The sequence below is a fragment of the Gilliamella sp. B3783 genome, from assembly GCF_026536125.1.
GTDB lineage: Bacteria > Pseudomonadota > Gammaproteobacteria > Enterobacterales > Orbaceae > Gilliamella.
Window position 1 is genome coordinate 1 of the sequence record NZ_JAFNOU010000014.1, and the last position, 43,314, is coordinate 43,314.

Annotated in this window: 35 protein-coding genes and 1 pseudogene; 25 read left to right on the forward strand and 11 right to left on the reverse strand. The window is 37.0% G+C overall.

What is annotated here, in order from left to right:
- The first annotated feature begins 313 nt into the window (after nucleotides 1-313).
- Entirely contained in the window at nucleotides 314-430 is a 117-nt protein-coding gene (locus J3U59_RS12065; protein WP_416379628.1) for a DUF4184 family protein, read from the forward strand.
- A 112-nt stretch (nucleotides 431-542) separates the two neighbouring features.
- A pseudogene (locus tag J3U59_RS12070) lies at nucleotides 543-974 on the forward strand (DUF4184 family protein); the annotation flags it as partial.
- Nucleotides 975-1,010: 36 nt separating this feature from the next.
- Here J3U59_RS12070 and gmhB read toward each other — a convergent pair.
- Nucleotides 1,011-1,547, reverse strand: coding sequence for a D-glycero-beta-D-manno-heptose 1,7-bisphosphate 7-phosphatase (gene gmhB / locus J3U59_RS11730; RefSeq protein ID WP_267334562.1), 537 nt, complete (start codon nucleotides 1,545-1,547; stop codon nucleotides 1,011-1,013).
- 115 nt (nucleotides 1,548-1,662) lie between these two features.
- On the opposite strand from gmhB, the gene metN reads away from it, so the two are divergent.
- The 4 genes from metN to tsaA all read left to right on the forward strand — a co-directional run bounded on the left by metN (nucleotide 1,663) and on the right by tsaA (nucleotide 5,206).
- The gene (gene metN, locus J3U59_RS11735) at nucleotides 1,663-2,694 is read left to right on the forward strand and encodes a methionine ABC transporter ATP-binding protein MetN (RefSeq protein WP_267334560.1); all 1,032 of its coding nucleotides are present in this window, start codon (nucleotides 1,663-1,665) and stop codon (nucleotides 2,692-2,694) included.
- Between the two features lie 112 nt (nucleotides 2,695-2,806).
- The gene (locus J3U59_RS11740; protein WP_416379622.1) at nucleotides 2,807-3,448 is read left to right on the forward strand and encodes a methionine ABC transporter permease; all 642 of its coding nucleotides are present in this window, start codon (nucleotides 2,807-2,809) and stop codon (nucleotides 3,446-3,448) included.
- Between the two features lie 14 nt (nucleotides 3,449-3,462).
- A complete protein-coding gene (locus J3U59_RS11745) occupies nucleotides 3,463-4,362 on the forward strand; it encodes a MetQ/NlpA family lipoprotein (protein WP_267334556.1) in 900 nt (299 codons plus the stop codon).
- 124 nt (nucleotides 4,363-4,486) lie between these two features.
- Nucleotides 4,487-5,206, forward strand: coding sequence for a tRNA (N6-threonylcarbamoyladenosine(37)-N6)-methyltransferase TrmO (gene tsaA, locus J3U59_RS11750; protein ID WP_267334554.1), 720 nt, complete (start codon nucleotides 4,487-4,489; stop codon nucleotides 5,204-5,206).
- A 294-nt stretch (nucleotides 5,207-5,500) separates the two neighbouring features.
- Here tsaA and hslO read toward each other — a convergent pair whose 3' ends face one another.
- The 3 genes from hslO to J3U59_RS11765 all read right to left on the reverse strand — a co-directional run bounded on the left by hslO (nucleotide 5,501) and on the right by J3U59_RS11765 (nucleotide 8,459).
- Nucleotides 5,501-6,373, reverse strand: coding sequence for an Hsp33 family molecular chaperone HslO (gene hslO, locus J3U59_RS11755; RefSeq protein WP_267334567.1), 873 nt, complete (start codon nucleotides 6,371-6,373; stop codon nucleotides 5,501-5,503).
- A complete protein-coding gene (gene hslR, locus J3U59_RS11760; RefSeq protein ID WP_141671509.1) occupies nucleotides 6,366-6,764 on the reverse strand; it encodes a ribosome-associated heat shock protein Hsp15 in 399 nt (132 codons plus the stop codon). The genes hslO and hslR overlap by 8 nt, the downstream gene beginning before the upstream one ends.
- Before the next feature lie 105 nt (nucleotides 6,765-6,869).
- Nucleotides 6,870-8,459, reverse strand: a complete 1,590-nt coding sequence (locus J3U59_RS11765; RefSeq protein WP_267334550.1) for a hypothetical protein — start codon at nucleotides 8,457-8,459, stop codon at nucleotides 6,870-6,872.
- 247 nt (nucleotides 8,460-8,706) lie between these two features.
- On the opposite strand from J3U59_RS11765, the gene greA reads away from it, so the two are divergent.
- Nucleotides 8,707-9,183, forward strand: a complete 477-nt coding sequence (gene greA / locus J3U59_RS11770; RefSeq protein WP_267334548.1) for a transcription elongation factor GreA — start codon at nucleotides 8,707-8,709, stop codon at nucleotides 9,181-9,183.
- A 57-nt stretch (nucleotides 9,184-9,240) separates the two neighbouring features.
- On the opposite strand, the gene yhbY is transcribed toward greA, so the two are convergent.
- Nucleotides 9,241-9,534, reverse strand: coding sequence for a ribosome assembly RNA-binding protein YhbY (yhbY, locus tag J3U59_RS11775; protein WP_065633283.1), 294 nt, complete (start codon nucleotides 9,532-9,534; stop codon nucleotides 9,241-9,243).
- A 98-nt stretch (nucleotides 9,535-9,632) separates the two neighbouring features.
- On the opposite strand from yhbY, the gene rlmE reads away from it, so the two are divergent.
- The 3 genes from rlmE (at nucleotide 9,633) to folP (ending at nucleotide 13,236) form a co-directional block, all read left to right on the forward strand.
- Nucleotides 9,633-10,259, forward strand: coding sequence for a 23S rRNA (uridine(2552)-2'-O)-methyltransferase RlmE (gene rlmE / locus J3U59_RS11780; RefSeq protein ID WP_065633282.1), 627 nt, complete (start codon nucleotides 9,633-9,635; stop codon nucleotides 10,257-10,259).
- 77 nt (nucleotides 10,260-10,336) lie between these two features.
- The gene (gene ftsH, locus J3U59_RS11785; protein ID WP_416379619.1) at nucleotides 10,337-12,217 is read left to right on the forward strand and encodes an ATP-dependent zinc metalloprotease FtsH; all 1,881 of its coding nucleotides are present in this window, start codon (nucleotides 10,337-10,339) and stop codon (nucleotides 12,215-12,217) included.
- A gap of 182 nt (nucleotides 12,218-12,399) precedes the next feature.
- Entirely contained in the window at nucleotides 12,400-13,236 is an 837-nt protein-coding gene (gene folP / locus J3U59_RS11790) for a dihydropteroate synthase (RefSeq protein ID WP_267334545.1), read from the forward strand.
- A gap of 198 nt (nucleotides 13,237-13,434) precedes the next feature.
- Here folP and ubiA read toward each other — a convergent pair whose 3' ends face one another.
- The 5 genes from ubiA to J3U59_RS11815 form a co-directional block, all read right to left on the reverse strand.
- Complete coding sequence (ubiA, locus tag J3U59_RS11795; protein ID WP_267334543.1) at nucleotides 13,435-14,274, reverse strand: 4-hydroxybenzoate octaprenyltransferase; 840 nt, start codon at nucleotides 14,272-14,274, stop codon at nucleotides 13,435-13,437.
- Between the two features lie 121 nt (nucleotides 14,275-14,395).
- Nucleotides 14,396-14,962, reverse strand: a complete 567-nt coding sequence (locus J3U59_RS11800) for a molecular chaperone TorD family protein (protein ID WP_267334541.1) — start codon at nucleotides 14,960-14,962, stop codon at nucleotides 14,396-14,398.
- Between the two features lie 68 nt (nucleotides 14,963-15,030).
- On the reverse strand, nucleotides 15,031-15,870 hold the full coding sequence (locus J3U59_RS11805) for a dimethyl sulfoxide reductase anchor subunit family protein (protein WP_267334540.1): 840 nt from the start codon (nucleotides 15,868-15,870) through the stop codon (nucleotides 15,031-15,033).
- A 1-nt stretch (nucleotide 15,871) separates the two neighbouring features.
- Nucleotides 15,872-16,486 (reverse strand): DMSO/selenate family reductase complex B subunit, encoded by a 615-nt coding sequence (locus tag J3U59_RS11810; RefSeq protein ID WP_416379621.1) that lies wholly within the window; start codon nucleotides 16,484-16,486, stop codon nucleotides 15,872-15,874.
- A 20-nt stretch (nucleotides 16,487-16,506) separates the two neighbouring features.
- The gene (locus J3U59_RS11815; protein WP_267334536.1) at nucleotides 16,507-18,957 is read right to left on the reverse strand and encodes a DMSO/selenate family reductase complex A subunit; all 2,451 of its coding nucleotides are present in this window, start codon (nucleotides 18,955-18,957) and stop codon (nucleotides 16,507-16,509) included.
- A 234-nt stretch (nucleotides 18,958-19,191) separates the two neighbouring features.
- On the opposite strand from J3U59_RS11815, the gene parE reads away from it, so the two are divergent.
- From parE to J3U59_RS11870, 11 genes are all read left to right on the forward strand, one after another.
- Nucleotides 19,192-21,081, forward strand: a complete 1,890-nt coding sequence (gene parE, locus J3U59_RS11820) for a DNA topoisomerase IV subunit B (protein WP_267334534.1) — start codon at nucleotides 19,192-19,194, stop codon at nucleotides 21,079-21,081.
- 27 nt (nucleotides 21,082-21,108) lie between these two features.
- The gene (gene parC, locus J3U59_RS11825; RefSeq protein ID WP_267334532.1) at nucleotides 21,109-23,337 is read left to right on the forward strand and encodes a DNA topoisomerase IV subunit A; all 2,229 of its coding nucleotides are present in this window, start codon (nucleotides 21,109-21,111) and stop codon (nucleotides 23,335-23,337) included.
- Nucleotide 23,338: 1 nt separating this feature from the next.
- Nucleotides 23,339-24,193 (forward strand): co-chaperone DjlA, encoded by an 855-nt coding sequence (djlA, locus tag J3U59_RS11830; RefSeq protein ID WP_267334530.1) that lies wholly within the window; start codon nucleotides 23,339-23,341, stop codon nucleotides 24,191-24,193.
- Between the two features lie 14 nt (nucleotides 24,194-24,207).
- The gene (locus tag J3U59_RS11835; RefSeq protein ID WP_267334564.1) at nucleotides 24,208-25,653 is read left to right on the forward strand and encodes a TrkH family potassium uptake protein; all 1,446 of its coding nucleotides are present in this window, start codon (nucleotides 24,208-24,210) and stop codon (nucleotides 25,651-25,653) included.
- Nucleotides 25,654-26,440: 787 nt separating this feature from the next.
- Nucleotides 26,441-28,003, forward strand: coding sequence for a TerC family protein (locus J3U59_RS11840; RefSeq protein ID WP_416379618.1), 1,563 nt, complete (start codon nucleotides 26,441-26,443; stop codon nucleotides 28,001-28,003).
- A gap of 537 nt (nucleotides 28,004-28,540) precedes the next feature.
- Nucleotides 28,541-30,340, forward strand: a complete 1,800-nt coding sequence (ybaL, locus tag J3U59_RS11845; RefSeq protein WP_416379617.1) for a YbaL family putative K(+) efflux transporter — start codon at nucleotides 28,541-28,543, stop codon at nucleotides 30,338-30,340.
- A 178-nt stretch (nucleotides 30,341-30,518) separates the two neighbouring features.
- Nucleotides 30,519-31,829: an NCS2 family permease gene (locus J3U59_RS11850; RefSeq protein ID WP_267334526.1), complete on the forward strand. Its 1,311-nt coding sequence runs from the start codon at nucleotides 30,519-30,521 to the stop codon at nucleotides 31,827-31,829.
- A gap of 317 nt (nucleotides 31,830-32,146) precedes the next feature.
- Nucleotides 32,147-33,466: a xylose isomerase gene (gene xylA / locus J3U59_RS11855; RefSeq protein WP_267334524.1), complete on the forward strand. Its 1,320-nt coding sequence runs from the start codon at nucleotides 32,147-32,149 to the stop codon at nucleotides 33,464-33,466.
- Between the two features lie 70 nt (nucleotides 33,467-33,536).
- Nucleotides 33,537-34,994, forward strand: a complete 1,458-nt coding sequence (gene xylB, locus J3U59_RS11860) for a xylulokinase (protein WP_267334522.1) — start codon at nucleotides 33,537-33,539, stop codon at nucleotides 34,992-34,994.
- Between the two features lie 406 nt (nucleotides 34,995-35,400).
- The gene (locus J3U59_RS11865; protein WP_267334520.1) at nucleotides 35,401-37,047 is read left to right on the forward strand and encodes a family 43 glycosylhydrolase; all 1,647 of its coding nucleotides are present in this window, start codon (nucleotides 35,401-35,403) and stop codon (nucleotides 37,045-37,047) included.
- A 15-nt stretch (nucleotides 37,048-37,062) separates the two neighbouring features.
- A complete protein-coding gene (locus J3U59_RS11870; RefSeq protein ID WP_416379620.1) occupies nucleotides 37,063-38,301 on the forward strand; it encodes an MFS transporter in 1,239 nt (412 codons plus the stop codon).
- An 87-nt stretch (nucleotides 38,302-38,388) separates the two neighbouring features.
- On the opposite strand, the gene J3U59_RS11875 is transcribed toward J3U59_RS11870, so the two are convergent.
- Complete coding sequence (locus tag J3U59_RS11875) at nucleotides 38,389-39,573, reverse strand: XylR family transcriptional regulator (protein ID WP_267346542.1); 1,185 nt, start codon at nucleotides 39,571-39,573, stop codon at nucleotides 38,389-38,391.
- Nucleotides 39,574-40,005: 432 nt separating this feature from the next.
- Here J3U59_RS11875 and rpsL point away from each other — a divergent pair, with 432 nt between their 5' ends.
- From rpsL to J3U59_RS11895, 4 genes are all read left to right on the forward strand, one after another.
- Nucleotides 40,006-40,380, forward strand: coding sequence for a 30S ribosomal protein S12 (rpsL, locus tag J3U59_RS11880; RefSeq protein ID WP_034883792.1), 375 nt, complete (start codon nucleotides 40,006-40,008; stop codon nucleotides 40,378-40,380).
- Between the two features lie 99 nt (nucleotides 40,381-40,479).
- A complete protein-coding gene (rpsG, locus tag J3U59_RS11885; RefSeq protein ID WP_065633265.1) occupies nucleotides 40,480-40,950 on the forward strand; it encodes a 30S ribosomal protein S7 in 471 nt (156 codons plus the stop codon).
- Nucleotides 40,951-41,058: 108 nt separating this feature from the next.
- Nucleotides 41,059-43,161, forward strand: coding sequence for an elongation factor G (gene fusA, locus J3U59_RS11890; RefSeq protein WP_065633264.1), 2,103 nt, complete (start codon nucleotides 41,059-41,061; stop codon nucleotides 43,159-43,161).
- Nucleotides 43,162-43,229: 68 nt separating this feature from the next.
- A partial coding sequence (locus J3U59_RS11895; protein ID WP_010312103.1) for a GTP-binding protein occupies nucleotides 43,230-43,314 on the forward strand: 85 nt, incomplete at its 3' end.

A 43,314-nucleotide genomic window follows, 5' to 3' on the forward strand; every position in this document is an offset into this window, starting at 1 on the left:
TCAATATTTTTGATCTTGCTCTCTAACACGTTCTTCGTTTGTTTTTCACTAACGCCGTGTCAGTGGATGCGCATTATAGGCACTTAAAAAATTCCTGCAAGTGTTTATTGCTATTTTTTTTCTGTTTGTGTTTTTTTTACTCATGGCGCTGTGAAAATAAACTAATTCTATACAAATTTTACAAACTTTCTTTATTTACTATTGATTATATAATTATAATTTTTCTATTTCAGTCTAACTTTTCAAGCATATTTTATATGCCTTTTACTTTTGCACATCCTACAATTGTTTTATCTTTTTACAAAAAGCCTCAATTTTTTCTATGATAACCTTAATTATAGGTAGTATGTCACCTGATTTTGAATATTTTCTTAGAATAAAAATAAAAAGTGATATGAGCCATACTTTAATTAGGTATTTTTTATTTTGATCTACCAATAACAATAATTGTTGCTTTTATCTTTCACTTTATTATTCGTAATGAATTAATCAAAAATTTGCCCCATTTTCTATATAAATGATTCGCTCATTATCTAAATTTTAATTGGTGTGAATATTGCTACCATCATTGGTTTATTGTCTTAACTTCTGTATTAATAGGTGCACTATCTCATGTAGGTTGGGATAGTTTTACTCACTTGACTGGCTTTTTTGTGAAACACTTTTTTTTACAACAGATAATTTCACTAAAAAATACAGATATTCCAATCTATTAATTATTGCAACATAAAAGTGCTCTGATCGGATTAAGCTTAATATGCCTCTTTATTCTTAGGTTATCTGTCTTGATTGATAAGAAAAATAAAATTAGCTTCCTATATTTGGGTTCAGTATTTTTGATTTTTTTAAGTTGTTTTTCTCTTTTTTTCGCCAATACTATTCATACCTTTGGTCAAAGTGTGGTGAACTTTATTAATGCACTATTTTTGGGGTTAATATTATCACCTCTTATCGTGAAAATTATACGGCATTAATTTTAAATGCCGTATAACAATAGTATTTTTAGAAAATTATGACTCTGCTTTTATTTTATTGGGTAAATCCGCCAAGCTGTCAATTACCCAATCAGCTTGCGCTAATGCTTCTTCAGTAATGGCATCACCGGTTTTCACCAAAACCGTTTTTTTAACTCCGGCCTTTTTCCCCGACAATAAATCAGACACTCGGTCACCGACCATATAAGAGTTGGCAATATCAATTTTTAACTCTTTCGCTGCTGTTTGTATCATACCGGGATTTGGTTTTCGGCATTCGCATTTATCAGTCAATGGATCGTGAGGACAATAATAGATTCCATCCAAATCTACACCGCGATCTTGTAATGACCAATCCATCCATTCTGTTAATGTATTAAACTGTTCTTCAGTAAAGATATTTCTAGCTATACCTGATTGATTGGTCGTAATCACCAACAAAAAACCCATTTTTTTGAGCTCTTGCATAGCTTCTATAACCCCATCAATAAAATCAAATTTATCAATGGTATGAACATAATTATAATCGACATTAATGGTACCATCTCGATCCAAAAAAATAGCAGGTTTCATGTTTACTTTTTTCCTTTTACTTAGGCATTACACCAATTCGTATAGCATATTATTGATTGACTTAGATGTCTAGACGTCTTAATATTCAGCTATCTACCCTTTGTCTATATATATTATGATACAATTACAGCATATTTCGAAAATATTTGAGCATAATAAGACCCCAATTCATGCTTTAAACGATATTTCCCTTCATGTTCCGCAAGGGCAAATCTATGGCGTTATTGGCAAATCAGGAGCGGGGAAAAGTACACTTATTCGATGCGTAAACCTACTCGAAAAACCGACTAGTGGTAAAATATTTTTTGATAATCAAGAAATTACTCACCTTTCTAACCGTAAGCTAATTGAAGTACGTCGAAAAATCAGTATGATTTTTCAGCACTTCAACCTGCTTTCTTCACGTACCGTTTTTGATAATATTGCTTTTCCATTAGAACTAAATAAAACACCAAAAGCGCAAATAAAGCAAAAAGTGACCGAACTGATTGAATTAGTCGGATTAAGCGAGAAAGCTCATGTCTATCCGGCTAATTTGTCTGGTGGACAAAAACAACGCGTTGCTATTGCTAGAGCGTTAGCCAGTGATCCCAAGGTATTACTATGTGATGAAGCAACTAGCGCATTAGATCCAGAAACAACACGCTCTATTTTAGCTTTATTAAAAGATATCAACCAAAAACTCGGTTTAACCATCTTATTAATCACTCATGAAATGGATGTGGTAAAACAAATTTGTGATCAAGTTGCCGTTATCAGTAATGGTAAATTAGTAGAACAATCATCGGTTGGTGAAATGTTTTCACATGCTAAAACTGATATTGCAAGGCAATTTATACAATCAACTTTACACTTAACTATCCCTGAGGACTATTTAGCAAGGCTATCACCTGAATATAAAGAAGGTTTAAATCCATTAGTAAGTTTAGAATTTACTGGTGTTTCAGTTGATTTGCCACTGTTATCACAAATTGCTAAAGAATTTGATATTGATAGTAACATTATCAGTGCTCAAATGGATTATGCTGGCGGTGTTAAGTTTGGATTAATGTTGACAGAAATGAAAGGCAAACCGAAAAGCACAGCATCAGCAATACAATTTTTAGAGAACAATAACACCAAAGTAGAGGTGCTCGGTTATGTTTAATTTTATTCCTTCGTTTAAACCTTTTGAATCATTATTTCGATTTTTAGCTGAACACGATTTTTGGGCAAACTTTGTGACTTTTTGCTCTTCTTTTAATGGCTTTAATGAAGCCATGTTATTCAAAATGGCACAAGCGACCGATGAAACCCTATACATGGTTATTTTGTCAGGTTTTTGGGGAACAGTGATTGGCTTACCAATAGGCATATTACTTTATACCACACGCAAAGGGCAAATTTTAGATTGTTACTTAGCAAATAACGCTCTTTCATTCATTACTAATGTATTTCGTTCCATACCATTTATTATTTTGATTGTCTGGATTATTCCTTTCACGACATTTCTTATGGGAACTTTTATTGGTAAACAAGCAGCAGTCGTACCACTGAGTATTGGTGTGTCACCTCTAATTGCACGAATGATCGAAAATGCCTTATTAGATGTACCAAAAGGATTAATCGAAGCAGCACGTTCAATGGGGGCAACACCACTACAAATAATTTATAAAGTTTTATTACCCGAATCATTACCTGTCATTGTTAATAGTATGACAATTACATTAATTACCCTAACTGGCTATATTGCTATGGCCGGTGCGGTTGGTGCAGGGGGACTAGGTCAACTAGCAATACAATATGGTTACAATGGTTATAAGCCTGCTATAATGAACACGGTTTTGATAATATTAATTATTATCGTATTTATTATTCAATTTATTGGCAATGCTATTGTAAAACGTGTTACTCATCATTAATTTTGGAGAAAATTATGTCTATTAAGAAGCTAGCACTTATCACTACTTTGGTGAGTGCATTTTTTTTAACGGGTTGTGATAATAAACAATCAAAAACAGAAGAAACTAAACCGACAGAGCCTGTAAAAACTAACACGATTAAAGTTGGTGTGATTTCAGGCCCAGAACAAGAAGTTGCAGAAGTTGCTAAACAACAAGCTAAAGATCTTTATAACTTGGATGTAGAACTGGTTATTTTTAATGACTATGTCACGCCAAACCAAGCACTAAATGATGGCTTAATTGATGTTAACGCATTCCAACATAAACCTTATTTAGATGAACAAATGAAAGAACGTGGTTATAAATTAGCAGTAGTCGGCAACTCATTTGTTTATCCAATTGCCAGCTATTCACATAAATTAAAACCAATTGATAAATCAGCTGAAACTGGTGCCGGTGTGAAAGTAACCTCACCGCGTGACGAAACCTTCTTTATTCCAGCTAGCTCAACAATAGCCATTCCTAACGATCCAACTAATTTAGGCCGTGCATTATTGTTATTACAACACGAAGGCATGATTACGGTGGATAAATCAAAAGGATTACTACCAACAGTACTTGATATTACTAGCAACCCGTATAATTATAAAATTGTTGAACTTGAAGCACCAATGTTACCGCGTTCATTAGATGATGCACAAGTTGACCTTGCCATTATTAATAATGCTTTTGCAGGACAAGCTAATTTAACACCAAGCAAAGATGGTATTTTTGTTGAAGATAAAGAATCACCTTATGTAAATATCATCGTATCACGTGAAGTAGATAAAGATAATGACAATGTCAAAAACTTTGTTAAAGCTTACCAAACAGATGCCGTAGCCCAAAAGGCTAATCAAGTGTTTAATGGCGGCGCAATTCGTGGTTGGTAAAATCATAGCTAAAATATTATGATGTTTTTCCACCGGCTTAACGTCGGTGGATGTTTTTAATATGTCATAATAACTATTTTATAATGTATTTTATTCATGAGTTTTACCTGTTAACTCAATTAATATGAAACAAATAATCAACCCAATAGGCATTATCCATTCACCTTATAGTGAAAAATTTGCTGTACCTCGGCAACCTAATTTAGTGACTGAAGGTCAAGGTGAACTGCATTTGTTACCACCTTACAATAACCCTGATGCAATTAAAGGATTAGAACAGTTTTCTCATCTTTGGCTTTTATTTCAATTTCATCAAATTGAATTAGACAAATGGCGTTTAACAGTGCGCCCACCGCGTTTAGGCGGAAATAAAACGTTAGGGGTGTTTGCAACGCGTTCTCCATTTAGACCCAACCATATTGGTTTGTCAGCAGTAGCGTTGAAAGATATCGTTATAAAAAACAAACAAGTCATTTTAAAATTAGGTAGTGTTGATTTAGTAGATGGAACACCGGTTATCGATATCAAACCCTACTTACCTTATTGTGATAGTTATCCCGAGGCAATTGCCGGTTATGCACAATCGATGCCAGATAAAACGTTAACCGTTGAATTTTCAAAAAAAGCACTGCAATTACTTAAATCACATCAACTTACCTACCCTAATTTGGCAGCATTAATTACTCAAGTTATTGCTCAAGATCCAAGGCCAGCATATAAACAAAAAAGTTTGAAAGAGCAGGATTATGGATTTAGACTTTATCACTTTAATATTAAGTGTAGAATTTCTGATAAACATGCCATAGTTGAAGATATAGATATAGAAAAAAACAACAAAACATAAATCGCATTACTGCCGTTATTATTATAAATTCTATACTAGAAACACGTTTAGTTTATTAAGTAAAAAATTATCTTCCTAACTTATTGATATTAAAAACAATTAATAAGATATTTTTAGGTATTATTGTTATAAATAGTTTTGTAAAGATTCTTTACAAAAATATCTATCAAAACCGATAAAAGAAACTGACATATTTATACGAGTCTGGTAAATTAGCAGTGGGTTTAATTTCCCTATATTTCACCTTACCACTAAAATTTTAACAAATTTTAGTGGTCCTTTTAGAAAGAAAAATCAATGATAATTGGTATGCTGTTTAGCTCTGATTTGAGCAATATCAATCGTATCAAATATGTAATGTTTCCCACAATAATCACAATGAATATCAATTTTGCCACCATCTTCTTTTAGCATCTGATCTATTTCATTGGCAGGCAAAGTCATTAAGCTATCTTCACAACGTTCACGAGAACAACCACATTTAAATGTCACGTTATGAGTATCAAATAATCGAACTTGCTCTTGATTATATAAACGATATAAAATTTCTTCAGTGGACAGTTCAAATAACTCATCACTAGTAATCGTTTGAGTTAAGGTACATAGATGCTCGAAAGAATCAGATGTATTTTCATTTCCTGGCAATATCTGCAATAAAATACCAGCAGCAACAGGTTTATTATTATAAACGCCTGTTTTGACAAATAAACGTGTTGGTAACTGCTCAGACTGCATGAAATAGTTTTCAATACAACCAATAAGCGTATCGCTTTCTAATCCTACAATACCTTGATAACGTTCACCATTTTTGGGTGTAATTGTAATAACAATATAACCATTACCAACCATTTCTTTAAGTGTTGCATTATTGGCAATATCCGACTTTACACGCGCAACTCCTCGAAGTTGTTGCTGATCATTACCATTTACAACCGCTAAAGATAAAGGACCATCACCTTGTAATTGTACAGCGATATCACCCTCAAATTTTAGTGTAGCTGTTAATAAACTAGTTATCACCAGTAATTCACCTAAGACTTTTTGTACAGCAACGGGATAAGTGTGATTATCTAAAATTGCCTGGTATGTCTGTTCAAGATGGGTGATTTCACCTCGAATAGCGTGATTATCAAATAAAAATCGATTTAAAGTATCCATATTAGTTATTTTCGCCTAGTTGTCTATCATATTTAAATTTAATCAAGTTACGTCGCTCTTTTTTATCCGGTTTCCGATCCGGATGTGGCATAGTTAATGCGTTAAGTTTACGTGCTTGTGCTATGGTTTCGCGTTTAGTAATACTTTCTTGCGTTTCTTGATAAAGTAATTGTGCCTCTGTAGCAGATCTACGCTGTTCAGTAATGGCTAATACTTGGATGGTCTTTTGATCAGAACCTTGTCGAAGAGTTAAAATTGCCCCCACTTCAATAATTTTACTTGGTTTAGTGCGCTGTCCATTATAATGAACTTTACCACCGTCAACCATTTCTCGAGCTAATGAACGAGTTTTATAAAACCTTGCAGCCCACAACCATTTATCTAATCTAACTGGATTCATTACATCCTCATATACATTTTTCATCAAGTCAATCTGATACTAAACACTAGTCAGATATCAAATATCTTTACAGGGTATATAAGGATGTTTTTACTTAAATCAATATTATGGATTAATAATAAACTCGTTTTCATTAGACAATAGAGTGCCAGATAATTTAAATGGTGAAATACTACCGTGTAAATCTGCACTATAATTAATGGATTTAGGTGGTTCTTCTATTAATTTCCACTCTTTTAATAGTGAACTGGAGATATTATAGGCAGTTAAATGTAACGAGACAAATTCAGTTTGCGTTGGATCTATTGTCGCTATTGCTTCAACCATACCGCCACTCACTAACGAACTAAAACTGACTAAAGTTTGATCTTGAGCATCAAATTTAACAACAAGATCGGGATATTTAATATCAATTTCATTAATAGAGCCCCGTTCAGCTTTACAAAATAAGGTTCCAGCATAAATACCTAATTTTCTATCTTGAACTAAGACTACATTAGAGCCTGACATTTCAAAATTGATAAAAACAAATGGAAAATCTGAATTTTTATCAATTAACATACCAGGTAAAATGGTTAATTGATCCACTTCTACTCGGCTAAATAGATCGGGTAATAAAAATCCGTCTGATTTTGGCGGTACTTGGTAATTGACACCAGCTAATAATAATTTTTCTAAATGTAAGGCGTTATTACTCCAACTACCAGTAAAATCAAGATTACCTTCATTCCAATTTGCCATCGCTTTTTGAATTTCAACTTGATTATTTTTAAACTGTAATTGTAACAATGCCGATGAAAATACCTCATCATGCCAAACTACACTCTCTGCACTCAAAGTAACATCACTATCATCTACTATCCATTGTTGATCATAGCGTAGGTTAGTTGCATCAATATTCCCTTTATCAATAGTTAATTCTGGAAGTTGAATACTACTATCGAACATAGTTAATTGGCGAATAACTAACTTAGGCAGTATTGTAGAATAGTGGTCATCCATCGATTTAAAATGAATCTTATTAATCTTCAACTGTTCAATATCCCAGCTATTATCCGCCATTATTTTCAATTTACTAACAAAAAAACCATTATCAACATTACCACCTAAATTGGTAACAGTAATAATATTATTTCGATGAAAGCCTTGAATAAGTACCTTATCCATTGTCTGTTGATTTAACATAACTTGCTGTGCCGTCAAATCAAACTGATAGTCTCCCTCACCTTGCGAATTAAATGATTTAATGCCACCATTTAACTGGTTTAATGATAATTTATCTTGGTTATTATTAAGGGGAATATTGATGTTGGTATCCACTAATTTTAGCGTGTTTGCTGTAAAATTATAATCTTTAGCTGTTTGTGAATAATCAATCACACCTTCAAAAACAGTAATATAATTGAAATGATTTAACTGCCATAGGTTATCTTTATCAAATCCAACAACTAATTTTGGAACATTAACCAATTGCTGCTTTTCATTACTAATCACAACATCATCAAAAGACAGCTCATAAAAATTTGAAAATGAATGACTTACCTTGCCAATAGAAATAGTATAAGGACTTAATTTAGATAATTGTTGCCCAATTAAATTCGCACCAAAAGAAGTCTGCATTAAGAAATAAGGTAATAACAACACAAACCAAATAATAGACAAGACAATAATTATAGATAATCTTAATCGTCGCATAACATAAATAGACTAAATGGTTAATTAAAATATTAATAATTACATTACGATAACCGATTTTAGCCAAAATAGCACCTGATTTCGATATAAATGATTTGTGGTCAGATCGGTTTTACAGTTAATATATAGCGATAGACATTGGTGTCTTTTAAAATAACATATACAACTACAATCACCACCTGCCACGCTTTTGATTAAGCGTTGGGCTTGTTATTTTTTTTATTATCAGTAAAACGGGAGAGCAAAGATGAAACAAATCCCAATGACGGTAAAGGGAGCCGAATTATTACGCGCGGAATTGGAAGAGCTGAAAAAAGTTAAACGACCACAAATTACAGCAGCTATAGCCGAAGCAAGAGCGCACGGGGATTTAAAAGAAAACGCCGAATACCATGCAGCCAGAGAACAACAAGGCTTTTGTGAAGGACGTATTCAAGAAATTGAAGGCAAGTTATCACAAGCACAAATTATTGATATTACCAAAGTGAAAAACACCGGACGTATAATTTTTGGTGCCACAGTAACAGTAATCAATGTTGATACCGACGAAGAAACAACTTATCGCATTGTCGGTGATGATGAAGCTGACTATAGGCAAAATCTGATTTCGGTCAACTCACCTATTGCCAGAGGTTTAATTGGCAAAGAAGATGGTGACACAGTCCAAATTAAAACACCAGGCGGTGATGTAGAATTTGATATAGTAAAAGTTGAATATATCTAATATCAAAAAAACATAAAAGTTAACAATAAAAACAGGGCTTACTGCCCTGTTTTTATTTTATTTAGGTAAAGTGATTTTCTTTTCATCACTTGGTCTAAAAATGGTAAAAATAGACCCGACTTGTTGTACAGCTAGTGCTTTGGTTTCACGAATAATTGCATCGCAAATTAATTTTTTACTGTCACGATCTTCAGCTGATACTTTAATCTTAATTAATTCATGAAAATTTAAAGCGCTTTCAATTTCAGCAAGAACACCTTCGGTAAACCCATTAGCACCAATCATCACAACAGGTTTTAAATGATGGGATTCACTTTTTAAGTACTGTTTTTGTTTATTTGATAAATTCATTAATTTTTTATCACATTAAGTTGTAATTTTGCTATTCTACCCTTATATATATGAGTAATCAATTGAAGAAACCTTCTTACACTAAGGATTTATTAGCGGTGAGTAATAAAAAACGCTCGGCAAGTTCGACACGCTGGCTTAATGAACATTTCAAAGATCGCTTTGTACAACAAGCCCAAAAAAAGGGATTACGATCTCGGGCATGGTTCAAATTAGAAGAAATTCAAAAAAGTGACAAACTATTTAAACCCGGGATAACCGTTGTTGATTTAGGTGCAGCACCTGGTGGTTGGTCACAATACGTAGCATCTTTAATTGGTAATAAAGGTCGCATTATTGCATGTGATTTATTACCCATGGATCCGATTGTTGGCGTTGATTTTTTGCAAGGTGATTTTCGTGATGAAGCAGTATTAAAAGCACTGCTTGAACGCGTTGGTGATCAAAAAGTTCAAGTTGTGATGTCAGATATGGCCCCCAATATGAGTGGTCAACCCGCTGTTGATATTCCTAGAGCTATGTATTTAGTTGAACTCGCGCTTGATATGTGTCGAGACGTGCTTGCACCTAACGGTAATTTTATTGTCAAAGTATTCCAAGGTGAAGGTTTTGAAGAGTACCTAAAACAGGTACGCTCAATGTTTAAAACAGTCAAAATCCGTAAACCTGAAGCTTCACGGGCAAGATCCCGAGAAGTTTATATCGTTGCAATGGGTATGAAGTAGCCAGTTGTATAATTTTGTAGTACCATTGCTAAGTTAATTTTAGTCGTAACTGTTAATTTTTATGAGAGGTTTTTCTTTTGAACGACATGGTAAAGAATTTGCTGATCTGGGGAGTCATTGCGGTAGTATTGATTGCTGTATTTAATCAATTCAGCTCAATATCCAATAGTGGTCCTCAAGTCAATTATACCCAATTCAACTCAGACATCACCAGTGGCAAACTTCAAGAGGTGCATATTAACGGGCGTGAAATTGTTGCCACCACTAAAGGTAACGGCAGTTATGTCACCTATATCCCTTATTTTGATGAAAAATTAATGGATGATTTGGTATTAAACAAAGTTGCTGTTTATGGTAGCCCTGATGAAAAACCGAGTTTATTAGTTAATATTTTGATCTCTTGGTTTCCAATTATTCTATTAATTGGCTTCTGGATTTTTATCATGCGCCAAATGCAGGGTGGCGGCAAAGGCGGGCCAATGTCTGTTGGCAAAAGTAAAGCCAAAATGCTCACTCCAGATCAAGTCAAAACTAAGTTTACCGATGTTGCGGGTAGTGAAGAAGCGAAGCAAGAAGTCACCGAAGTCGTGGATTTTTTACGCGATCCTGGCAAATATCAAAAACTAGGTGGACGCATCCCAAAAGGGATTTTGATGGTTGGACCACCAGGTACCGGTAAAACGCTACTTGCCAAAGCTATCGCGGGTGAAGCCAATGTACCTTTCTTTAGTATATCGGGTTCTGACTTTGTCGAAATGTTTGTTGGTGTCGGTGCATCTCGTGTTCGCGATCTATTCGAACAAGCTCGTAAACATTCGCCTTGTATCATTTTTATTGACGAAATTGATGCTGTCGGGCGTAAACGTGGCGCAGGGTCAATGGGTGGTCATGACGAACGTGAACAAACCCTTAACCAAATGTTAGTTGAAATGGATGGTTTCGAAGCGAATAGTGGCATCATCATTATTGCGGCAACCAACCGTGTTGATATTTTAGATCCAGCATTACTTCGCCCAGGTCGTTTTGACCGCCAAGTACAAATTGGTTTACCGGACATGAAAGGACGTGAACAAATTTTAGCCGTTCATGTACGTAAAGTTCCACTTGGTTCTGATGTCAATTTATCCGTTCTTGCACGTGGTACACCTGGTTATTCTGGCGCTGAACTAGCAAACCTTGTAAACGAAGCTGCACTATTTGCCGCGCGTCGTAATAAGCGCTTAGTCACCATGGACGAGTTTGAAGAAGCTAAAGATAAAATTAACATGGGTACTGAACGACGTTCATTAACCATGACCAAAGAACAGCTTATTTCTACGGCTTATCACGAAGCTGGTCATGCAATTATTGGTTATTTAATGCCTGATCATGATCCGATTCACAAAGTGACCATTATTCCACGTGGACGCGCATTAGGGGTTACGTTCTTTTTACCTGAAGGTGATCGCGTTAGTGAAAGCCGTGAAAAATTAGAGGGTGACATTGCAACACTTTATGGTGGTCGGCTTGCTGAAGAACTTATTTACGGTGTTGATAAAGTATCAACCGGTGCATCTAATGATATAAAAGTCGCGACGCAATACGCCAGAGCGATGGTTACTCAGTGGGGCTTTTCTGATCGCTTAGGTCCATTATTTTATGAAATGGATGATAACTCATCTTATGGTCGTCCTAAAGATATTTCAGATGAAACAGCACGTATCATTGATGAAGAAGTCAAAAAAATTATCGACCGTAATTTTGAACGGGCACGTAAAATACTGACTGAAAATATGGATGTACTTCACGCCATGAAAGATGCATTAATGAAGTACGAAACTATTGGTGCTAAACAAGTTGCAGATTTAATTGCTCGTCGACCTATCACTGCGCCTGATGATTGGACAGAAAGTGACGAAAAAGCAGCAAATCAAATTCCAAATGAAGGAAGCGATATACCACCTCAATCAGAAAGTTAATTGACTTTAATAAAATATAACGCGCTACGGCGCGTTTTTTATCGATAATATTAAAATAACTCTCTTATAAATAGGGCAACAATAACATCATAATCTGCATAAAATACATGCAACAATTGTGCTCAAGCGTTTTTAATATCGCATAAAAACATTATCAATAAAAATCGAATAAGGCTATAACCATGGAAATACGTTTTCAAAATCAAGTAATGGAGCTCTCTTATCCACAAGTGATGGGTATTGTAAATATGACACCAGATTCGTTTTCTGATGGTGGCAATTACAACAATCTTGATGATGCAATGCGTCGTGTCGATAACATGATCCAAGCCGGTGCCACATTCATTGATATTGGTGGAGAATCAACTCGACCAGGGGCGGCTGAAGTCTCGGTTGAAGAAGAACTCAATAGAGTGATTCCTTTAGTTGAAAAAGTTGCCCGTTATTTTGATGTTTGGATTTCGGTTGATACCTCAAAACCACAAGTCATAACCGAATCGGCAAAAGCAGGTGCACACTTAATCAATGATATCCGTGCACTAACCGAACCTGGCGCAATTGAAGCTGCGTCCCAAACAGGATTACCCGTTTGTATTATGCACATGCAAGGCGATCCAAAAACTATGCAAAATGCACCACATTATGAACAAGATATCTATCAAGTAGTGGATGACTTTTTTGCTCAACATATTGATCGTTGCATACAAGCAGGAATTGATCGACAAAAAATCATTCTCGATCCTGGCTTTGGTTTTGGTAAAACCTTGGCTCATAATTATCGACTCTTAGCAACATTAGAAAAATTCCACCATTTTGACCTCCCTTTATTGGTAGGCATGTCACGGAAATCTATGATTGGACAAGTATTAAATGTACCACCACAACAGCGTATGCTAGGTAGTGTAACTTGTGCTGTCATTGCTGCAATGAAAGGTGCACACATTATTCGTGTCCATGATGTTAAAGAGACATTTGATGCATTACGAATTGTACAAGCGACATTAGCGGAACAAAAATGAAAATGTTTATTTTGTAGTAGATGTAAAATGTAAAATCAAGAGATTTTGGGGATGCAAAAACGCATCCATTTCCTTAAAATTTTTAATCACGGTTTAACTTCTTTTAAGAAGTTAAAATTTAAGAAACAAATTTGATTGATAAATAAAAACAATTCCCGACCAGAAGTTTATGGGAATATCCATATTTATGGATAAAAATCAAACAAACCACTCACTGCAAAAAATCCCGACAAAAACCAACAACCCTACAGAATTATTATTCATAAATGCTTTAAAACAGTTATTGCGTTGGCGTTGCTTGATTAATGTTTGTTGATAAATAAATAACATCGAGGCTAATGCTAACGCGCTATAGTATATAAACGATAAATGATTGATTAACCCAACAATCAATAAACAGATTATGGCGATCATTTGTAACACACCAATCATTAATTTGTCATAACAACCAAATAGAATTGCCGTTGATTTAATACCAATTTTTATATCATCATTTCGATCGACCATAGCATACTCAGTATCATAAGCGACCGTCCAGCTAATATTCGCTAAACAAAGTAACCAGCAAGTTAATGGAAATTGCTCAATGGTTGCCGCGTACACCATTGGAATGCTCCAACTAAATGCTAGCCCCAAAATAACTTGAGGAAGATGAGTATAACGCTTCATGAAAGGGTAAATCATGGCGGTTAATAAAGCAAAACAGGCAATTAACCAAGTCAATTTGTTTAAAGTTAGCAATAAACCAAGTGCTATTGCTAAAAGTAACACTAGTGTCCATAATGCATTTTTAGCAGTTAATGCACCCCGTGCCAATGGGCGATTTTGGGTTCGTTCGACATGTGCATCAAAGTTACGATCGGCATAATCATTTACCACACAGCCAGCCGCACGCATAACAATTACCCCTAAAACAAACACTAATGAGGTATAAGTATAAGGCTGACCAGTCAGCCAAATTGCCCAAAGCGTGGGCCATAGTAATAATAAGGTACCAATTGGTCGGTCTAACCGCATCAGTTGTAAATAAGCTAACATAATTTGGGGTTTATCTGAAAAGTAATAGCAGGATTATACCGTTTCCCTTAAAAGCTGCAAAGTTGCGACAACGTCTATAAAACTTAAGCAAAGTAAAAAGTTAAAAGGAATTCAAAGCCTACTATAACGTCGATAGCATTAACAAATATTGCTGAGCAATGACGGCTAACGATTGATAAAATTGGCTAATGTCATTATTTTTCAAGCATTCTAAATAGTTTGATGACCAGGTCAGTAAATGTTCATTAATTAATTGCTTGGCAATTGATATTTGATTTTTTTCGAGTAATAACGCAAATGCCATTAACATTAATCCAAACTGATCTTCCGGCTCATTCATACCGGTATTAAGAGTTATCCCGTGTTGCTGTAAAAACTGACGATAACGCTCTTGTGATTCGCCCATTAATAACTGTTCTTGATCTAAATAAACGGATCCCCAAGGGGGCGCAGGCATATCACCCTGCCCTTCAAATAACAACGAAAATTGATAATCAAGATCTGTATTACTTATCTCTGTCATTAATGTTTGGCATTGCTGACTAATTAATGATGGATTTTGCCAATCAATAAGTTTATCAATATGTAATAAAGGATTAATTAGTGGCTGTACAATCTGGCTATTTGGCGAATAATAAAAAAAAGCACCTAACACTTTTGCCACCGTTGCGCATGCTAACTTATCCAAGTTATTCTATCCCTTAATTATCATTAGACGATTTTTTCATCTTGATGAGTAAAACTGTTTGTTACTTATTATAATGGAATTACCCATAAATTATAAAATACAATGCGCCCACAAATTTCAGCAACAAAAACACAAGTAAAAGCGATAATCGATAAGATCATTGCATAGTTTGCTCGCCAAATATTGATAATCACTAACAACAAAGCAACTAAGATTAAAGCACATTCACCAATCATCCAACCACTTTGCTGAGCGGTGAGTTCTGGCGTAATAGTTGCCATTAAATTAGCATAAGGTATTTTTAACAATACGATTAACAATCCAGCCATCAAAAAAACAACGCTACCCAACCGTTTTAAACCTAACATAGCGCTTGCAATCCCACCTAAAGCAAACATAGCAGTATACATTTGCAAGGCAGTGTAATACGTGTCCCATGTTTTGACTGTTGGTAACATATAGGTTAAAACAATGGTCCAAACAAACACTATGCTTAATAAAATTAGAACGGCTGATAGTAAGCCATTGACATAAGGAATCTTATTTACCTTCCAGCAAATAACTCTAAAGAATTTGAACTTATCGTCAGCTGGATAACACGAAAAATAATTTAATACTACTGAAGCAAAGGTGACACCAAATAATATGCCAAAGGTAAAAATTTCGTTACTCATCGGCGAGCGACCAATCCCAAAAATCACATTTAATGCGCGTAAAGGATGCCCTAAGTGGAAAGAAGCAATGATCATGCCTATCGCCATAAAAATCAGGCTGACAACATTAATTTTTTGAATAATAGATATTTTATCTTTTGTATGATTAACCAGATAATATAAGCTACTTAAAAACACCATGCCAGCGGATAGTTGCCCAAACACCGTAAAAAATACTAGCGGTAATTCATGCATATTACACCTCCTCTGGATTGAGTATTTTACCCAATGTATCACCCGATGCTTTAGCTTGAGCATGTGGTTTAATCACGATATTAGGTTTTGTTAACTGAGCATCAGGTAATGGTGCAATATTACGTTCTTCACCATAGCGCTCACGTAATTTATCGATTTGGTCAAAATCTAATGCACGTTGTGGACAAGACTCTACACATACTGGTTTTAGCCCCTCAGCCACGCGCTCATAACAACCATCACATTTTGACATCACCCGTTTTTGGTGATCATACTGAGGCGCCCCATATGGACAGCGCATTTCACAATAGCGGCACCCTATGCACACATCTTGATTAACCACAACTAAACCATCTTCCTTGCGTTTATGCATCGCACCGGTTGGGCAACCTTGCACGCAAGTTGGTTGCTCACAATGATTACATGAGATGGATAAATAATAGGTAAAAGTATCATTTTGCCAAATACCATCAACTTGCTGCCATGAACCACCGCCATATTCATATACGCGGCGATAATGAACACCGAGCGCATTATCTTTTTCATCTTTACAACTTAATTGGCAAGTTTTACAACCAGTACATTTGGCCGAGTTAATATAAAATCCAAATTGCATTTTGCTCATCCCCCTATTACCTATGATGTCGATGACATCACCGACAATGGTTTAATCTCAACCAAATTGGTGTGCTGTGGATTAGATTTAGCCAGAACTGAAGGCCGCATAGAAGTTAAGCGATTCACACAACCACCAATATCAATGCCGGCTGCATTAGTTTTAGCCCATAATCCTTGCGGAATAGCAATCACGCCAGGTAATATTCTTGGTGTAACTTTAGCGGGGATATAAAGTCGTCCTCGATCATTGAAAACTTCTACAAGTTGACCGTGCTTAATTTGCCGTTGCTCTGCATCTAGTGGATTAATCCATATACTGCTTGCTACAGCTTCGCGTAATTGAGGTAAATTACTATAACTAGAGTGACAATGGCCTTTAATATGAAATCCTATCATTTGTAACGGATATTTTTGCCGCATTGCTATATCTTCACTCCCCTCAATAGCGGGTAGATAAGCTGGAATGGGGTAAAGCATATCCTGCTCATCAAACTCCCATTCACCGGCTATCTTAGCTAATGCTTCGGAATAGATTTCTATTTTACCGGACGGCGTATTTAATGGCTGATTAATCGGATCGTCTCGAAAATCTTTTAACGCGATTTGTGCATCACTATCAGCTAATTTACGGTCAATCACGCCCATCCCATCAGTGTCAGCAAAGGAGGGTAAATCAGGATTTTGCTTGCGCATTCTTTCATAGCTATAAGCTATCCACTCATCTTGAGTTCGCCCTTGCGTAAATTTCTCTTTAACACCCATTTTTTCAGCCAATTCAGTCAAAACCTCATATGCAGGGCGATTTTCCCATAATGGCTTAATAGCCCGCTGCATTCGAATAAAATAGTGATAAGCACCCGTTGCATAAGAATTATTAATAAGATCATTGCTTTCAACCGATGATACATCCGGTAGCAATAAATCAGCATATCGTGCCGATGCAGTCATATGGGTATCCCACACTAAAATGAATTCACATTTTGATTCATCTTGTAAAATTTGATGGGTTTGATTGAGATCAGCATGCTGATTGCCAATAACGTTACTGGCATAACTCCATAAGAATTTGATACCTACATCGAGTTTATCTTTACCCAGTATGTAGGCATTTTTAGCTGTCATGCTATCTGGATCTGCAATAGCTTTCGTCCATAAAAAGAAAGGAATACTGGTTTTAATCGGATTTAAAAGGTTTAAACCTGGAACAGGATAAGTCACACTCCCTCCCCATGTTCCAATATTAGTACCACGTTTACCAAATTGACCCGTAATAATTGGTAATAACATAATTGCACGAGCTGTATGCTCGCCATTTTGCCAGCGTTGAGCCCCCCAACCTTGAGAGATCCAAGCTGCTTTAGCATTGATAATATCAAGCGCCAGTTGCCGAATTTTTGCAGCTGGAATACCGGTCTTTTTCGCTGCCCATTCAGGGGTTTTAGCGGTTCTATCATCCCCCAAACCTAAAATATACGATTTATAATCACTAAAAGGCGGTGCAGAATCAGGCAAAGTGTCAGCATTCCAACCCACACAATATCGATTAAGCATTGCCTCATCAATTTTATCTTCCTCTAATAGTGCATAAATAATTGCAGCGACTAACGCGGCATCAGTACCGGGAATAATCGGGATCCACTCCGCATTATAACCAACCACACTTTCACTACGCCTTGGATCGATAATAATTACTCGAGCGTTGCTTTGCGCTAATGCATTAAACAGCTCTGTAACTTGCCCACCGCCCGACATTCGCGTTTCGGCAACATTATGACCAAACATCACAACTACATCAGAATGCTTTATTTGATCCAATAATGAATCTTTAGCATTACCATAAATATAAGGTTGAATGGCGGTTATCTGCCCACTTGAGTAATCACCATGATAATTAAGAAAGCCGCCAATACTGCTTAAAAATCGCTTACAGACATTACGCCCAGAAAGATTGGCGCCCGTCGTGCCTGTGCCATATTGATAATAGATAGCCTCATTACCATATTGGTTGATGGTATATTTAAGCTTATCTGCAAGAAGATTAATGGCTTCGTCCCATGAAATGCGTTTAAATTTACCTTCACCTCGTTTACCAATACGGAGCATGGGATATTTTAAACGCTCAGGATCGTAGGTTCGCCAACGAACAGCCCGACCTCGCAAGCAAGGACGAATTTGATGCAATCCAAAGGCAGGTTCGTCAATACCGTCTTCCGACGAAATTTTAGTAATAATATCATTTTTTACATGGACTTTTAATGGACATCGGCTACCACAATTAACTAAACAAGCACTATAAAAAATCTTCTCATCATTAGTAGGATTTGGTGCTAGACTATTTTGAGTTGTCGGATTAGGTTCGGCATAGGCAAATGGTAATTGAAAACTATTTGCGAGCGCAGTAACGCTCCCGACAGCGAGCGATTTTTGCAAAAAATCACGCCGAGTAATCTTTTTTTCTGACTTGCTCATCTTATTCCCTTAATTTTTTTGTGGGATTTATCTATCATAATACTAAAAGTACAATAAAAAAACTGAGAAATAGAAAAATAACTAATTAACTTCAAATAAATTAATATAATAAGAATTATTATCAAATAACGCAGCTTTAAAAAACCTATTTTCAAGTAAGCATAAATTTAATTTCATACATCTTAATGAAAGATTGGTATAATACTCCCATTTATCCGGATAAATAGAAAAATTATGTCACAATCCACATATAATGCCGTTGATATAGAAGTCCTAAAAGGACTTGATCCTGTCCGTCACCGACCAGGGATGTACACGGATACTACTCGCCCAAACCATTTAGGGCAAGAGGTCATTGATAACAGTGTTGATGAAGCAATAGCGGGGCATGCCAAACAAGTTAAAGTCACACTTTATGAAGATAACTCATTAGAAGTGATTGATGATGGACGAGGAATGCCGGTTGATATTCACCCAGAAGAAGGCGTTCCGGCGATTGAACTATTACTGTGCCGCTTACATGCAGGGGGAAAATTCTCTAATAAAAATTACCAATTTTCTGGTGGTTTACATGGAGTAGGTATTTCGGTAGTTAATGCTTTATCAAAGCGTGTAGAAGTTACCGTTAACCGTGATGGGCAAGTGTATCAAATCGCGTTTGAAAATGGCAATAAAGTTGAAGATTTACATGTTATTGGTACATGTGGTCGTCGTAATACGGGAACCAAAGTTCATTTTTGGCCTGACGAAAAATATTTCGACTCACCAAGATTTTCAGTCCCACGTTTAACGCACCTATTGAAGGCCAAAGCTGTACTTTGCCCCGGTCTTGAAATCATTTTTAAAGATAAGATCAACAATACCGAACAACGCTGGTGCTATCAAGACGGTTTAAAAGATTACCTAATAGAATCAGTTAGTGGTTACACGCTTTTACCAGAAGAACCCTTTACTGGTAGCCATAATGGTGAAACCGAAGCAGTTGAATGGGCACTACTTTGGATGCCTGAAGGCGGTGAACTGTTAACAGAAAGTTACGTTAACTTAATTCCAACGGTACAAGGCGGTACCCATGTAAATGGTTTACGCCAAGGTCTGCTCGATGCGATGCGTGAATTTTGTGAATTCCGCAATTTATTACCGCGAGGAATAAAACTCACAGCCGATGATATTTGGGAACGCTGCGCTTATGTACTGTCGGTCAAAATGCAAGAGCCCCAGTTTGCCGGTCAAACCAAAGAGCGGTTGTCATCACGACAAAGTGCGGCGTTTGTTTCAGCGATTGTTAAAGATGCCTTTAGCCTTTGGTTAAATCAGCATGTACAAGTCGCTGAATTACTGGCTGAAATGGTCATTTCAAGTGCGCAAAAACGCCTACGAGCATCAAAAAAAGTTATCCGTAAAAAGCTGACCAGTGGTCCAGCCCTTCCAGGCAAATTAGCGGACTGCTCGTCACAAGACTTAAGCCGAACCGAACTCTTTTTAGTGGAAGGGGATTCTGCGGGCGGTTCAGCAAAACAGGCTCGCGATCGTGAGTATCAAGCGATAATGCCGTTAAAAGGTAAAATATTAAATACTTGGGAAGTCTCATCAGATGAAGTGCTTGGCTCTCAAGAAATCCATGATATCTCGGTCGCTATTGGTATTGATCCTGACAGTGATGATTTAAGTCAATTACGATATGGTAAAATCTGTATTTTAGCTGACGCCGATTCCGATGGATTACATATAGCTACGCTGCTATGTGCGCTTTTTGTTCGCCATTTTAAAGCCATGGTCGAACATGGGCATGTCTTTGTTGCCATGCCGCCACTCTATCGTATCGATCTTGGTAAAGAGGTTCACTATGCCTTGGATGAAGAAGAAAAAGAAGGAATTTTAGATCAGTTAAAACGTAAAAAAGGCAAGCCGAATGTCCAACGTTTTAAAGGTTTAGGTGAAATGAATCCACTGCAACTACGTGAAACAACGATGGATCCCAATACTCGCCGTTTAGTTCAATTATCATTAGATAATTCCGAAGAAACCATGGCATTAATGGATATGCTACTTGCGAAAAAACGCTCAGAAGATCGCCGTGAATGGTTACAAGAAAAAGGTGATCAAGTCCAACTTGATGTCTAACATAAAGAATGATTTAGAGGAACAATAATGAGTGAGATAACTCATGACGGAGTAGAAGTTCAATCGCTACGTACCTTTACTGAAAGCGCTTATTTAAACTACTCGATGTATGTCATTATGGACCGTGCACTGCCGTTTATTGGTGACGGTTTAAAACCGGTACAACGCCGTATTGTTTATGCCATGTCAGAATTAGGGCTTAATGCTCAAGCTAAATTTAAAAAGTCAGCACGTACCGTTGGTGACGTTTTAGGTAAATATCACCCACATGGTGATAGTGCCTGTTATGAAGCGATGGTATTAATGGCTCAGCCATTTTCCTACCGTTATCCTTTAGTTGACGGACAAGGTAACTGGGGGGCGCCAGATGATCCCAAATCCTTTGCCGCTATGCGTTATACCGAATCACGCTTATCGAAATATGCTGAACTGCTATTAGGCGAGTTAGGACAAGGCACGGTCGATTATACCCCTAACTTCGATGGTACATTACAAGAACCGAAAATGTTACCAGCTAGATTACCCAATATTTTATTAAATGGTACCACCGGTATTGCAGTAGGGATGGCAACTGACATACCACCGCATAATATCCGTGAAGTGGCTAATGCCGCTATTATGTTAGCCGATAATCCTAAAGCAACACTGAGTGAAGTGATGGCTCACATTAAAGGACCAGATTTTCCAACTGAAGCCGAGATTATTACTTCGCCAGAAGATATTGCAAAGATTTATCAAACTGGACGTGGATCAATTCGCATGCGTGCCGTTTGGAAAAAAGAAGACGGTGATATTGTTATTACTGATCTACCACACCAAGTTTCAGGTGCAAAAATATTAGAACAAATCGCCGCACAAATGCGAGCGAAAAAACTGCCGTTAATTGAAGATTTACGTGATGAGTCAGATCATGAAAATCCAACTCGTTTAGTAATTGTCCCAAGATCTAATCGAGTAGATTTAGAACAAGTGATGAATCATCTATTTGCGACAACCGATCTGGAAAAAAGTTATCGTGTTAATATGAACATGATTGGGCTTGATAACCGCCCAGCAGTGAAAGGCTTAGTTGAAATTCTTACCGAATGGCTAGAGTATCGCCGTAATACCGTAACCAGACGTTTAAACTATCGTTTAGACAAGGTTTTAAAACGCCTTCATATTTTAGATGGTTTATTAATAGCTTTTTTAAATATTGATGAAGTTATTGAAATTATTCGGCATGAAGACGATCCAAAAGAAGAATTGATTAAACGATTTGCCTTAAGTGAAACACAAGCAGAAGCGATTTTAGAGTTAAAACTGCGTCATTTAGCAAAATTAGAAGAGATGCGCATCAAAGGCGAACAAGCTGATCTAGCTAAAGAACGCGATCAACTACAAGCTCTACTTGACTCACCAAGAAAACTCAGTAATTTAATCAAAAAAGAGTTACAGCAAGATGCTGAAAAGTATGGCGACGATCGCCGTTCGCCAATTGTTGAACGTAGCGAAGCGAAAGCGATTACCGAACAAGAATTAACACCGTCCGAACCCGTTACTATTGTGCTGTCCGAAATGGGCTGGGTAAGAGCGGCAAAAGGTCATGATATCGATCCCGTTGGGCTAAGTTATAAAGCGGGAGACAGCTTCAAAGCGGCAGCCAAAGGTAAAAGTAATCAACCGGTTGTCTTTATTGATTCTACTGGTCGCAGCTACGCCATTGAACCCAATACATTACCATCTGCTCGAGGTCAAGGCGAACCGCTTACCGGAAAATTGGCTCTCCCTGCTGGGGCAATAGTTGAACATGTCCTTATGTCAGCTAATGAAAATCAAAAATTATTACTAGCATCAAGTGCAGGTTATGGTTTTATTTGTCAATTTAGTGATTTAGTTGCGCGCAATCGTAATGGTAAAGCTATCATTAATTTATCTAATCAGGCTCAGGTATTACCACCTATTGAAATTACTGATGAAGCAAGCTTACTGTTATCCATCACAAAAGCAGGACGCATGCTAATTTTTCCTGTTAAAGACTTACCCGAATTAGCCAAAGGTAAAGGTAATAAAATTATTTCACTTGCCGGTAGTGATGATAGTTTAGCGTATATGATGTTAATCACACCAACAACATCAATAACCTTACATGTTGGTAAACGCAAACTAACGCTTTATCCTGCTGATTTACAAAAATTTACCGCAGAACGCGCGCGTAAAGGTAGTGCTTTACCTCGCGGGCTACAAAAAATAGATCGAATTGAGGTGAACGAATAATATGTCTTTTATTTGGGCGATTATTACAGGCTTTGTGTTAAGCATTGTCTTAAAAACAAGTTGGGGTTTTATACTGGGTCTTTTTATTGGCCCAATGCTTTATCAAGCATTTTGCAATAAATTAACCAATCAACGAACCCAAGCAAATCCAACGCTCTATTTAACCGTTGTTTTTGAAGTATTGGGACATTTAAGTAAAGCTAAAGGTGTGGTGACCCAAGATGATATCAATCTAGCTCGCCAATTTATGGATAGATTACAACTTGATAATAACAGCCGCCAGTTAGCTCAAGAATCATTCAATCGCGGTAAAGCTAGTGATTACCCACTACGTTCACGTTTGGCTGAACTCTATGCACAATATCGTTACCGACGTAATGTGTTAAATATTTTTTGTGAACAACTCATTCAAGCCGCGCTGGTTGACGGTCAATTGGATGATAAAGAGTTAGACATTCTTTTTATTGTAGCAGATGAATTCAATATACCTCGTCAGCAAATGGCAGCGTATATCAAAATGATGATGGCGAGCTATCATTTTGGTCAAAATAGTTATAGTTATTCTCAAAATCAGTACAACCAACATAGTCAATATAATCAGAACAATAATTATGGTGGTTACCAAGGTCGCTCGACTCAATCAGATTTGCAAAATGCTTACAAAATTTTGGGCGTTGAGCCAACAGCTGAGATCTCAGAAATTAAACGCGCTTATCGTAAATTAATGAATGAGCATCATCCAGATAAACTAGTATCAAAAGGTTTACCGAAAGAGATGTTAGAAGCGGCTAAAAAACGTGCGCAAGAAATTCAAGCCGCTTATGATCTTATTAAAGCATCCCGAGGATTTAAGTAGAGACTATCATTATGATGCATTGGCGTTCAATTATCAGAATCGTTGGATTGTTAATAGCCTTATTATCGATATTTATGCTTTTACCAGCATTAGTCGCGTTGATTTATCGTGATGGTGCGGGAGCGATTTTTGTCCGTTCATTTTTCGCATCATTAGTTTTAGGTTGTGTTTTATGGCTTCCTAATCGAAATCATCGCCATGAACTTACTACGCGTGAAGGTTTTTTTATTGTTGTACTATTTTGGTTAGTATTAGGGACTATCGGCGCTTTTCCCTTTATTTTTGACAACCATATCAACCTTAACTTAACCACAGCTTTTTTTGAATCGTTTTCTAGCTTGACCACAACGGGCGCAACCACTATTGTGCATCTTGACCATCTACCTAAAGCACTACTTTTTTACCGTCAGTTGCTACAATGGCTCGGCGGGATGGGTATCATCGTATTAGCCGTAGCCATTTTACCATTATTAGGGGTTGGGGGCATGCAGCTTTATCGGGCCGAAATTCCTGGCCCACAAAAAGATAGTAAAATGCGACCACGTATTGCCGAAACAGCAAAAACACTGTGGTCAATTTACATTTTGCTCACCACCTTATGTGCTGTTTGCTTATGGCTTGCTGGCATGAATGTATTTGATGCCATTTCACACAGTTTCTCGACGATTTCGATGGGCGGATTTTCAACTCATGATAATAATCTAGCTTATTTTAATAGCCCGGCCATTAATTATATTGTGACCATTTTTCTAATTTTATCGGGTTGTAATTTTGCACTACATTTTGCGGCACTAAATGGGTTTTCTATCAGTGTTTATTGGCGAGATCAAGAGTTTAGAACCTTCCTTTTTATTCTTATAATTTTAATTATTATCTGTGCTTTTGTTATTTATGTCTATCAACCACAACGCCATCTAAGTATTGATAAAATTATATTACAAGTAGTCTCAATAGCCGCAACCGTTGGCTTTACGGTTGATGATATTAATACTTGGCCGTCTTCATTACCTATTTTCTTACTCTCTGCATCATTTATCGGTGGCTGCGCTGGTTCTACCGGTGGTGGATTAAAGGTAGTGCGTGTATTGTTACTTTTTATGCAAGGATCGCGTGAATTAAAGCGTTTAATTCACCCTAACGCAATTTATACCTTAAAACTCAATAACCGCGTCGTACCCGAACGTATCATCGAAGCGGTTTGGGGATTCTTTTCTGCCTATGCATTAGTCTTTTTAATCAGTCTATTTATAATTATGGGCACAGGCGTTGATGCAACTGATTCTTTTTACATTGTCTCCTCATCCCTAAATAACTTAGGTGTTGGGTTAGGTAGTGTTAGCGATAACTTTGCAACTGTTAGTGATTTAGTTAAATGGGTAATGGTTGTCGATATGTTATTTGGCCGATTAGAAATCTTCACCTTGTTAGTATTATTTACGCCAACGTTCTGGCGCAGCTAAGGATTGGTGATTTTTGTCAGGAATCATTTCTACTTATCCATCAAATTTGTTTTTTAAATTTCTTAATTTCTTAAAAGAGATTTTTTTGTTTGGTTTGAGTTTCGGACGTTAGTCGTTTTGCTGATTTTTCTTATCTGTAAACACGTCCGAGTTAGGGGATTTTTTGCGAAATCCCCTAACAACCCCTCGCAGCACAAGGACAAAGTGGTCTGCGACTTCCCTCCGCCTTCGTGCGGTCTTACGCACCGCCGCTGATTTGTTCCTGACAAAACAGCGCCTTGCCAAACATCCCTGTTTGGCATGCTAACCGCGCTCAGTTGTCGGCACGTTGTAATTACGCGGATATGAGCTTTAATAAGCGTCTTAGCTTATTGATGCAGAATTTTCAAGATTTAGAGTTCTATACTAAAACCCCGATTTTCCTTAGATTTTTTTGTTTGGTTTGGGTTTCGGAAGTTAGTCGTTTTGCTGATTTTTCTTTTTTAGTGAACACGTCCGAGTTAGGGGATTTTTTGCGAAATCCCCTAACACTCCCCTCTTTACTCAGACCCCATTATCGTTATAAAAAAATCACTGAACCAAAAACCTCACCCTACCCCAAAATCACCCAATCTCGTTCAAAACTTCAAAGAAACACCTACATTAAAGTAAAAAACCGCCCCACTCTTAATCACAAAACCACTAAATTTTGACAAAAATTATAAATATTTTATTGATTATTTAGTCAATTACAGACAGAATTACTAGGCAGCATGTGCTGTATTTATTAGAGGTAATCACCTGACATATGGAATGGATCATGGATCCTACAATCTGGATTGGTTTATCTACTCTGGTTGTACTTGAAATCGTCCTTGGTATTGATAACATTGTTTTCATTGCCATTCTTGCCGAGAAACTTCCTCCCCAACAACGAGATAAAGCACGCGTCACGGGACTTGCTTTTGCATTAATTACACGCATTATTTTACTAATGTTTGCCGGCTGGTTAGTCACCCTTACAACGCCATTATTTTCAATCTCAGGAATAAGTTTTAATGCACGCCAATTAATTATGTTAATTGGAGGGATATTTTTACTATTTAAAGCCACCATGGAGCTCAATGAACGACTTGAAGGTGCTTCACAGGAAGATGGCAAACCGAAAAAAACATCTCATTTTTGGACCGTTGTTGCACAAATTGTCGTACTTGATGCGGTATTTTCGCTCGATTCGGTGATTACTGCTGTTGGGATGGTAGAACATATTCCAGTCATGATAATTGCAGTATGTATAGCAATTGGAATCATGATGGTCGCCAGTAAACCGCTTGCCAATTTTGTTAATTCACATCCAACAATCGTTATCCTCTGTTTAAGTTTTCTATTGATGATTGGGTTTAGTTTAGTTGCTGAAGGGTTTGGTTTTGCAATACCTAAAGGTTACTTATACGCCGCAATTGGCTTCTCGATTATGATTGAATTTTTCAATCAATTAGCGATCTTTAATCGCCGTAAAGCGTTAAACAAAAAACCATTACGTGAACGCACTGCCGAAGCCATATTACATTTACTTAAAGGCGATGCCGAAGAAGATCCAGACACGCATACCGTTGATGTTGTATCTGATGCCAATAAAAAAGTATCAGTATTTAATCATCAAGAACTGAGTATGGTTGAACGAGTACTCGGACTTGCACAGCGTTCGGTAAGCAGTATTATGACCTCGAGATTAAATGTTGATATGATCAACATTAATGAAAATCGTGAAGTTATTTTAAAAGAAATTTTCGATAATCCACATTCTCGATTAGTGGTGACTGATACAGCTTCAATTGATGAACCATTAGGTATTATTCAGGTTAATGATCTTTTAAAAGATGTGCTACAAAACAAAGAGCCGATTGATATTAATGCACTAATAAAACAACCGCTGATTTTTCCAGAAACAGTCTCGTTATTAGTTGCGTTAGAGCAATTTAAAAAAGCTAAAACCCATTTTGCCTTTGTAGTTGATGAATTTGGTTCAATGCAAGGTGTTGTGACTGTCACAGATATTATTGAAACCATCGCGGGGGACTTTCCAACCGAAGAAGAGGAAATCGACGCCAAACATGATATTCAATGCTTAGAGGATAATAGTTGGATAGCCAATGGTTATATTCCTGTTGAAGAATTGATCCGATTTGTCCCAATCCCTATTGATGATAAAAGAGAATATCATACATTAGCGGGACTTTTAATGGAAAAAGCGCAGCATTTGCTTAATGTTGGCGATACCATCCAAATTGGCGATTATCAATTTGAAATTGCCGAGGTAGAAAGTCACCGTATTCTTAAAGTCAAAATTACACTGAACAAACCGGCATAACACAATTAGCATAAAATGAGTTAGCCCACCTAAGTGGGCTAAAACTAAGTTAACTCCTCATGAAAGTGCACTTGTTACCTATCGAACCAATCACAAATGGTTTGGTCCCCTACCAAAGCAAGACTCAATCCCCCTTTTTTAAAGCGATTGAAACGACCAAAGTAGACAGTCACCGTATTCTTAAGGTTAAAATGACACTGAACAAACCGGCATAACACAGTTAGCATAAAATGCATTAGCCCACCTAAGTGGGCTAAAACTAAGTTAACTCTTGATTAAAAAGCGCCGTTTGTTTATCCAATCAAAGCTACATCGTTTAACTGTCCGACTTAAAGCATAAAATAGTTAAATTGCCGATTTTATTTGAGAGCAAGTATTCCTATCAAAGAACAGTAAATAAAGCTTAAACCAAACTATTTACCTGTTACAGTGATTGGTGAATAACTGTATCTATTAATTCAAAAAATCATCATGTTATGTTAACATTAACACACTCCATACTTTCAAACTCACCCTTTACAAAGCTAGGAGGTATACATGCATGACACCGGGCCTTTACTCATTGCCATCATCGGCGGCATTGTACTTGCCACCCTACTTGGATTACTCGCTAATCGTTTACGTATTTCCCCGCTAGTCGGTTATCTTATTGCCGGTATTATTGTTGGCCCCACAACACCTGGATTTGTTGCAGATACATCAATTGTGCAAGAACTAGCAGAAATTGGCATTATTTTATTAATGTTTGGTGTAGGGTTACACTTTTCATTAAAAGATCTTATGCAAGTAAAAAACATTGCTATTCCCGGTGCAATTGTTCAAATTACCGTTGCCACATTACTTGGAATGGGCATGTCTAGCTTGATTGGATGGCCGATTTTAACGGGATTAGTGTTTGGGCTGTGCTTATCTACTGCAAGTACAGTTGTATTACTCAGAGCCCTAGAAGATCGAAATCTGATAGAGAGTCGTCGCGGTAAAATTGCAGTGGGATGGCTAATTGTGGAAGATTTGGTCATGGTGTTAACGTTAGTATTGCTACCGGCGATTGCTACCATGTTTAGTGATAGCGATAACTATAATACAATCGATATTGTCAAAGAAGTCGCCAAAACTATAGGTCTTGTAATTCTTTTTATCGCTATCATGATTGTAATTGGTCGACGAACAATTCCTTGGCTATTAGCCAAAAGTGCCGCAACAGGTTCTGAAGAGCTGTTCACACTAACCGTACTTGCTATTGCTTTAGGTATTGCTTTAGCAGCAGTACAACTGTTTGGCGCTTCATTTGCATTGGGCGCTTTTTTTGCCGGAATGGTATTAACTGAATCAGATCTCAGCCATCGGGCCGCTAAAAATATCTTGCCATTAAAAGATGCCTTTGCCGTACTATTTTTTGTTTCAGTTGGAATGTTATTCAAACCCCAAATATTACTGATTCATCCTATTGCCGTATTGTCGGTTATTGTAATAATCATTTTAGGCAAATCACTTGCTGCATATTTGATAGTCAGATTATTTGGTTATTCTAAACGCACCGCTTTAACTATTTCAGCAAGTCTGGCGCAAATTGGTGAGTTTGCTTATATTCTTGCGGCATTAGGTATCACTTTACAGATCTTTCCTGATGAAGCGCATAGCCTAATTTTAGCTGGTTCTATCATATCTATTGTGCTAAATCCCTTCATATTTAATTTGCTCGAATACTACTTATCACGCACTGAAAACATTGTTGATAGAATGATTGATCCCATTATTGAAATTAACCAACAAATACCCGAGGTTAAAAACCATGCTATTTTAATTGGCTATGATAGATTAGGTAGTATGATTGCCGAAAAATTAATTGCCCATCACGTGCCGTTTATTGTGATCGAGCCGTCACTAACTTTAGTTGAAAAAATTCGCCATGATGGATTAATTGCGGTATTTGGTAATGCAATAAAGCCGGGGATCCTCAATTTTGCTCATATCAAATCAGCCAAATGGTTAATTATTACCTCGCCAAATGGCTATAAATCAGCAGAAATATCGCAACAGGCAAAAACGGTGAATCCTGATTTAGAAATTTATGTGCGAGCATTTTACGAAGATGAAATCGAATATATTGAAGAACATGGTGCAACCAAAGTTGTTACCGGTGAAGAAGAGATTGCAAATCACCTTTTACAGTTTCTTAATATTGATAAAGAACATGAAACAAATAATCACTATCAAGTTAGTCAAACCATGTCGATTGATATGGAAACTTCAAATACTAACAATAATTTAAAAGTTAAAATAGATATTCCGGTAAATGCTAATCTTGCTGCAGGAAATGGTAGTCCGATAGAATAACACTTGACCTAAATAAATAACTGGCAATAATAACGCAGTAAAAACTCTGTTTATTGTAAGATGTGGAGCGAATACTTCGCATCTTTTCTATTTTTGGCTTACAAAAATTTTAGATAAACACAGCAAAAACACACTAAATGCACATTGACTATTATCAATCAAAATTAGGCCTTAACTTATGAATTCAATATTCGAAAAAGTATTTCAATTGAGAGAGAAAAAAACCACCATTGGCACCGAAATCATTGCTGGTTGTACCACCTTTCTTACTATGGTTTATATCATCTTTGTTAACCCGTCTATCTTATCTGCAACCGGCATGGATACTTCTGCGGTATTTGTTCTCACCTGTGTGGTGACAGCTGTTGCCACTATTTTAATGGGTTTATTTGCCAATTTACCAATCGCATTAGCCCCCGCGATGGGACTTAACGTTTTTTTTGCTTATGGGATTTGCGGCGCAATGGGCTATTCCTGGCAAATTGGCATGGGCGCGATATTTTGGGGTTCTTTAGTCTTTTTTGCTTTATCACTGTTTAAAGTACGTCATTGGTTAATTGAGCATATTCCACAATGTTTACGAGTAGGAATTAGCGCAGGTATTGGACTATTTATTGCCTTTATGGGCTTCCAAAATATGGGCATAGTCGTGAGTTCACCGGCAACACTCTTAACCATGGGCAATATCTTATCACTCAAAGTCTTATTAGGCTCTCTTGGTTTTTTTATTATTATTATTTTAGCAGCGCGCAATTTCCATGCAGCGGTTTTAATTTCAATATTTGTAGTCACCCTACTGGCGTTATGGCTTGATCCTAATATTACGTATCAAGGTGTAGCGGCAGTGCCACCGAGCGTCGCACCAGTTGTTGGTCATGTCGATCTTGCTGGCTCATTCAACATTGGTATTATGGGTGTGATTTTTTCAGTGATGATTGTTAGCTTATTTGATTCATCAGGCACAATTTTAGCCTTAACCGACAAAGCAGGCATTTCGGACGAAAAAGGACGCTTTCCTAAAATGCGTCAAGCACTATTAATCGATAGCTTTAGCTCATCTCTAGGCGGATTATTTGGTACATCATCTGTATTAACTTATATTGAAAGTTCTGCGGGTATTTCGGTTGGTGGACGGACTGGCTTAACAGCTGTTGTGGTTGGAATCTTATTCTTACTGATGACCTTTTTATCACCGCTTGCACATTTAGTACCAAGTTATGCCACATCTGGCGCACTCATATTTGTCGGTATTTTAATGGTTTCAAGTTTAGTCAAAGTTAACTGGTCTGATTTAACCGATGCAACGCCTGCATTTATTACCGCTTTGATGATGCCTTTTGCCTTTGCAATTACTGAAGGTGTTGCGCTTGGTTTTATCTCCTATGTGGTATTAAAAACCTGTACAGGTAAATTTAAAGAACTCAATCTTTGTGTAATTATTTTTGCATTATTGTTCGCATTAAAATTTATCTTTATTGATCATCACTAATTTAAACAGCTATTGCTACGATTAACACCGTAGTAATAGCTTAGTTACTTACCAACCAGCTAATCTTCAAAAATCCGCATTATTCAGTCAAAAAAATCATTCATTACCAAACATGTCACTAGACGTGCTTATAGAGTTTGATCTGCATCACAAAAATAAAAAAACATAAAATAATTACAAAATTTAATAATTGTCGTTAGTTTCAAATTTAATGCATATTGATTACAACGTATTAACACAACTGTGCTTAACACTAAATTAAAACAAGCAAAGATAACTTTCTCATTAACTTATTAGGCATCATTTAGAGGAATATTATGAATCAATATTACGACAAAATAGATAGAATCAACTATGAAGGAACACAATCAGATAATCCTTTTGCATTTCGACATTATGATCCAAACCAGATAATTTTAGGTAAAACAATGGCTGAACATTTACGTTTTTCAATCTGCTATTGGCATACATTTTGTTGGGCAGGTACCGATATGTTTGGTTCTGGTTCGTTTGATTATCCTTGGCAAAAAAGTAGTGATCCTTTAATCAATGCTAAAGCAAAAGCCGAGATTGCTTTTGAGTTTTTCTACAAAATGAATGTTCCTTTTTATGCTTTTCATGACGTGGATGTTTCACCTGAGGGGAGTTCAATTCAAGAATACATCAATAATTTATCCACGATGACTGACATTTTGCTAGAAAAACAACAACAAACGGGCGTTAACCTACTTTGGGGTACAGCAAATTGTTTCACTAATCCGAAATATGCAGCGGGTGCAGCAACTAATCCTGATCCAGAAGTTTTTGCTTGTGCTGCAACGCAAGTTGTCCATGCGATGAATGCCACACATAAACTTGGTGGACAAAATTATGTGCTATGGGGAGGTCGTGAAGGCTATGAAACACTTTTAAATACCGATCTGCGTAAAGAAAGACAACAACTGGGTAAATTTATGCAATTGGTTGTTGAAAACAAACATAAAATTGGCTTCAAAGGTGCGTTACTAATCGAACCTAAACCTCAAGAGCCCACCAAACATCAGTATGATTATGATGTTGCCACTATTTATGGCTTCTTAAAACAATTTGGACTAGAAAACGAGATAAAAGTTAACATCGAAGCTAATCATGCCACTCTTGCTGGTCACTCTTTTCAACATGAAGTTGCCTCAGCTATCTCTCTTGATATTTTTGGTTCGCTTGATGCCAATCGAGGCGATCCGCAATTAGGTTGGGATACCGATCAATTTCCAAATAGTGTCGAAGAAAATACTCTTGTCATGTATGAAATCCTAAAAAGCGGTGGCTTTAAAACAGGTGGGCTAAATTTTGACGCCAAAATTCGTCGTCAAAGCGTTGATAAGTACGATGTCTTTTATGGTCATATTGGTGCCATTGATACTATGGCGTTATCATTAAAAAATGCGGCAAAAATGCTCGAAAGCCAAATATTAAACCAATGTGTTACCAATCGTTATGCCGGTTGGGATAAACAACTGGGTAACGATATATTACAGGGAAAAATGTCATTACAACAAATTGCAGAGTATAGTCTAAAACATAAATTACAACCAAAAACACGTAGTGGTGAGCAAGAAAAACTTGAAAACTTAGTCAATAAGTTCATTTTTGGCTAATCGTTAGGCAACATAAGTTTATTAGGGCTACAAACCCGTAGCCTTAATAAACATTGTAGTGGAGAAATATATGTATATTGGTATTGATTTAGGTACTTCCGGTATAAAAGTCATTCTTATGGATGAACAGCAAAACATTATCGCATCGACAACACAACCTCTTAGCGTGTCTCGCCCTTTTCCGCTTTGGTCAGAACAAGATCCAAATCAATGGTGGCAAGCGACTAATATAGCAATGCATGAGCTTGGTTCACTGCATGATTTACAACACGTTAAAGCGATTGGTTTAAGTGGGCAAATGCATGGCGCAGTATTATTAGATAAACAATTGCAAATTTTAAGACCAGCCATCTTATGGAATGATGGCCGCTGCGATGCCGAGTGTCATCAATTAGAACAGCAAGTCCCGAATTCAAGAAAAATTACCGGTAATTTAATGATGGCTGGCTTTACTGCGCCTAAAATCAAATGGGTTAAAAATCATGAGCCAGACATTTTTGCCAAAATCGATAAAGTACTCCTGCCTAAAGATTATTTACGTCTTAACATTACCGGACAATTGGCATCAGACATGTCAGATTCAGCCGGTACCATGTGGTTAGATGTTGAAAAACGTGATTGGAATGATGATCTATTAGCCGCTTGCGGACTAAGCAGGCATCATATGCCGACGCTATTTGAAGGTAATCAAATCACCGGTTATGTCAACGATAAAGTTGCAAAAAGCTGGGGAATAAATACCATTCCGGTGGTTGCTGGTGGCGGTGATAATGCAGCTGGCGCAATTGGTGTTGGGCTCTATCAATCAGGGCAAGCGATGTTATCACTTGGCACCTCGGGCGTCTACTTTGCTGTCACAGATCATTTTGTTAGTCAACCAGAACAGGCCATTCACAGTTTTTGTCATGCATTACCAGATCGTTGGCATCTTATGTCCGTAATGTTAAGCTGTGCATCTTGCCTTGATTGGGGCTGCCAATTATTATCAATCAAAGATGTACCTACGCTAATTTCATTAATTCAAACCGATCAAACTGATGCTAAACCTCCCGTCCAATTTTTACCTTATTTATCTGGCGAAAGAACGCCACATAATAATCCTGAAGCGAAAGGCGTATTTTTTGGCTTAACTAATCAGCACAACAAAGTAGACTTAGCTAAAGCCATATTGTTAGGTGTCAGTTACGCACTGGCTGACGGTATCGATGTCGTTGCGAAAACCGGCATTTCGCCCGATAAAATAATGGTAATTGGTGGCGGGGCAAAAAGTGCCTACTGGCGACAATTAATCTGTGATATTTCTGGTTATCCTATTGAATATTGTGAAGGCGGTGAAGTCGGCCCAGCATTAGGGGCAGCTAAACTAGCCCAAATTGCTTGCCATCCAGATACCCCTATAAACGAATTATTACCTTCACCAAAAGTAATTCAACTGCATCAACCGAATCGTGACAATTATCAGTTATATCAACAACAACGCGCTATTTTTAGACAGATTTATCAGCAACTAAAACCACTCATGTGTTAATGATTCATCAAAGGGGAAGGAATCACGTTATCTTCCCCCTTTATTTTCACTATCGAAAACCAATCATATCAATACCTAAGTAAATCGCTCTTCCCAATAAAAAGGCGTTAACATAACATTATTGTGTCAATAAACTACTGCCAACTTGGTTGGCGATTGTTACACACCACCTGTGCTAAACAAATCTTTTTTAGAATTAAAAATCTTAATTTACCTGCCAATTTTTTTATATTTTTCAGATTGTGACAAATATCTCATAAACCAAATTTCATAAATTTAAAACCAAATTTGATAATAACAAAATAAACAGAGATAAATTATATTGAAAAGCACGTTTTAATTTATCTGTTATGCAACTTATATTTTTCATTTAGTATCAATAATTTAACGATAAGAGAAAAATAACATGCTAAAAATAAATAATCCCGTTATACCCGGTATGTCACCCGACCCATCGATTATTCGTGTCGATGATATTTATTACCTTGTAACCTCGACTTTTCATTGGCTACCAGCGATACAAATTTTTAAATCAACTGATTTAGCCAATTGGCAACTTATTGACTATGTGTTTAAACAAGGAGAAATTAATTTATCAGGAACACATACACCAGCAGGAATATGGGCCCCACATTTATCGTACGATGGCATCACCAAAAAATATTGGCTTATTTACTCTCACATGATCAATATGGCCGGACGAGAATTTAATGCCGATACCTATGTAACGTGTGCCGATAATATTCAGGGTCCTTGGTCTGCACCTATCTACATCACCTCAATAGGTTTTGATCCTGCACTGTTTCATGATGAGGATGGTAAACATTATTTAACCATTTTAGAATGGGAAACACGTCAAGGTTATCAAGCACCGGGTCATATCGTAATAGCCGAAATCGATTTAGACCATAAAAAATTAGTAAGCCCTTGGGTTCGCCTTACACAAGGTTTCACCACACGAGGCTGCGCCGAAGCACCACAACTTTATAAAAAACAGGATTATTATTATCTGTTAATCGCAGCTGGAGGGACCGGTTATGCACATGGCATTGAAATTGGGCGTAGTAAAACTATTTTTGGCCCTTACCAACCTCATCCATCATTAGAACCCATTGTGACATCTTCGCCTAATCATCTATTTTCATTGGGCGATCCTGATGCGGGTCATTTTGAAATGTATAATCCTAACTCAATCATGCAAAAAGCTGGACATGGTTCACTAGTTGAGACACAAAATGGCGATTGGTACATTGCTCATCTGATGTCCAGACCGATAAAAAACACATTACTAAATCCACTTGGACGCGAAACTTCAATCCAAAAAATGCAGTGGACTGACGACGGTTGGTTAGTCATGGCTGATGGTTCTAATTTAGCTAAAATGGATTTCGACTCTGAACTACCACTTGGTAAGCCACTCAATCACGATGTGATTGATGAGTTTGATGGATCATATTCATTACGTTTTATGACACCTTATAGAAATCAAACCACTAATTGGGTCAATAGCTATGAACGCACAAGTCATCTCAGAATATATGGGCAAAATTCGCTATTTTCTCAAGTTAATCCGGCTATCATGGCAACAAGGACCACATCGTTTAATTATCACGTTCAAACCAAAGTCGAATTCCAGCCCGAGCATTATTCACAAACGGCAGGCGTTGGGCTTTACTATGATGCCAATAATTGGATTTACTTTCACTTAACCTATAGCGAACAACTAAAAACTACCGTTCTTAGCCTTCTACAAGCAAAGTTAGGCGTTCGAATCGAGTTCACCAATCACCGTGTTGCTATACCTCATGGTGTTGTTGAACTCAAAATAGTCTATCAACAAGGTATTATTGAACTATTTTACAAACGCGATAACGCTTGGCTATCTTTCATGAGTAATTTGGATGTCCTTTACTTATCTGATGAAGGCGTTAATGGCGAGCCGGGTGAAATAGGTGGATTTACTGGCTTATTTAATTTTATTGCCTCTGTCGATAGCTATCAGCATCAATCTTATGCTGACTTTGACTATTACTATGTAATAAATAATGATTGAGATTTAAGGCGATATATTATGAAAATAACGATTCCATTAACTCGACTTATCCCTGGGCTAATCATTGGTCCTGCATCGTGGTTAGGTCCATATATTGCTGCATCAAGTCTCTTTTTACCGGCATTAATTCAACAAATTGATGAAGCCAACAAGATCCATCTATTAGCCCTATTTTCTGCCTGCGGTATGGTGATTGCGGCAATATCCAATATGCTTGCAGGCTATTTATCAGATCGAACACGCTCAAAATTTGGTAATCGCTCACCTTGGATAATTTGTGGTGGCATCGCTTTCATGCTTGCTATGATATTAGCGTCAACGGCTGATAGCATACCTTTTTTACTGGGCTGTTGGTTATTTGGTCAAATCGCATTGAATTTTATTGTTGCGCCCATGGTGGCTTGGATAGATTTTGCCGCTGACGATAGAAAAGGCACCGCATCGAGTGCCTATGGTGGGCTGGGAATGGCACTTGGTAATAATGGCTTTACCATTATTGCTGCAATGTTTTTAGGTAATTTCCGGTCTGGCTTTGTTATCTTTGGTGTGCTGGCATTTATTGGTATATTAATTGCTGTCATCATAGTGCGAGAGCCAGCTAATCTAAATCAAGCAACCACCCATCGTGCAATCAGAAAGCAAAATAGTTTTAGTGGTGCGTTAACAATTTTCCCTAAGTGGTCAATTGGACGAGACTACTACTTAGCGCTAATTGGTAAACTCTTTCAAGGTGTCAGTAATTTTACTATTGCAGGTTACTTATTATATATCATGACCGATTTTATCCACCATGATGCGCAAGCAACCCAAAATTCAATTCAGCTAATTAATTTGATTATGCTTATATTAGGCATTTTAATGGGGTTCATTGCAGGACCAATCTCCGATAAATTAAAAATTCTAAAACTACCTGTTGGACTATCCACCATCTTTTTAGGTATTGGTGCAATAAGCTTATTTATTTATCCAAACCTAAATGGTGTCCTTATTTATGCCTTCACTGCTGGTATTGGTATGGGGATCTGGAATTCACTCGACAATTTATTAAATTTAAAAGTGATTCCCGATAAAAATCGCATAGCATTCTTTTTAGGTATTTACAATCTAGGCAATACTATTACCCAAGCACTAGCGCCAATTATTGCTGCTTTTGTTATTTCAGTATTTGGCTTTTCTGCAATTTTTATCGTTTCATTGATATTTGCAACAATGGGGGGTATAGCTATATTATCGATTGGTTCAGTTAAAAAATAGTCTATTCACACCAGAAAAATTTTGTCAGTAACAAGCAATTTTTTTCTGGTGATAAAGTGATACAACCTAATTTTTATTAACGCGATATCATGATGAAGTTTTATTGACAGCATACTTATTTCTATAATCTTTAGGTGTCATTCCATAAAGCTTTTTGAATAAAAAATAAAAGTATTGTACAGAGGGGTAACCACACTGCTCAGAAATCATTTGAATCGACAGTGAAGATTCAATTAATAGGTATTTGGCTCGATTAAACTTTTCTTCATGAATGACACAATGAATTGTTTTACCTAATGACGCTTTAAAACGAAGTTCTAAGTTTGATCGAGATATTTGCATTTCAGAAATAACTTGCTCAACTTTAATTCCTTTACAAGCATAATCGCGGATATAGTGCATAGCTTGAATTACATATGGATCTTGTATTGATCGGTAATCAGTTGAGCGCCGAGCAATAATTTTTTTAGGTGCTATAAGGAGTGGTTCTGTTGAAATTTTGCCTTTTGCGAACTGTTTATTTAATAAACTTGCCGCATTAAATCCCATCTCTTCAGTCCCTTGCTTGACAGTCGATAACGACACCATCGACAAATTATTGATCACTTCTTCATTATCAATCCCAATCAAACATAACTGTTCAGGTATTTTTATTCCCACCCTATCACAAGCTTGCAAAATATGATGCGCCCTGGCGTCATTGACTGCAATAATGCCTGTATTAATCGGTAAAGTGAGTAACCATTTAGACAGTTTATCTAGGCTTTCTTGCCAATTATCCAGCGAGGTGGTCATACCTTGATATATAACCCCTTGGTAGCCTTTTTGCGCTAAGATCTGCTCAAATATTTTTTCTCTTACTGCTGCCCAGCGGCAATATCGCGTTGTTGGTATACTATAAAAAGCAAATTGATAGATGCCTTTTTCGCATAGATGATTAAACGCACTTTCGATAATGGCATAATTATCAGCTGCCACATAAGGTACGTTTGGATAGCTTACGTGATCATGGTAAGAGCTGCCAACACCAATAATAGGAATGGTTTCTTTAGCCAGCAAATCTTCAATATCCGGATCATCAAAATTGGCAATAATCCCATCACAATCAAAATGAAAAGCGGCTTTTGCATCATAACGCAGGGTTTCTGAAATATAAATATTCCAATGAATATTATGTAATTTCAAATAATCGCCTATGCCCTTTAATATTTGGCGGTCATAAATATTGTTTGCATTAAAGAGTAAAACAACTTTGTAAGATTCGCTTTTCATCGATGTTATTTGATACAGGGTAAATTCAAGATCCAGTATAATATTACCATTTTTTAATGCAAAAATTTGATTAATATAATTTTAATCTTTATCGATAAAACTATGTTAATAATTACACATAAAATACAAGTGTACCTAAACTCAAACTATCAATTACAACTAACTGTATAATAAAGACTATTTTAGTAGCTAAAAATCTTACTAAGATAAAAATAATTCGCCTACCGATGATACTCAACTATACCTAACTGATATTGATATTAAATATGTGTTAAACCCGACAAACAACTTGTGGTAATACTTGACATTATGCCTGTTGGGGTCTAGAATCTTGCGACCCAAAACTTATATACATAGGTTTTGGTCTACAGTTATTAATTACGTATCTAAAATGCAATTTTAAATTTATTTTAATTAATCAGGAGCTTATTAATGGCAACAATTAATCAGCTGGTACGCAAACCAAGAGCCCTAAAGGAAGCGAAAAGTAACGTTCCTGCCCTTGAAGCATGCCCGCAAAAACGCGGTGTTTGTACACGTGTTTACACAACTACACCGAAAAAACCTAACTCAGCATTACGTAAAGTATGCCGTGTACGTTTAACCAACGGTTTTGAAGTGACTTCTTATATCGGTGGTGAAGGTCATAACTTACAAGAACATAGCGTGATTTTAATCCGCGGTGGTCGTGTTAAAGATTTACCTGGTGTTCGTTATCATACTGTTCGCGGTGCATTAGACTGCGCAGGTGTTAAAGATCGCAAACAAAGCCGTTCTAAATACGGTGTAAAACGACCTAAAGCTTAATGGTACTCCGTTAAGTAAGGCCAAACTATAAAATTCCATTTAACTCATTTGAGTTTTGGGTAAACCTGAAAATTTATAACATATAAACGGAGTATTCCAATGCCACGTCGTCATGTTGTCGGTCAAAGAAAAATTTTACCTGATCCGAAATTCGGTTCAGATTTACTGGCAAAATTTGTCAATATTTTAATGGTAGATGGTAAAAAATCTATCGCAGAATCAATCGTATATTCAGCTCTTGATAAATTAGCTGAGCGTAGTGGAAAAGACCACTTAGCAGCTTTCGAAGTTGCACTAGATAACGTAAGACCAACTGTAGAAGTTAAGTCTCGTCGCGTTGGTGGTTCTACATACCAAGTTCCTGTTGAAGTGCGTCCTGTTCGTCGAAATGCACTTGCAATGCGTTGGATTGTAGATGCTGCACGTAAACGTGGCGATAAATCAATGGCTTTACGCCTAGCGAATGAACTTATGGATGCTTTTGAAAACAAAGGTACCGCTGTGAAAAAACGTGAAGATGTTCATCGTATGGCTGAGGCTAATAGAGCGTTTGCACACTATCGTTGGTAATCAACCACTTATATTAAGTGGCTTGAAAATAGACTGACAGCACATATCTACTGTCAGTCCACCTAAATGATATTTTATTAAGCAAACGATTCTAAATAGAGGATTAATATGGCTCGTACAACCCCTATAGCACGCTACCGCAATATCGGTATCAGTGCACACATTGACGCAGGTAAAACGACAACAACTGAACGTATTTTGTTTTACACTGGTGTAAGTCATAAAATTGGTGAAGTTCATGATGGCGCAGCTACCATGGACTGGATGGAACAAGAACAAGAACGTGGTATTACTATCACGTCAGCGGCGACCACTGCATTCTGGTCTGGTATGGGACAACAATTTGAACCACACCGTATCAATATCATCGACACCCCGGGACACGTTGACTTCACAATCGAAGTTGAACGTTCTATGCGTGTACTTGATGGTGCAGTTATGGTTTACTGTGCGGTTGGTGGTGTTCAACCTCAATCAGAAACAGTATGGCGCCAAGCAAACAAATATAAAGTTCCACGTATCGCATTTGTAAACAAAATGGACCGTATGGGTGCTAACTTTTTACGTGTTGTAGAACAAATCAAAACACGTTTAGCAGCAGTACCTGTTCCATTAGTATTACCAATCGGTGCTGAAGAAGGATTTACTGGTGTAGTTGATTTACTTAAACGTAAAGCAATTAACTGGAACGATGCTGATCAAGGCGTAACATTTACTTATGAAGATGTGCCTGCTGACATGGTTGAGCAAGTCGAAGAATGGCGTGCTAACTTAATGGAAGCTGCAGCTGAAGCAAACGAAGAGTTAATGGAAAAATACCTTGGTGGTGAAGAGTTAACTGAAGAAGAAGTGAAAAAAGCATTACGTGAACGCGTACTTGCTAATGAAATCATCTTAGTAACTTGTGGTAGTGCCTTTAAAAATAAAGGTGTTCAATTCATGCTTGATGCAGTTGTTGAATATTTACCAGCACCGACTGATGTTCCAGCGATTAAAGGTGAATTACCAGATGGTGAACCAGCAGAACGTCATTCAAGTGATGATGAACCATTCTCATCATTAGCATTTAAAATTGCAACTGACCCATTTGTTGGTAACTTAACATTCTTCCGTGTTTACTCTGGTGTGGTTAACTCTGGTGATACTGTTCTTAACTCTGTTAAAGATAAAAAAGAACGCTTTGGTCGTATCGTTCAGATGCACGCTAACAAACGTGAAGAAATCAAAGAAGTTCGCGCTGGTGACATCGCTGCGGCAATCGGTCTTAAAGATGTAACAACAGGTGATACACTATGTGCTGAAAGCGCACCTATCATTCTTGAAAGAATGGAGTTCCCTGAACCCGTTATTTCTGTTGCAGTAGAACCAAAAACTAAAGCTGACCAAGAAAAAATGGGTCTTGCTTTAGGTCGACTAGCACAAGAAGATCCTTCATTCCGTGTACACACTGATGAAGAATCAGGTCAAACCATTATTTCTGGTATGGGTGAACTACACTTAGAAATCATCGTTGACCGTATGAAACGTGAATTTAAAGTGGAAGCAAATGTTGGTAAACCACAAGTTGCTTACCGTGAAACAATTCGCAATGAAGTTGAACAAGAAGGTAAATTTGTTCGTCAGTCTGGTGGTCGTGGTCAATATGGTCATGTATGGTTAAAAATCAAACCATTGGAAGCGGGTGGCGAAGGCTACAAATTCAACAACGAAATTGTTGGTGGTGTGGTTCCTAAAGAATACATCCCAGCAGTTGATAAAGGCTGTCAAGAACAAATGAAAAACGGTGTTCTTGCTGGTTACCCAATTGTTGATGTTGAAGTCACTATCTTTGATGGTTCTTACCATGATGTCGACTCATCAGAAATGGCATTTAAAATTGCCGGTTCAATGGCATTTAAAGAAGGCTTCATGAAAGCTAAACCTGTGCTTTTAGAACCGATTATGAAAGTAGAAGTTGAAACCCCTGAAGATTATATGGGTGACGTTATCGGTGACTTAAACCGTCGTCGTGGTATGATCGAAGGTATGGAAGATACTGCAACTGGTAAAACAGTTAAAGCACAAGTTCCACTTTCAGAAATGTTTGGTTATGCAACAGACCTTCGTTCACAAACACAAGGTCGTGCTTCTTACTCAATGGAGTTCTTGAAGTACAATGAAGCACCAACAAATATTGCAACCGCAATTATTGAAGCTCGTAAAGCGAAATAATTATTTATATAAATAAAGTAACACTTCCCTATTGAATTAGGGAAGTGGTTAAATAAAGGAACATTAAGATGTCTAAAGAAAAATTTGAACGTACAAAACCCCACGTTAACGTTGGTACAATCGGCCACGTTGACCATGGTAAAACAACTTTAA

Excerpts from the sequence above, each read along its gene's own strand:
- gmhB (WP_267334562.1), bottom strand. The coding sequence starts at position 1,547 with ATGAAACCTGCTATTTTTTTGGATCGAGATGGTACCATTAATGTCGAT.
- metN (WP_267334560.1), top strand. The coding sequence starts at position 1,663 with ATGATACAATTACAGCATATTTCGAAAATATTTGAGCATAATAAGACC.
- J3U59_RS11740 (WP_416379622.1), top strand. The coding sequence starts at position 2,807 with ATGTTATTCAAAATGGCACAAGCGACCGATGAAACCCTATACATGGTT.
- J3U59_RS11745 (WP_267334556.1), top strand. The coding sequence starts at position 3,463 with ATGTCTATTAAGAAGCTAGCACTTATCACTACTTTGGTGAGTGCATTT.
- tsaA (WP_267334554.1), top strand. The coding sequence starts at position 4,487 with ATGAAACAAATAATCAACCCAATAGGCATTATCCATTCACCTTATAGT.
- hslR (WP_141671509.1), bottom strand. The coding sequence starts at position 6,764 with ATGAATCCAGTTAGATTAGATAAATGGTTGTGGGCTGCAAGGTTTTAT.
- J3U59_RS11765 (WP_267334550.1), bottom strand. The coding sequence starts at position 8,459 with ATGCGACGATTAAGATTATCTATAATTATTGTCTTGTCTATTATTTGG.
- greA (WP_267334548.1), top strand. The coding sequence starts at position 8,707 with ATGAAACAAATCCCAATGACGGTAAAGGGAGCCGAATTATTACGCGCG.
- yhbY (WP_065633283.1), bottom strand. The coding sequence starts at position 9,534 with ATGAATTTATCAAATAAACAAAAACAGTACTTAAAAAGTGAATCCCAT.
- folP (WP_267334545.1), top strand. The coding sequence starts at position 12,400 with ATGGAAATACGTTTTCAAAATCAAGTAATGGAGCTCTCTTATCCACAA.
- ubiA (WP_267334543.1), bottom strand. The coding sequence starts at position 14,274 with ATGTTAGCTTATTTACAACTGATGCGGTTAGACCGACCAATTGGTACC.
- J3U59_RS11805 (WP_267334540.1), bottom strand. The coding sequence starts at position 15,870 with ATGCATGAATTACCGCTAGTATTTTTTACGGTGTTTGGGCAACTATCC.
- J3U59_RS11810 (WP_416379621.1), bottom strand. The coding sequence starts at position 16,486 with ATGCAATTTGGATTTTATATTAACTCGGCCAAATGTACTGGTTGTAAA.
- J3U59_RS11815 (WP_267334536.1), bottom strand. The coding sequence starts at position 18,957 with ATGAGCAAGTCAGAAAAAAAGATTACTCGGCGTGATTTTTTGCAAAAA.
- parE (WP_267334534.1), top strand. The coding sequence starts at position 19,192 with ATGTCACAATCCACATATAATGCCGTTGATATAGAAGTCCTAAAAGGA.
- parC (WP_267334532.1), top strand. The coding sequence starts at position 21,109 with ATGAGTGAGATAACTCATGACGGAGTAGAAGTTCAATCGCTACGTACC.
- djlA (WP_267334530.1), top strand. The coding sequence starts at position 23,339 with ATGTCTTTTATTTGGGCGATTATTACAGGCTTTGTGTTAAGCATTGTC.
- J3U59_RS11835 (WP_267334564.1), top strand. The coding sequence starts at position 24,208 with ATGCATTGGCGTTCAATTATCAGAATCGTTGGATTGTTAATAGCCTTA.
- J3U59_RS11840 (WP_416379618.1), top strand. The coding sequence starts at position 26,441 with ATGGAATGGATCATGGATCCTACAATCTGGATTGGTTTATCTACTCTG.
- ybaL (WP_416379617.1), top strand. The coding sequence starts at position 28,541 with ATGCATGACACCGGGCCTTTACTCATTGCCATCATCGGCGGCATTGTA.
- J3U59_RS11850 (WP_267334526.1), top strand. The coding sequence starts at position 30,519 with ATGAATTCAATATTCGAAAAAGTATTTCAATTGAGAGAGAAAAAAACC.
- xylA (WP_267334524.1), top strand. The coding sequence starts at position 32,147 with ATGAATCAATATTACGACAAAATAGATAGAATCAACTATGAAGGAACA.
- xylB (WP_267334522.1), top strand. The coding sequence starts at position 33,537 with ATGTATATTGGTATTGATTTAGGTACTTCCGGTATAAAAGTCATTCTT.
- J3U59_RS11865 (WP_267334520.1), top strand. The coding sequence starts at position 35,401 with ATGCTAAAAATAAATAATCCCGTTATACCCGGTATGTCACCCGACCCA.
- J3U59_RS11875 (WP_267346542.1), bottom strand. The coding sequence starts at position 39,573 with ATGAAAAGCGAATCTTACAAAGTTGTTTTACTCTTTAATGCAAACAAT.
- rpsL (WP_034883792.1), top strand. The coding sequence starts at position 40,006 with ATGGCAACAATTAATCAGCTGGTACGCAAACCAAGAGCCCTAAAGGAA.
- rpsG (WP_065633265.1), top strand. The coding sequence starts at position 40,480 with ATGCCACGTCGTCATGTTGTCGGTCAAAGAAAAATTTTACCTGATCCG.
- fusA (WP_065633264.1), top strand. The coding sequence starts at position 41,059 with ATGGCTCGTACAACCCCTATAGCACGCTACCGCAATATCGGTATCAGT.